Below are 57,671 nucleotides of genomic sequence, written 5' to 3' on the forward strand. Positions count from 1 at the left end.
GGGTGATAGACCACATAGCCTTGGCGCATGAGATTGATCTCGGCGCGCTGCGCTTGTCTGGGCTTGGACTGAACCAGATACCAGCGAGCCGACTCGACGCCTTGCGCCTTGTCCATCAAGCGGCCTCACTCTCACTCAGGGCAACATGCCCGAGATTCCGCGTGTTTCGTCGCTTTCGGTATGACCAACGCAACACCCGCGGCACGATCCGATGCGACGCGAAGTAGAGACAAACGATCAGGAAAAAGGCATAGAAGAGCGTGGCCTCGGGGATGGATCGTGCCGTTGCCGAAACGCCAATCGCGGCCATGAGGACGGCGCCCGAAAGGATGACGCGCAGGGTCTTCTTCGAGCATCCGAAGGCGCGCAAAAGGTCATGGTGCAGATGCCGACGATCTGCCGCGAAAGGGGATCGACCGCGCCGCATGCGTCGCGCCATAACACCGAAGGTATCCAAGAGCGGGATAGCGGTCAGCCAGAGGGCAGCTACCGGCGCGATGGCGGACCCGGGGCCTTGCGTGACCTCGATCATCGTCCAGACCACCAGATATCCCATGAGCATGCTCCCGGCATCGCCCAAGAAAACGCGATGTCTCGTCACTCCGAGGAGCCTCAGGTTATGCACAAGGAACGGCAAGAGTGCGATGCAAATCAAGGCGATCGACAAGCGCGACGTCTCCGCAACCCCGGGCATCGCAAGCACGCCACCCAACGCGATCAACGCGAGCCCGCCGGCGAGCCCGTCCATCCCATCGATCATATTGAAGGCGTTGATCATGCCGACGATCGCGATCATGGTCACCGGAACGGCCATGATGCCGAGCTCGACCGGACCCGTTCCGAAGATGTCGCCGAGCGAGTCGAGTCGAACATCCGCCCCGAAGATGAGCAGAAGCGCACTTGTCGACTGACCGGCAAAACGGATGCCGACGCCGAGGTGAAAGCGATCATCCATCACGCCGACGGCGACCAACACTCCGGCGCCAAGGAGCAGGGAAAGAGCGTGCGAAGACAGCGGAAACCACCACAAGGCGCCCGCCAGGATGCCGCCGTAAATCGCGATCCCCCCGACGACCGGGACCGGTACTGCATGGCGTTTGCGTCTTTGGTCGGGTCGGTCAACCAAACCAATACGATCGGCAAGTGAATGGAGCACGCGCAGAAGAATCCAGACCATGAGCAAGGTCGACAGCAGGGAGACAAGCACCAGCATGATTTCGGTCAGGACTCTTCGAGGACGGATCTACGAGTAGACTAATCGGACGGGCTCCCGCCCTACAGTAAAGAAATGTGAAGCGGCGTGACGTTCTCGCATGACACGATGAACATCGGGCGACGACCTTCGTCAGTCGCGGGATCCGACAACGACCTTCGCGATCGCGGCCCTCAGAGCGCCGTGATCCACGGGTTTGCGCAGCATGAGTGGAGTGTAGGGCAAGGCATCGAGCGAGAAAGCCGACGGGGCTTGGCCCGTCATCAGGATCAACTTCAGATCCGGAAATGCCCGCGACAGCGCGAGGTAAAGGGCGGCGCCGTCGAGAACCGGCATCGCCAGATCCGACAACACCAGGTCGAAATCGGCGTCGCGTCGCAAGAGATCGAGGGCGTCTTGGCCATTCTCGGCAAACGAGACCAGGATGCCGTCCAACATCAGCAATCGCCCGATCGCATCCCTGACACGCGGGTCATCGTCGACGACGAGAACCCGCAGCAGTGGATGGGGCGAATCGTCGTTCGACGATGCAGGGTCATCGCGCTGGGGAGATCCTTGGATCGCGAGCGGCATCAGGAGTCTGAACTCGGTGCCCCGACCGGCCTGCGATGACACGGCCAAACCCGCACCGGAGCGCATGACGAACTCCTGCACCATGAACATGCCCAGCCCATGCCCGCGTTGTTTGGCCTTGGTCGAGAAGAGCGGCTCGAAAAGCCTCTCCAGGACCTCCTCGGCCATTCCGCACCCGGTGTCGACAACCCTGACCTGAACATACTCGCCCGCATCGAGTCGACCGACCGGCAGCGCGACGGAATCGTCCCACGCGACGGTCTGTGCGGCGATCAACAGATCTCCGCCATCGGGCATGGCATCGCGCGCGTTCAGGACGAGGTTCAGCAACGCGGCCTGGAGGAATGCGGAATTACTCATGGCCGCGAGTCCGGGCTCGAGATCCAGACCGATGTTGATCTTGGCCGGGAGCATCTGTGTCACGATGCTCACCAGCTCGCGAATCGTCTTCTCGAGCGGCACGCGCTCGAGCACGATGCCGCCGGCGCGACTGAGCGACAGCATGCCCGAGGTGACGACCTTCGCTTGACCGAGCGCACTCTGGGTCTCTTCGATGACCTGGGCCACCTCCGGATCGCACTGCTCGTCGCTCAGGATGGCCCCGAGATAATAGAGGTTGGCGTCGATCACCCCGAGCAGGTTGTTGAAGTCGTGCGCCACGCCGCTCGCCAGATGACCGATGGTCTCGCGCTCCTTCGCGCTGATGAGCACCGCTTGCAGTTGCTCTTCGTACTGACTTGCAACGATGCGTTGGCCGATCAGTCGAACCAATTCTCGGTCTGGATCCGACAGCTCGCTCAAGTCGGCGCGTCCCCAAAAACTCATCACCAGGGTACTCGTCCGAGCGTTCGGTCCGGTCCACTGCAACGCCATGCGCACGCAGGAGACGTAGCCTGCCTGCCGAGCCCCATCCGGCAGCCGGGATCCGGCCAAGAGATGCGGGACACCGGGCTGCGCCGCGTCCGCATCCGGCGTGACGCAGACATCGGGGACAGACACGAGCTGCGAGACATCGGTGTCCGGATAATATGCGACCGCACGATAGGTCCGGTCCGACCCGATCGCTCCGATGTCGGCGGCATCCAAGCCCAGACCCTCGCATCCCGTCTTCAGGAGGGCACGCAACTCCTCGGTCGGCGTCAATGCCTGGCTGGCCAAATCGACCAGCGATTCCAGGCTCTTGGTGTAGCGCAGCAACGCCGCTTCGAGCTCGCGCTGACGCTCGGTCGCGGCCTGAAACTCGGTGATGTCCTCGACCATCGCGAGCACCACGGGCCGCTCGCTGACTCTGCCGGGCAACAGGGCAACCCGCAGGTCAGCCCAAAGAAACGCACCATCGGCCTTGCGATAGCGTTTGGTCGTTCGATAGAAGTGGCGTTGTCCCGCGATAAGCTCCCGGTACAAGACAAGCTCCGCCGCCAGATCATCCGGACAGGTCAACTCATCGAAGCGCATCCCGATCAGATCCTCCTGCGCATAGCCGAGAAGGTCGCCGAGCATGCGGTTGGCCAACGTCAGTCGCCGGTTGGGACCCGAGATCGCGATCCCGATGGGTGAATTCTCGAAAATCGCGCTGAGACGGGCTTCGCTTTCCGCGAGCTGCTCCTGCGCCCGATAACGCTCGGTGATATCGACATCCGTGCCACGGTATCCGAGCAGCGTGCCGTCATCGGCGAGGACCGGAGTCGCGTTGGTCAGAACCCAGATCATCGAGCCGTCGGGGCGAAGGATGGGATTGACATAGTCGATGAAAGGATCCAACCGCGCGGAGCGCTGCAACCCTTCAGACATCACACGATCGCGCATCGTCTCGGGTGCCAGCTCGAAAAAGTACATGCGGCCGACCAGATCCTCGCTGCGATAGCCCCAGGTGTCCAGGGCCGCAGGACTGACATAGGTGTAAAGACCCTCGGCGTCCACCTCCCAGGTCACGATCCGGCTCTGCACCGCGAGCTGGTCATAGCGCAGGTTGCTGTCGCGCAGCTCCGAGTAAGTCCGGGCACGCTCGAACGCACTCACCAGGATGCTGGCAAAGACCCGCAGGAAGCGAACCTCCGCGTCCGACCAGCCCCGTGGCGCTTGCACCGCATCGAAGCCGACGAAACCGATCAGGCGCTCAGCCTGCAGCAGGGGCACCAGCACGACCGACAGGATCGCTTGGAACTGAAGGATCTCGCGCTCCGTGGCCCAGGCGTCCGGGAGCTCCGCCACACACGGAACCACGACGGCCTGTCCGGACTCCAGAACCTGAATCGAGGCGAAGAAGTGCTCGATCGGAAGCTGCTGCAGATGATCGATCATCGGCTCGATCCCCGGAGCAACCCACTCGTGACTGTTGCTTATGGTGTCGGAAACGAGATCGAATCGAAACACGTAAGCCCGATCGGATCGGGTAAAGACGCCGAGCCGCTCGAGTGTTCGGTTGACCAGCGAATCGAGATTCTCGTCGTAGACCCCGACGAAGGCCGAGGCCAGATCGAGGAGCTCGCGCTCGAGCGTCTCGCGCTCGATCAACTCGAGCTCTGCGCGTTTACGCTCGGTGATGTCCTCATGGGTACCGGTCATGCGCAGCGGCCGACCTTGCGCATCGCGCGCCGAGATGCGGCCCTGACTGTAAACCCAGACCCAATGGCCGTCGCCGTGCAACATCCGTAACTCAACGCGGTAATGTTCGGTCTCGCCGCCGAGATGACGCGCGGTTTCGGCCTCGACTCGCTCGCGATCATCGGGATGACAGAGTGCCCGCCAAATCTCGATCCTGGTCGGCTCCAAATCCTCGAGACGACGGCCGAACATCTCGGCCCAGCGCGGATTGAGCGTCAAGGCATTCGTGACGAGATCCCACTCCCAGGTCCCGACCTGTGTCCCGTCGATGATGTCGGCGAGACGGCGACGCTCCTCCGCCAGCGCCAGCTCGGCGCTCTTACGCTCGGTGATATCTCGGCCGATTCCGACGATCGACTGGATTCGGCCTTCCCCGTCGACAAGAGCGCGATCGAGCCACTGCAACCACCGCCATCCCTTGACCGTTTCGGCGCGTTGATCGACCAGGCAGGTGTACGGCGGGTGGCGGAGTGCATTCATCGCGGCAGTCGTTGCATCACGATCATCCGGATGGACACTCGGCATAAAGTGACGCCCGATCAACCCGGCCTCGTCGCGACCGAAGAGTCTGCAGTAGGATGGACTGACGTACTCGAACCGGCCCACGGCATCCGTGCGGACGACCAGATCCTCGATGTTCTCCACGACTAGACGATACCGCTCTTCCTGAGTCCTCAAGGCATCCTCGACTGCGCGCTGCGCGGTGATATCCAGTGCAGTTCCGGAGATACGCAAGGGTGTTCCGTCGTCGGCGAAATGCGCGCGACCTTCCGCGCGAAGGATCCTGTGCACACCGTCGGCGCCCAGCACCCGATGCTCCACGGCATAAAGACCATCGGGACTGGTCAGGGCCGCCTCCACCGCCGCCCAGACGCGCACGCATTCCTCTTCGGGCACAACCGCATTAAACGCCTCCGCACTCGGCGTCACGGCGCCCGGCGCATAACCGAGCAGTCGAAACGCCTCGTCGGACCATTCGATTCGGCCGCTGCTGTAATCGAGATCCCAACTGCCCAGATGCGCAGTCGCCTGCGCCTCGCGCAACAGGGTTTCGCTGCGGGCCAGACGCTCCATGGCCTGCTTGACCGCCGTGAGGTTCTGTTGGATGCCGACGTAGTGCGTGACCTCGCCGCGCGAATCGACCAACGGGGCAAGATTCAGCGCATTCCAGAACAGCGTTCCATCCTTGCGATAATTGCGAATCGTGACCTGGCAGGGGTTGCCGGCCGCAAGCGCGGCACGGATCGTCGCGCGCTCGCCCTGATCGCGATCGTCGGCCTGAAGGAAACGACAATTCAGACCCAACACCTCATCGGCACGATAGCCGGTCAACGCCTCAAAGCCCTGATTGACGTAGCTGATACGGTAGTCACAGTCCGCGAGGCGTCGCGCGAGGACGATCCCGGTGCCGGCCTGCGACAACGCGCCGAGCAGAACATCATGCCGGCGCCGAGTGCGCAGGGTGTCGAATGCCAGCGCGACGAGGTCCGCGGCCGTCTCGAGGATCTCCGGCACGTCCGCTTCGGGCTCGCGCGAGGGACAAGGTCCGATCGCCAGCACGGCCGCACACCGGCCCTCCCGGGTGATCACGGATGAGCACCACCAGAAGGCCCCGCCCGTGTCGGAGAGGGTGTCGGTCTGCCGCCGAGCCGCCGCATCCCGAACCGACTCCAAGACAAAGAACCGGCCACCGGCGTCCATCCGGTCGGCGCCGGCGCGAACCCGTTCGTTCACGCGGCGCTCCAGGGCCGCTCGCTCGTCGGTATCGAGGTCAAAGCCGGCGAAGTGCACGAGTGATTTGGCCGGGCCTTGCTTGAGCAAGACGCACCGGCATGCCGGGATCATCCCTTCCACCAAGGCACAGAGTCGCTCCGCGGCCGTGCGCTCGTCCTCACCGGGCGCCATCATGCCGGCCAACATCTGCGCCTGCAGATCGCGTACCGAGCGCAGCCGGATCTGGGTATCGCGCTCGCGCTCGATCGTCGCAAAGCTGTCGGTCAGGCCGCGGACCATGACACCGAAGGCATCGGTCAGTGCACGCCCCTCGGCCAAGACGCCGGCAGACGGGATGGTCACGGTCTCGCCGCCGACGATCCGAGCGGGCACGTCGGCGGCGACCTCCATGAGCTGCTTCAACGGACGCACCAGCAACAGGGCCAATCGATCGGCCAGCAGGATCGCGATCCCGGCGATCACGAGCAGGATCGTCAGCAAACGCCGCATCACCTCCTGCAGCTCGTCGATCAGGGCCGCCGCGCTGATCTCGATCGACAGGGCCCCGCCGTACGGCGAATCCGCCAGCGGCAGGATCATGCGATAGCGCGCCTGCCGCCAGAGTGCCATCCGCGAGGGATACCATTGCGCGGGCAGGAGAATCATCAGATCGTCGGCTGCCGTTCGGGCGACGCCGATGTTCGCCGCGGCTGCGTTCTGCCCGAGGTCCTCCGACGGCCCGAGCGGCCGGATCTCAAGCTCGGCATTCTCGGGCAAGGTGTCGCCGAAGAGCCGCGCCATCGCCTGGACATGGGCCAGGATCTCGGCCCGCTCGAGCGGCGTTGGTGTTGCGCGCGTCTCGAGATTGTGGATCGTGAGCACGCCGAATGTCCTGAGACGATCGGCGATATCCTGCTCCAAATGAGCCTTGAGATCGCGATTCTCCAAAGCCACGACGAGGATCGTCGGCAGCAAAAACCCCGAGAGGAAGAGAGTGAACAACACCTGTCGGGCCGAGAGGCTGCCCGGGCGACGTCTCACCGCGGCCACCACCATGACAATCAGACCGGCCAAGGCCGCGTTCAGGATGCCGTTCAGGGACTGTTTGACCGCGACCAACAGGGTTTGATGCCAGACCATCCCCATGGCCGCGCGGTAAAACAACAGAACCAACGGGATGCCGATGAAAGTCCAATAGAGCGCCACGGAGACACCGAGAACAGGCACCTCGCGACCGTGTCGTCGTGCCTGATCCCGATGCCAGCCGACGAAGGCGGCCTCGGCAAGAAAAATCACCAGCGTATAGGGGTGATCCCAAAGGAGGTAGCTGTAGGCGCCCGAGGCGAGCGCGACGACCAATCCGGCACGGGTTCCGAGCCAGACAATGGCCAACAAGACGGCGATGGACCCGAAGATGATCTGCAGGCCGAAGAAGAGCGAGAGGTTGAAATGGTTGCCGGCTACGGCGAGCGCGGCCAACAGAAGCGTCAGTGCGGCGGTGCGGAACCGGCTCACGGCAACATCGCGGCCGGTCCACCGATCAGACGCTCGAGCACGGCCCGAAGCTGATCCGGGGCAATTGGCTTCTGCAGGATCGCATCCGCGCCCAAGACTCGACACATGTCCAGCGCATCGGTGTGGTGTTCGCGCACCGCATCGCCGCTGACCGCGAGGATCCGCGTCGACGGCGCGATCCGGCGCATGCGCTTGATCACCTCGAACCCATCGAGCTCCGGCATATAGATATCGACAATCAGCAAGGCCGGGGCAGCCTCTTCGCAGATCTGCAATGCGCTGCGTGCATCCACGAAGGTCTCGCAGCGGCAACCCCACGCCGTGACGAGGCGTGCGGTGGCATGCAGCATGCGCTGGTCGTCGTCGACGACCATAATGGCGCGCCTGGTCTCGGCCGCGTCGGTGCGCCCGGTCGGCAGGCTCCGCGCCGGCGCCGGCGCCGGTTGGGGATCGGGTTCGGGCTCGGGATCCCGCGTCTGCACCCGGAAGGTGCTCGCCAGACGCTCCGCGGTCATGGGCTTTCCGAACAGGTAGCCTTGCGCGAGATCGGCACCTGCTTGGATCAACAGTCGACGCTGCGCCTCCGTCTCGACTCCCTCGGCAATCACCTGCAACCCCAGGGTCTGGCCGAAGCCGACCATCGCACGCAGCAATCTGAGCCCCTTCGGTGAATCGCACATCTCCGAGACGAACGACAGATCGATCTTCAGCGTGTCGAACGGCAGCTCGGCGAGCGAGCGCATCGAGGAGTAGCCGACGCCGAAATCGTCGATCGCCAGGGACACGCCCATGAGATGGATCTGAGCCGCCACGCTGCGCACGATATCGGGATAGGCACTGGCGGCGCTTTCGGTGATCTCGATCTTGACGCGACAGATGCCCGCGAGCCCGTCGACCAAGCGTCGCACCAGCACCAAGGCCCGCTCCTGCTGCAGGACCAGCGGCGAGAGATTAACCGAGACGAAGCTCAGGTCCGATCCGGCGAGCGTCTCGGTCGACTCGAGCAGACGCTCGACCAGGCTCGCGGTGACCTCGTAGATGAGACCGCTCGACTCGGCGAGCGGAATGAACTCGCCGGCACCGAGGATCTGTCCGGACGGCAGTCTCAGGCGTGCGAGCACCTCGGCACCCTTCAGGCGTCCGTCTGCCGGCGACACGATCGGTTGGAAATAGGGAAAGATTGCGCCGGTACGGATCTGCCATTCCAACTCCCGCCGGGTGAGGACATCCCGGGGTTGCGGCTCTTGGTGAGTACGTCCCGATGGCGCCGTGATGCCCTTTGCAAGGATTGCGGGAAGCTCCTTCACCATTCGAGACTTCGACACGGTCCCGAGGACCTGAACCCCCGTCGAGCGGGCGATGCGTCGCGCGGTATCGAGCAGATCGTCGCCCTGCCCCGAGAGCAGGACAATCGGAATTCGGGGATGAGCCTCGGCCAGCCAGTGGATGACATCGATGCCGTTCTCCTGGCCCAGACCGAGATCGAGAAGGATGAGGTCGGGAAGATCTGTCTCGAGTGCTGCCTTGAAGGAGGAGACCGACACATGAAAATCCGCGGCATGCCCGAAGCGCTTCAGGAAGCGCCCCAGAACCGCCTCGATTCGAGGATCATCGTCCAGACACATCAAACGCATGGCAAGCCTCCCAGCAGCACACGACGCGGAACCCAACTGCAGAATCGATTTCGGGCGATGGCGGAGCCTCCTGGCGGGGCCAATCAACTTCAAGTCAACCTCTCAGCATGCCGAACCGATATCGATCTCTTCAAGTCAATATTTGTAAAGTTGCTCCAGGCTCTTTCGAGCCCTCGAGCGGTGCCTGTCGCTGCAGACCTGCGCGGCTTCCGCTCGGACCATGTGGATCTGGTTGGGACGGCTGCGAGGGTCTCGGAGGCGGTCAATCGCGCTCGAATCTCAGGCGGTAGCCGTAGCCTCGCACCGGCCAGATGACGAGCTCGCGTATACCGCTGTCGCGCAGCTTTCGCCGAATGTTGCCGATGTGGACATCCACGGTGCGGTCTTCCGGGTTCTGCAGCTCGCGGTTCAGCAACTGTGCGCGGCTCACGGCCCGTCCGTACTGACGCATCAAGGTGGCCAGGATGCGGGATTCCGTCTCCGTCAATCGCACGCAGATGCCGCTCGCCGTCTCGCTCAAGGTCATGGCGCTCGGCTCGAGCGTGAGCGTGCCGAGTTGGATCGCGTCGTGAACGCTCGTCCCGAACGCCTGTCGTCTGAGCACGGATCGGATGCGCGCGAGCAGCTCCTCGACCTCGAAGGGCTTGATGATGTAATCGTCGGCACCGGCATTCAAACCCTCGATGCGATCCTGGAGGTCAGCGCGCCCGGTCACGATCATGACGGCCGCGTTCGAGGAGGCGACGAGCTCGCGCACCAGATCCATGCCGTTCTCACCTCCCAGATTGAGGTCCAAGAGCACCAGATCCGCCCCATCGCGACGATAGAGGCGACGCATCTCCGATCCATTGTCCGCGACCGACACCAGGTAACCCGCTCGCGTCAGATGACGCGTCAAAACACCGCCCATGCGCGGGTCGTCTTCAACGACGATAATACTTGCTGGAATGCTTATCTCTCTATCTCTCCTCTAGAGCTTGCGTCCAAAGCGCCCGCGCAGTATTGAGCAAAAGGCGTGCCGGGCGCAATGCCGACGACGATCTCGATCCCATTTCGTCGACCGACGCCGCGCTCGCGCCGTGTGCGCAGCGGCGTTGACGACGCGCATTCAGGCTTCAATTCAGCAGCAAGCAATTCAACGCCATGGCGCACTCACCTGTCATGGCGGTTTTTTGTCAAGCACGCAGGGCATCCGACTCTGCCTCTCGATAAGGAATCGAGTCGCGTTCGAGGCGTTCGCGCAGGGCGTGCATCGCCTCTTCGATCCCGCTGCGTCCGCGAAAGCCCAATCGAATATGGGCATTCTCGCCCATATGGGGCAGGCTGAAGAGCTTGAGATCAGGGAACCGGTCGCCGAGATCGCGCATCACCGGGATCAGGCTGCTTTCCGGGGTTTCGAAAAGTGCGAAGGCCCGCTCCTGCACCGGCTCCGAGACGCCGTAGAACCGCTCCAAGACCCAGTGCGCCATCGGCCAGGCCATCTGCGGAAAACCCGGCAGAAACCAGTGCCCGCGCAGCGAAAAACCGGGGATCCGGTTGATCGGATTCGGAATCAGCTCGCATCCGGCAGGCAGATCCGCCATCAGGATACGGTTGGGATAGGCCTCGGCACCGAACTTCTCCTCAAGCAACGCCTTGGCTTCGGGATGACGCACCAGCTCCAAACCGGCCGCGGTCGCGGCGCATGCGCGGGTGTGATCGTCCGGTGTCGCGCCGATCCCGCCGCAGACGAAGACCGGGTCCGGGCGCCCCATCGAAAAACGCAGATGGGCAACCAGCACCTCGGGATCGTCGGGGAGCAACCAGTGCCAGGCCAACTCATGACCGCGCTCGCCGGTCATACCCTTGAAGGCGCTCAGATGAGCATCGACGCGGGAGCCCTTGAGGATCTCGTCGCCGATGACGATCAGACCGAAGGCTATCGGTGGGCGGAGCGGACGCTTTGTCATACGTGGATGGCCTTTGTATGATCGACTCGTCGAACGATCCTAGCACTTCGCGCCGCCCCCCGGGATAGACGACCTTCAGTCGTCCTCTTCCACCGCCCCGACGGCCGGCAGGGTCGCGCTCAACACGAAGCTCCCGCGAACCGCGCTGAACGCTCTTCGGCTGGTCCTCAAAGCGGCTTCCAGCCGCTTGAAGCGACAAAAAAGGGGCCATCGGCCCCTTTTCGACATACCATGAGACGTGGCGATTACTCGCCCGGCTCGATCGCCTTCATGCTCAAGCGGATGCGGCCTTGCTTGTCGACTTCCAGGACTTTTACACGGACCTGGTCGCCCTCGGAGAGCTTGTCGCTCACGCTCTGGACGCGCTCCTCGCAGATCTGCGAGATATGCACCAGACCGTCGCGTCCCGGCAGGATGGTCACGAAGGCACCGAAATCCATCAGGCGTGCGACACGACCCTCGTAGATCTTCCCCACCTCGACATCGGCCGTGATCAGACGGATCCGGCGCTTGGCCTCCTCGCCGGCGGCCTTCTCGACCGAGAAGATCTTGACCACGCCGTCGTCGTTGATGTCGATGGTCGCGCCGGTCTCTTCCGTGATGGCGCGGATGACGGAGCCACCCTTGCCGATGACATCACGGATCTTCTCGGGATGGATCTTCAGCTCGATGATGCGCGGGGCATGCTCGGACATCTCGGAGCGGTGTGCACCGATGACCTTGTTCATCTCGCCGAGGATATGCAGCCGACCGGCCTTCGCCTGGTCGAGTGCGGTCTTCATGATCTCGGCGGTGATGCCCTCGATCTTGATGTCCATCTGCAGGGCGTTGATGCCCTCGGATGTGCCGGCCACCTTGAAGTCCATGNNTCGCCGAGGTGATCCTCGTCGCCCATGATGTCGGTCAGCACGGCGAAGGCATCGCCTTCCTTGATCAAGCCCATCGCCACACCGGCCACCGGCGCCTTCACCGGCACGCCGGCATCCATCAGCGAAAGGCTGGTGCCGCAGACACTGGCCATGGAACTCGAGCCGTTGGACTCGGTGATCTCGGAGACCACGCGCACCGAATAGGGGAACTCTTCGATACTCGGCATCACGGCGAGCACGCCGCGTTTGGCCAACCGGCCGTGGCCGACCTCGCGGCGCTTCGGTGAGCCCACACGTCCCGTTTCGCCGACGCAGAAGGGCGGGAAGTTGTAGTGGAGCATGAAGTGCTCGCGCCGCTCGCCTTCCAGCGCGTCGATGATCTGCGAATCACGCTCGGTGCCGAGGGTCGTGATGACCAGCGCCTGCGTCTCGCCGCGTGTAAAGAGCGCCGAGCCGTGGGTGCGCGGCAGCACGCCGGTGCGAATCGTGATGGGACGCACAGTCACGTTGTCGCGGCCGTCGATACGTGGATTGCCGGCGATGATCGAGCTGCGCACGGTGGTCTTCTCGAACTTCTCGATCGCACCCATGACCTGCTGCTCGGTCCAGGTCGGTGCGTCGCCGCCGCACAGATCCGCAACGACGGACGCACGCACCGCGTCCAGGGCCGCATAACGGTCCTGCTTCTCCTTGATGCGGTAGGCCTCGGCGATGCGCTCGCCGCAGGCGCTCGCCACGGCATCGGCGAGTGCTTCATCCGCCACGACAGGCGTCCATTGAATCGGGGGCTTGCCCGCTTCGGCGGCCAGCTCGCGGATCGCGGCAATGGCCGGCTTCATCTGCTCGTGACCGAACAGCACGGCGCCGAGCATGATCTCCTCGGAGAGACCGCGCGCCTCGGACTCGACCATCAAGACGGCCTTTTCGGTGCCGGCAACGATCAGATCGAGATCCGAATCCGGACCCACGCCGACCACAGCCGGGTTGAGGATGTACTCGCCGTTCTTGTAGCCGACGCGGACCGCGCCGACCGGTCCGTTGAAGGGGACACCCGAGATCGCCAATGCGGCGGAGACGCCGAGCATCGCAGGAACCTCGGGATTGACTGCAGGGTTCAGCGACTTGACCGTCGCGATCACCTGAATCTCTTGCCTGAAGCCCTTCGCAAACAGCGGGCGAATCGGACGGTCGATCAGACGCGAGGTCAGAATCTCGACCTCGCTCGGACGCCCTTCGCGACGGAAGAAGCCACCGGGGATACGGCCGGCGGCATAGGTCTTCTCTTGATAGTCGACGGTCAAGGGCAGGAAGTCGCGCACCGCGCCGGGGCGCTTGTCGACGACGACCGTGACCAGAACAACCGTATCGTCGACATTGACCAGCACGGCGCCGTCGGCCTGGCGCGCGATCTCGCCGGTCTCGAGCGTCACTGTCTGGTCGCCGAGCTTGAATTGCTTCACGATAGCTTTGGGAATCACAAGTAGATCCTCGGGGTATGTGGTCCGTCGTAGCGCCGGGCCTTGGGCCCCTGCACATGAGGCGCGCCTGCAGGCGCCGTGGTGACAGGGCTGTGCGTCGGTGCCGCCGGCGGCATCCATTCCGCGGGGAGCGGGCGAATCGGGGGCATCCCGACCGCCCGATCGCCGAGTCGGGAGGCGTGTCAGCGGCGCAGGCCGAGACGCGTAATCAGCTCGCGATAGCGGTCGAGATCCTTGCGCTTGAGATAATCGAGCAGCTTACGACGTGAATTGACCATACGCACCAGACCGCGGCGCGAGTGATGATCGTGCTTGTGCTCCTTGAAATGATCGGTGAGCTGCAGGATGCGCGCGGTCAGGAGCGCGACCTGCACCTCCGGAGACCCCGTGTCGGTATCGGCACGACGGTAGTCTTCGACAATCTGTTTTTTCTCGGCTGCGGTCATTGTCATTGGTGGTCTCCCAAGTCAGTGATGGAGAAAAAAGGTCCTGGTCCGTCTCCGATTCGGGAGAGGGATGGGTCGCCCCGACAATGACATCAGGGGATCGGACCGTGGGTTTGAAACGTTTCCTTGGATCCCGCAAAGCGCATTCGCATTGCGGCATTGCGGGTTGCTCGGCGCTCATCGCCGGCGGATCTCAAACGTCTAAATCAGCCTCTTGGGCTGAACCCGCCCGTCGTCGAGGATACTGCCGACACCGACGAAGATCTGCGACGGGTCATAGAGCCGGACCAGTCCATCCGTCGGCGCCTGCGGGATCAAGACCGCTTGGCCTTGCCGCAGATAAAAGGCGGCATCGGCGGAGAGGCGCACCGCCGGCCAGTGACCCAGAGCGCTGTCGAGCGGCAGGAGCAGCGCATCCAGACCGGCCATGTCGTCTTCCCCGGCCATCGCCTCGATCCGGTCCAGGCCGACGAAGGGACCGGCGGTTTCCGTATAAGGCCCCACGGCGGTGCGGCGCAGTCCGCTGACATGGGCGCCGCAGCCCAGCATGCGACCGATATCTTCGGCCAGCGTACGGACATAGGTGCCCTTGGAGCAATGCACGTCCAGCTCGATCTCGGGTAGATCCATCGAGAGCAGATCGAGCGCGAAGATCTGAATCTCGCGCGGCGTGCGCTCGACCTCCAAACCCTGGCGAGCCAGCTTATAGAGGCGTTGCCCTTGGTGCTTTACGGCCGAGTGCATCGGCGGCAGTTGCGAGATGGTGCCGAGAAAACCGAGCAGCACCTCGCGTACGCGCGCCTCGTCGATCCCGACGACCGGCTCGTCGACGATGACCTCGCCCTCGGCATCGGCGGTCGTGGTGGTCACGCCCAGGCGCACGCGCACCCGGTAGCGTTTATCCGCATCCAGCAGATAGGCGGAGAATTTGGTCGCATCGCCGAGACAGCAGGGCAAGAGCCCGGTCGCCAGAGGATCGAGGCTCCCGGTATGACCGGCCTTGGCGGCGCGGTAGAACCGCTTCACGCGTTGCAGGGCGTCGTTCGACGACAGGCCCAGCGGCTTATCCAGCAACAGGATGCCGGTGACATCTCGGCCTGTATTACGACGGCGTCCCATTAACCTGCGGCTCCTGCTCGGCGTCTTGATGCGTGGATGTGTCGGACTGCCCGACCGCTTGCGCGATCAGCGCCGCGAGACGCTCGCCCTTGCCGATCGACTCGTCGAAAACGAAATGCAGCTGCGGGATAGTCCGAAGACGCACGCGTTGGGCGAGACCGTGACGGAGGAATCCGGCGAGCCGCCCGTTGAGCAGACGCGTCTGCTCGGCGGCCTCGTCGTCCGTCGGAAAGCAAGTGAAGAACACCTTGGCGTGCGCCAAGTCACGCGTCACCCGCACCTCGTGGACTGTAATGTTGGCAAGACGCGGATCATTCACCTCGTCGCGCACCAACGTGGAGAGTACACGCTTCAGCTCGGCGCCGATGCGCTCCGTACGGGCGAATTCCTTCATCCGATCAGATCTCGCGGGGCCGTTCGGTCCGCTCGAAGACCTCGATCTGGTCGCCCGGCTGCACGTCGTTGTAGTTCTTCACGCCGATACCGCACTCGATGCCGTTCTTCACCTCGCTCACGTCGTCCTTGAAGCGACGCAGGGATTCGAGCGCGCCTTCGTAGACCACGACGTTGTTGCGCAGCACGCGGATCGGGCTGTTGCGACGGATCACGCCCTCGGTCACCATGCAGCCGGCAACCGCGCCGAACTTCGATGAGCGGAAGACGTCGCGCACCTGAGCCAGGCCGATGATCTCCTCCGTGACGATCGGACTGAGCAGGCCCGAGATGGCCTTCTTCACGTCGTCGATCAGCTCGTAGATGATGCTGTAGTAGCGCAGGTCGAGGCCCTTCTCCTCGATCACACGGCGTGCCGCGGCATCGGCCCGGACATTGAACCCGAGCAGGATGGCGTTGGAGGTGACGGCCAGGTTGGCATCGGATTCAGTGATGCCGCCCACACCGACCGCGACCAGCGCGACCTTGACCTCTTCGTTCCCGAGTTTGAGCAGACTGTCCTTGAGTGCCTCGAGACTGCCCTGCACGTCCGCCTTGATGATGAGATTGACGCTCTTCTGCTCGCCGTCTTTGATCTGCGCGAAGAGCTGATCCAGCGTGACGCCGCGCTGCTCGTCGAAACGGCTCTGACGCGAGCGCGCCGAGCGGAATTCCGCGACCTCGCGTGCCCGGCGCTCGTCGGCGACCGTCATGACGTCGTCGCCGGCATAAGGCGTGCCCGAGAGACCCAGCACCTGCACCGGGATCGACGGCCCGGCCGCCTCGACCGGCGCTCCGGCCTCGTCGAACATGGCGCGAACGCGGCCGTGCTCCCCGCCGCTGACGATGATGTCGCCGCGACGCAGGGTTCCGGATTGAACCAGAACGGTCGCGACCGGACCGCGCCCCTTATCCAGACTGGACTCGACGATGGTCCCGCGTGCAGGCCCGTCGACGGCGGCCTTCAGCTCGAGCACCTCGGACTGCAGCAGGATCCCGTCCAACAGATCATCGATGCCGTCGCCGGTCTTGGCCGAGACCTGCACCATCATGGTGTCGCCGCCCCACTCCTCGGCGACGACCTGGTGCTGCGTGAGCTCCTGCATCACCTTATCCGGATGGGCGTCCGGCTTGTCGATCTTGTTGATCGCAACAATGATCGGGACCCCGGAGGCACGGGCGTGCTGGATGGCCTCGACGGTCTGCGGCATCACGCCGTCGTCGGCCGCCACCACCAGGATGACGATGTCCGTGACCTTGGCCCCGCGGGCACGCATCGCCGAGAAGGCAGCATGGCCCGGGGTATCGAGGAAGGAGACCGTGCCCTTCTCCGTCTCGACGTGATAGGCGCCGATGTGCTGGGTGATCCCGCCCGCTTCGCCGGAGGCGACACGGGTGCGTCGGATATAGTCGAGCAACGAGGTCTTGCCGTGGTCGACATGACCCATGATGGTCACGACCGGCGGACGCGGCAGCATCTCGGCCTGCTCGACCTGCTCCTGGACCTCTTCCATCAACACGCCTTCGGCATCGCGCTCGTCGGCACGGATCGCCGTGTGACCGAGCTCCTCCACGACGATGGTCGCGGTGTCGCGATCGAGCGTCTGGTTGATGGTCACCATCATGCCCTGCTTGAAGAGCTCGCGAATGACCTCCGAGGCCTTCACCGACATGCGACTGGCCAACTCGCCGACCGAGATCACCTCGGGGATCTCGACCTCGCGAACGACGGGCGCGGTCGGCTTTTGGAAGACGTGCTTGTCTTGGAGCTGCGGCTTGAGCGTCTTCTTCTTGCGGCGCAGTCCGCGGCCGGCAGCACCGCCCGCGGAGTCGATTTCTTCGTAATCGGCGCTCGGTGCAACCGCGACCTCGCGGCCACGTGAGCTATCCTTGCGCCCGGCCTTCTTGACCGAACGCTCCTTCTCGGTGGGCTCGGCCGGTTTCTTCAGAGGCGCTTTCTTCGGCTTCGAGGCCTCGGCGCGACGCACGACGGCCGCCGCCACGGGCTCCTCTTCGTCCGCCTCGATCGCACTCTCGATCTCGATGGCAGCACTCGCAGCCGCTCGCGCCTCCGCCTCGGCAGCAAGGCGAGCCGCCTCTTCTGCCGCACGCGCCGCCTCGGCGACACGTCGCTCCTGCTCCTCGATCCGACGCTTCTCGTCCTGCTCGCGCGCTAGGCGCTCCTGATCTTCCTGCTCGGCAAGCCGGCGCGCCTCCTGCTCGGCACGCAACGCCTCGAGCTCGATACGGCGACGCCCTCCGTCATGCGCGGGCGCCGAGGATGCCGGACGCTCACGCTGAGGCCGGGCGCGTTCCACGGCCGGCCTCTGCTGGGCACTGGCTGCCGAGGGCGGCGGAACCGGCTCATCGGCGCGCTTGACGTAGGTCCGTTTGCGCCGAACCTCGACACTCACGGTCTTGGCCCGCGCGGCCGGGGTCGGTCGCGTACTTCCGACATTTCCCCGTGGAGCCGCTGCGGGCTGGCGCAGCTCGCTGACCGACTTGCGCTTGAGCGTAACTTGACCGGGCGTGGTACCGCTGTCGGCCTCGGCCTTACCGTGGCTGCGACGCAGGTAGCCGAGAAGCTGAAGTTTCTCCTGCTCCGTCAAGGTGGTCTCCGCGTTTTCCGCGGTGATGCCTGCCTCGTTCAGCTGTGTCAGGAGACGCTCAACCGGGATGCCGACCGTAGAGGCGAGTTGCTTGACCGTGACTTCACTCATGAACTGACCTTTATTCCTCTATTCCTGCGGGGCGTCCGCAAACCAGGGCTCGCGGGCCTTCATGATCAAGCGGGCCGCACGCTCGCGGTCCATCCCGTCGATATCCAGCAGGTCATCGACCGACTGCTCGGCGAGATCCTCGACTGTGGCCACGCCGCGTTCCGCAAGGGCATAGGCCAACGGCTCGTCCATCCCGTCCATATCCAGCAGATCCTGCGCAGGATCCCGAGCCCCGTCCTCCTCGGTCGCGATCGCACGCGTCAGCAAGACGTCGTTTGCTCGCTCGCGCAGCAGCTCGATCGTATCGTCGTCGAGCTCGTCGATCGCCTGCATCTCGACCAGGGGCACGTAAGCCACCTCGTCGACCGTGCTGAAACCCTCTTCGACCAGGATGGCCGCGAGATTTTCGTCGACCCCGAGCTGATCCATGAAGGTCTGGACCGAACGAATGGCTTCCTGCTCGCCTTTAGCCGCCGCATCCTCTTCGTTCATGACGTTGAGCTCCCAGCCAGTCAACTGACTGGCAAGGCGCACGTTTTGACCGTTGCGTCCGATCGCCTGCGCAAGATTCTCTTCCTTGACGGCGACATCCATGCTGCGCGCTTCTTCGTCGATGACGATCGAGACGACATCGGCCGGGGACATGGCGTTGATGACGTATTGGGCGGGATTATCGTCCCACAGGATGATATCGACACGCTCGCCGTTGAGCTCGTTGGAAACCGCCTGCACGCGCGAGCCGCGCATCCCGACACAGGCGCCGACGGGATCGATGCGTGCATCCATGGTCTTCACGGCGATTTTGGCGCGCGAGCCCGGATCACGTGCAGCGCCGAGAATCCGAATCAGCCCCTCTCCCACCTCCGGCACCTCGAGCTTGAACAGCTCGATCAGCAGCTCCGGGGCGGTACGACTGACGAACAGCTGCGGACCCTTGGGCTCGGAGCGGACATCGTAGAGATAGCCGCGCAGTCGATCGCCGGGGCGCACCGACTCGCGAGGGATCACATGGTCGCGCGGAACAAGCGCCTCGGCGTTGCTGCCGAGATCCACCATGATGGTGCCGCGCTCGGCCTTCTTCACGATGCCGGTCACCAATTGACCTTTACGCTCGCCGAACGCCTCCACGATCTTCGCGCGCTCGGCCTCGCGGACCTTCTGCACGATGACCTGCTTGGCGGTCTGGGCCGCAATCCGACCGAACAGCTCCGAATCGATCTCTTCTTCGATGAAGTCGCCCGGACCGAGCGCGGGCTCGAGAATCTGTGCCGCGGACGCGGTAATTTGGCGCGATGGAGCATCCAGCACGCCCTGTTCGGGATCGGGTACGATCTCCCAGCGCCGGAAGGAGCGATAGTCGCCGGTCTTGCGGTCGATCGCCACGCGCACATCGATCTCCCCGCCGTGTTTCTTGCGGGTGGCCGACGCCAACGCAGCCTCGATGGCCTCGAAGATGACGCCTTCGGGGACGTCCTTCTCGTTCGAGACGGCCTCCACGACCAATAAGATCTCTTTACTCATTCCACCTCATCCGACTCAATAGATCCGGCTCGCAACAGGTCCGGGCCGATGCCATCGACAACCGACGTGCGACTTGACCGAATGCGGCTACGCTGGTCCGTGACTAAGCTCGCTCGGCGACGTCAAAAGACGGGGACGAGGCGGGCAATCTCGATCCGATTCACGGGGATCGCCCAGAGACGACCGTCTGCTTCAAGGCTGACGATGCCGTCTTCGCATCCCCGAAGAACACCTTCCAGACTGCGTCGCCCGTCGAGCTTCTCGCTCAATCGCACCTTGGCGCGCGAGCCTTCGAAACGCCGAAAGTGCTCGGGAAACACCAGCGGCCGATCCAACCCGGGCGACGACACCTCGAGGTCGTAGCGACCCTGGAGCGGGTCCTCGACGTCCAGAACCGCACTCAACTGGTCGCTCACGGCGGCGCAATCGTCGAGTCCGATGCCGCGCTCGTGGTCGATGTAGACCCGCAGCGTGGCGCCGCTCGCGCCGCGCTGAAACAGCTCGACACCGACGAGCTCGTAGCCCAGAGGTTCGACCACCTCGCGGGCCAATAGGTTGAGACGACTGTCCGCAGGCTCCATCGTACGCCCTTCAGAAACAAAAATTGGGCCATCGGCCCAACGACTTAAAGATTCCGCCCCTGCCCGAGACGCCCCCCGGAACGAAACCACCGCCCGGCATCGATCGGCGACCGCGCCGATTCAGATCCCGGCACCGATCCCGGACCCTGGACAACGGACCGCACATGCGAGACACGGGACAGGTGACACCCGGCGGACCGGCTTACGCGGGAGGCCGCCGGCCCGAGGTCCGGCAGCGACGAAAGGCCCGAGATAAAAAAACCCCATCGAAGGGGTTCTTGAGAAACGCCGACCTTCAAGGTACTCGCAGGAGACTTCAACTACGAAGCCCTTGGAGTGTATCCGGTTCAACCTTGATCCGCAAGATCGTTGAGGCGGTCACACGCCACGCAACAGGGTGCCGGTTCGGCTTGTCGTCGGCTCCGGCAGCGCCGACGAGCCGCCCGCCGGTTGCCGAACGCGCCATCTGCGGTGCAGTCTGCGAGCATGCAGGAGCCGGATGACGCACGCACTCCGGCACGGTCGCGCGATACCGACAAGGCTCGGCGTCGGGCGGCGAACGGCCAAGACAGGGCGGCCAAGCAGCGGAATCAGGACAACGAGGATCCGATGACACGCGAATCGATCACAAGCGAGCCCGAGGCGGGCCTTTCCCCGCTCGAGCATGCCAAGGCCCGGACCGGAGCGCTGCTGCGCGAGGCGGAGGCTTGGCTGCGCCTCGCCATGCCTCGGGTCGAGATCCGCTTCGACCTTCGCGGGACCGCGGCAGGGCAGGCGCGGATGCGTGACAGGTCGTTCGCACTCATCCGATACAATGCAGCGCTTTTAGGCCTGCACCCCGAGGTTTTCGTCGCCGAAACCGTGCCGCACGAGGTCGCCCATGTCGTGGCCTTCACCAAGCACGGGGCGTGCATTCGGCCACACGGGGCCGAATGGCAAGCCGTCATGCGTCATTTCGGCGTCGAGCCGTCGCGTTGCCATCGGTACGACGTGTCGAAGTTGCGTACGCGATCCCTGCAGCGATTTCTGTATCGCTGCGGATGCGGTACACACCAGATCAGCAGCATTCGCCACAACCGAATCTGCCGACAAGGAACCGTCTATCTCTGTCGCCGCTGCCGGCAACCCTTGCGCCACGAGACCGAGCCAGGCTATTGAACAACCGCTCGCGCCTGCGTCCTCCAGGGAGCGAATCCGCGCATCCACTCGCATGCGGATGCGACGAACCCGCTCGGCCGGAACTAGCGCTGGTAGGCCGGTGCGCCGTATGCAGGAGCGTAACCCGGACCGTAACCGTAAGCGGGATACCCCATGGGCGCGGCCATCGGACCCGGTACCTGCATCTGCTCCCAGTATGCGCGGGCACGTTGGTCTGCGGCACGCCGCATGTTTTCATACTCGGCCATCATGCGCGCCCGATACTCAGCGGCACTGTCCTGGCGGCGATCGAGCTCGGGAGCACCGGGCGCGGCCATGGTCGGCGCATAGGCACTCTCCATGGGTGCCAGCGGCTGGGGCACCACCGGGACCGGTGCGAAACCCTGCGTGATCGGCGCGGACATGGGCGCGGCGACGTCGGCCGATCCGGATGCCGGCTCGTCCCCCATCAGGGACTCGGCGAAGACGGTTGCCTCGGCATCTTTAATCGGCGGCGAGGCAGTGGTCGCCATGGCGGGGGCAGTCTCTTCGAGCGTGACTTCGGATGCCTGCTCGGAGGTCGGCTCCGGGCTTGTCGGGCGAGCCGCAGCGGTCGCGGGCAAGGGAGCGGAATGACGATTGAATGCGGAGGCTGCCGGACGGTCTTCCGCAACCTGCATGGGCGCGGGCTTGGCGGCGGGTTCCTGCGCGGCGGGGCTTGACTCCACGACGGCCGGCTCGGCAGCGATCGGCTCGGCATTCGCGACCTCGGTCGGTGCCGCCTCGGGGGGGAGGGTTTCGGCTGTTTCGGTCTCGGCCGAGCCGCTCAGGTCCTTGACCTTATCAACGACCTTGTTGAACCCGTCCGCCCCGGCGGCCGTCACATCGGCGATCAGGGTTTCGGCCGATGCCGTAAGCTCCCCGAGCTTGTCGGCCCACTTCTCGAGCCCTTCGGCCTCGACACCGCTCTCGTCGGCCAGCGCAACCTGTGTCGTATCGCCGGTAGTGCCGCGGTCGACCGAGCTCAGATACAAATAACCGAAAGCGATCACGACCGCCCAAAGCGAGAGCTTTGGGATCCAACCAAAACTGGAGCGTTTGGGAGCAGTATCCTCGGTGGCCATTTCGGATTCTCCTGGAAGATGAAGTCGTGGGAAGGGTAGATCATGATATCAGAGTTTCCTGATGTACTTAAGCACCTTGCGCCCCCTTTGCGCATCGGCCCCCTTTGGATGCGCTCCAGCCCGCAGCGACCGGCGCATCAATGCGATGTGGCGACGATCCCGAGCACCGTTCGTACACGCCCGACACACTCGCGCAGATGTGACTCGATCTCGGCCATCGTGATGACGCCCTCGCCTTTTCCCGCCGCCCAATTCACGACGAACGCCAGGCTCGCATAGCAAAGTCCGAGCTCCCGCGCGATCCCGGCCTCGGGCATGCCGGTCATCCCGACCAGATCACAGCCGTCGCGCTCGAGCCGGGCAATCTCGGCGGTCGTTTCGAGCCGCGGGCCCTGGGTCGCGGCATAGACGCCGTCCTCGATCGCCGGATGACCGGATTCGGCGCAGGCGCGGATCAAAACCCGGCGCAGCTCCTCGCAATAGGGCGAGGTCATGTCGACATGATCCAGTCCGCCCTGATCCCCGTCGTAGATGCTGTGCTCGCGTCCGTAGGTGTAATCCACGAGATCGTGCGGAACCGCCAACGCAAGCGGGGCGAAGCGCGCACCGATCCCGCCGACCGCCGCCAGTCCGACGACACGCTCGGCGCCCAGGGCGCGCAGCGCCCACAGATTGGCTCGGTAGTTGATCCGATGAGGTGGCAGCCGATGACCGGCGCCGTGACGCGGAAGGAAGAGGATCTGCGCACCGTCCAGGCGTCCGCTCGCTACCGGCGCCGAGGTCTCGCCGAAGGGGGTTTCGACGCGACGCGATGCCTCGATCTCCAAGGCGGGAAAGTCCGAAAATCCAGATCCACCGATGATGGCGAGAAGACTCATGCGTTGACCACGTCCGGAAGTGACTCGAAAAGGGGCTGTGCAGTCTAGCGGAGGGCAGCGTGTAAGCCAAAAAAAGGCGCCTTGCGGCGCCGGATTCTCGTCGTCGAGCGCTGCGACGATCGACGGTCAGACCGACGGATTGAACGACCTCGCGCCGCGCCTTCCGGGTCGATCGGTAAAGATGCCGATCTCGATCAGCTTCGGAAAGAGGACCTGTTCTTCGCGATCGATGCGCTTGTCGACCATGTCGAAGATCTCCTGCGTTTCGGCAAGAAAATCTTCCGTAAAGTTGAAATCGCAGTTCTTCAGCCAGTGCTTATGATAATCGTCGAAGGTCTTGCGCAAGGGCTTTTCACCGCTGATGAAGCCCCAGGCGATCGACTTGACCTTGGGATCTTCGTGAATCAAGAGGCTCGGGTAGAGACCGCGATCCTCTGCCGCAAGATGGCTGCGAACCTTCGTACCCAGATCGCACAACAGCTCGTAGGCGGTTTTGGCATTGGGACGAATCCGCAGTTGCTCGGGCGTGAGGAGCGACCTGAGATCTTCGATCATCTGACGTAGCTCCGCATGTGTTTTGCGGTAACTTTCTAGTGTCGACATACACCATCCTCCGATCGTTATGGGTCGTGCGGTCGTCGCGTCCCCGCGGTACCGAGGTTACGCGCCCCGCGGGGGACGATACCGCCGCCCCGGGAGGACCGATCACGCTGAAGCAACACTCGGGTGAGGATGTATACCAAAGCTCAAAAGGTGTCAAAAAGCGGGCACTTATATTCCCGTTTCAACAAATACCCATAAAGCTGTCGCGCCTACACGTCTTCATCGGCGACCGCATAGATCCCGGCGGCATTTCTGAAGTAGCCCTTGTAGTCGAGCCCGTAGCCATAGAGATAGCGGTCCTCGACCTGAACGCCGACGACATCGGCCTCGCATGCGTGCTCACGCTCTTTGGACACCAGCACCGCGGTGTGCACGCTCGCCGCCCCGTCTTCAAGACAGGCATCGACGATCCGACGCAGCGTAATGCCCTCGTCGAGGATGTCGTCGAGTACCAAGACATGCTCGCCGCGGATGGCGTCCGACGGACGGTAGCGCCAGACGATCTCACCGCCGCTGGTACGGCCCTGATAGCGACTGGCATGGATGTAGTCGACCCGCAATTGAAACCGCAGTCGCGGAAGCAGAAGACCGGCGACAAAGACCGCTCCCGTCATGACGCAAAGCACCAGCGGATCCTTTCCGGCGAGACGCTCGGTGATCGACGCGGCCATCCGCTCGAGCGCCGCATCGATCTGATCGGGCGTGACCAGTTGTTGCGCGCGTCCCGCGACGGCGTCGTAGTCTTTCGGGTCGAGCTTCATCGGGTTGCCTCCGGGTCGGTCGGATCGAGGAGCTCCAAATCGAGTGTCTCGAGCCCCTCGAGAAGAGTGACGCACTGCACGCCGTGCTGCCACTCGGGCTGCTCGTGCAGACGTGCTCGCTCATGCTGACCGCGGCCGTGCATCCTGAGCAGACGCAGCTCGGCCGCGGGGTCGTGATGATCGACGAACGCCTCGAGAACCGCGAGCGCCGCCGCGCGATTGTTGCAGACCAGCAGCATATCGCAACCCGCGTCCGAGGCAGCGCGTGCACGCTCGACCGGATCACCCTCGGATGCCGCGGCACCCATGTTGAGGTCGTCGCTGAAGATCACCCCCTGAAAACCGAGCCGACCGCGCAGGATCTCGCGCAGCCAGACCGGCGAGAACCCGGCCGGGCGGTCGTCCACCAGAGGATACCGAACGTGGGCCGGCATGATCCCTTCCAGAGCATGCGCAATCAGGCGCTCGAAGGGAATCAGATCCTCCATCAAGAGATCCGTGTAAGGCCTTGGATCAACGGGCAGCTCAAGGTGTGAATCCACGCTCACCCCGCCGTGTCCGGGAAAATGCTTGCCCACGCCCGCCATGCCGGCGCGACGCACCCCGTCGAGCCAGGCGAGCGCCAGATCGCCCACGGCGCGCGCCCGGTTGCCGAAGGCGCGATCCCCGACGACCGGATTGAGCCCGCGGTCCAGATCGAGCACGGGTGCGAAGCTGAAATCCACGCCGACCGAGCGTAGCTCCGCGGCCATGAGCCAGCCCACGGACCCGCAGCTGGCGCGAGCATCTCTGGGATGGCGACTGTAGAGATCGGCGAAGCGTCCCGCGGGCGGCAGTCGCGTGAAACCCTCGCGAAAGCGCTGAACCCGCCCGCCTTCTTGATCGACACCGATCAAAAGATGCGGCTCGCGCAGGGCGTGGATCTCGGCGGTCAGCTCGGCGAGCTGCACGGGAGACTCGAAATTACGTGCGAAGAGGATGACCCCGCCCACGGCGGGATGGCGCAACACCTCGCGATCCTCGGCGTCGAGCGCCGTTGCGGCAACATCGAGCATGACGGGGCCCAAAGACACCGCTTAACCCCCCGCCTTCGGACCGAGCCCGTGCCCCGGCGGGCAACCCTCGGGCCGACACCGCATCCACCGACCCGCTCTTGCTCGCTTCATGGACAGCACCGCTCGCGTCGCTTCCGTCCGCGGCCGAGAATCGCCGCAGCATACCGACCCCAAGGATTGAGGTTTACGGCCGCCGTTGTAACACAGCAACAGCCGCGCTCCTAGGGCCGCCGCGTCTCGACCGCACCGGGGCTGCGCGCGTAGGCCCGAGACCGCTATGATAGGCCCCGCCGGTGGTTCTCCGCACCCGCCGGACGACCTCGCAGCACCCATGCGACTGGCTTCCGGCGTCTCGTCCGACCGCCTCTTACGTCCAACTCAGCAAAGGTCCGTGTCTATGTTGTTCCGCCGTTTCTCGCACCTGCTGCTCGTCGCCGTTGCCGCCTTGGCGATTGCGAGCTGCGGATCCAGTCCGACCTCCGCTCCGGTCCAGACCTCGACCAGGATCGGGACCTCGACGGTGATCGGGACGCCGGCCCCGGCCAGGCCCAAGGCGACGGCCGCCGGAGAGATCTACGATGGCCCCCCGGCCCTCGCGATCGCCCCGGTTGTCGACGGACGCACCTCGCCGACGCCGGAGGTCTCGGCTTGGTGGATCCAAAAAATCATCGCTGAGGACTTGGACCGCAGCGATCTCTTCGCCGGCGTGATTCCGCTCGAGCACGCCTCCGAGGCGCACGAAGGAGGACTGCTCATCCAACCGGCGCTCACGGCATTGACCTGGACCCAACCCAACCAACGCAGCGGGACCATCGCCATGCGGATCCGCGCGAGCGACACCGCAACGGGGCGGGTGCGCCTGGATCGGGTCTACACCGCATCCTGTCGCGACTGCAAGGTGCCGCCGGGGCAACCCGCTGTCGCCGGTCCCTTGGCGGTCTTGATGCAGGACGTCGCGAAGGATCTGCAGTAGCACCTGGCCGCCGAAGGACCAGGCCGGCGCATGCCCGGCGTCGGGGCCGACCGCCCGATGCGCCGGACGCGCATCCTTGGCGCGTAACGATCGCCTTGCCGGACACACCTCGCGAGAGCCTTCAGCGCGCGGGTCCGACCCGCGCCGAATCCAGGGTCACGCCGAGCGGACCGCGCGGGACCCAGGTCTCGATCACGCGGCCGCCGCGGCGGACCTGCACCGCGACCTGCTCGCCGTATTCGCCCTCGGTGGTTTTGCTGCGCAACTCCGAGAAATCGAATAGGCGTTCGTCGGCGTAAGACTCGATCAGATCGCCCGCCTGCAGGCCTGCGATCTCGGCAGCCGATCCCGGGATGACCGAATCGACCTTCACGCGATTGTCTGCGCCGGTCACGTAGAGATAGCGGTCGTAGATGTCGTCGCCGATCTCTTCGCGAAGCGAGCGCTCGTCCGCGTTGATCCGCGAAAGCTCCTCGCGATACTGGGCGGTCCCGACCCAGCCTTCGCGAATGGCCTGATCCCGCAAGGAGAGCCGCTCGAGGGAGCGCTGCGCCTCCTTCAGGACCAAATCCTCGGCCATGCCCGGATCCACGCCCGCGGCCACGAGTGCGCCGCGTCGCTCATCGGCGGTGCGCGGGGCCGGCGGCCGTTCCTCTTCGGCGACGCCGCCGGTCGCTGTCGCGGCGCTCAGGACGCGGCTCATGGCCTGCTCCACGCTCGCCAGCCGAACGCGCAGGTCCGTGACCTGCGACTCCAGATCGCGCAATGCTCGAGGCATGAGCGCATCGCGCGCTGAGGCTCCCGACTCGGCCGGTGGCACCTCCGGGGCAGGATCGACATCCTCGGTCACACTCAGCGCAGTCGGCAGCGGCATCGCCGGGGCCGTCTCGGCAACGTGATCGGCATCGGACGAGGCCGGCAGCTGCGGTTCGGTCATCGCGAGATAGCCGGCGACAGCGGCGGCGCCGATGAGTGAACCGGCCGCAAAGCCGGCCGACAAGAGAGGAACGGCGGGTTGCATCTTAGAGAGCCTCGTTGAACTGGACGTGAGCCTGCGACCGCAATCGATCCGCCGCGTTCCCTGCAGGCCCGCAGCGCCGGTCGACTGCGCGCGGTTGATCGCCGAGCCCCCAAAACTGGTAAGCTCCTTCAACTCATCGACCGCGGCAGCGTTTCCGTTGGTTTTCGGACTCATGCCCCGATGTACCCGCCAATGCCGCGAGGCAGAGCGTCGAGCTCCGGCCGAGCGATGGTCAACGAGGACAGCCTGAGAATGAATGCCAAAAACTTGAATCTGTTGCTGTGGGTCGCCGTCACCATCTGGCTGGTGATGATGTTCAACAGCATGACGACCTCCGACGCGATCGAGTCCCGCAGCTTGAGCTACAGCCAGTTCCTACAAGAGCTCTCGGACGGTTCGATCCGCGAGGTCACCATACAGGATCAGAAGGTCAAGGGGCTGAGGACCGACGGATCCCGTTTCGAGACCTTCGACCCGGGCGATCCCGCGCTGGTCGGCGATCTCCTGGAGAACGGCGTGAGCATTCGCGCCGAGCCGCCCGAGCGCCCGAGCGTGCTGGCTCAGATGCTGATCGCCTGGCTGCCCTTCCTGCTCCTGATCGGCGTCTGGTTCTGGTTCATGCGCCGCAACATGGGCGGGGGCGGTGGTGGCGGCGGGATCTTCAATTTCGGCAAGAGCCGTGCGCGTCAACACGCCGAGGGCGAGGTCAAGGTCACGCTGCGCGATGTCGCGGGTGTGGAAGAGGCGAAGGAAGAGGTCGGCGAGTTGGTGGACTTTCTGCGCAACCCGCAGAAATTTTCGAACCTCGGCGGTCGCATCCCGCGCGGCGTGCTGATGGTCGGTCCTCCAGGCACGGGTAAGACGTTGCTGGCGCGGGCGATCGCCGGCGAGGCCAAGGTGCCCTTCTACAGCATCTCGGGCTCGGACTTCGTGGAGATGTTCGTCGGTGTCGGCGCCTCGCGCGTTCGCGACCTCTTCGAGCAAGCCAAGAAGGCCGCACCCTGCATCATCTTCATCGACGAGATCGACGCCGTCGGTCGCAAGCGCGGCGCAGGGCTGGGCGGCGGTCACGACGAGCGTGAGCAGACCCTGAACCAGCTCCTCGTGGAGATGGACGGCTTCGCGGGCAACGAGGGCATCATCGTGATCGCGGCGACCAACCGGGCCGACGTGCTCGACCCGGCGCTCCTGCGTCCGGGCCGGTTCGACCGCCAGGTGGTCGTCGGTCTGCCGGATCTGGCCGGCCGCGCCGCGATCCTCGAGGTGCACATGCGCAAGGTGCCGATCGCCGAGGACGTCGACGCGCGCACCATCGCCCGCGGGACACCCGGATTCTCGGGTGCCGATCTGGCCAACCTGGTCAACGAGGCCGCCCTCTTCGCGGCCCGTGCCGGGCATACCGAGGTCTCGATGCAGATGTTCGAGCGCGCCAAGGACAAGATCATGATGGGTGCCGAGCGGCGCAGCATCGTGATGTCCGAGTCCGAGCGCAAGCTGACCGCCTATCACGAGGCCGGCCACGCGATTGTCGGGCGCCTGGTGCCCGAGCATGATCCTGTGCACAAGGTCAGCATCATCCCGCGCGGACGTGCCCTCGGCGTGACCCTGTTCCTGCCCGAGCGCGATCGCTACAGCATGAGCAAGCGTCAGTTGGAGAGTCAGCTCTCGACCCTGTTCGGCGGACGTCTGGCCGAGGAGATGATCTTCGGGCCCGAGCACGTGACGACCGGCGCCTCCAACGACATCGAGCGCGCGACCGATATCGCACGCAATATGGTCACGCGCTTTGGCCTATCGGACAACCTGGGCCCGCTGGCCTATGCCGAGGACGAGGGCGAGGTCTTCCTCGGTCGCTCGGTGACGCAGCAGCGTCAGGTCTCGCCCGAGACCGCGCAGGCGATCGACAAGGAGGTGCGCCAGATCATCGACCGCAACTACAGGCGCGCTAAGCAGATGCTCGAGGAGAACATCGAGAAGCTGCACACGATGGCCGAGGCGCTGCTCAAGTTCGAGACGATCGGCAAGGATCAGATCGACGACATCATGTCCGGTCAGCCGATGCGCGAGCCCGAAGACGACGCCGGCGACGCGAAGCCGACATCCGGCAGCAGCAACGGCGACCTCCCCAAAGGAGGCGCGCCGCGCAAAGAGCCGCCCGTCGTCGGAGGTGCCGTCGGCGGGGTCTGACCTTACGCTGCGACAATCCCCGTCCGGCCGTCGGCCGGGCGGATGAATTCAAGCCCTTGCAATCGATTGCGAGGGCTTTTTTGTTTTATACTTCAGCGCGACTGACCGACCGAGCGGCCCGGCCTTGACGGAACGGCCTCGCGGCGTCCTCCGGAAACCCCATCAGGATCCCCGACACAGTGCCTGCGCCCGCGCTCGTCCTTGCATCGACCTCGCCCTACCGGCGCCAACTCCTGGAGCGCTTGGGGCTGCCATTTACGACCGTCGCGCCCGAGGTCGACGAGCGCCCGCGCCCCGGTGAATCGTCTCAGGTGCTGGTCCTGCGCTTGGCGGAGGCCAAGGCCAGGGCGGTTGCGTCCACCCATCCGAACGCGCTCGTCATCGGGTCGGATCAGGTCGCCTGTATCGACGAGGATATCTTGGGAAAGCCCGGAGAGCGCGCCCGCGCCATCGCCCAACTGGAGCGTGCGTCCGGGCGAATCGTCGTCTTTCAGACGGGGTTGTGTCTGCTGAACACCGCGAGCGGGCGCGCCCAAACCCTCGTCGAACCCTTTCGCGTTCATTTCAGACGCCTCGACCGAAAACAGATCGAAGGGTATCTGGATCGCGAGCAACCCTTCGATTGCGCCGGTAGCTTCAAGTCGGAAGGCCTCGGTATCGCATTATTCGAGCGGCTTGAAGGTGACGATCCCAATACCTTGATCGGACTACCTCTCATCCGCTTGGTCTCATTACTCGAATCGGAAGGAATGCATCCGCTTCACGACTGATCGAGCGGTAAATCGGGGCCCAGCTCAATCATCGGGCACGCCGAACGAGATCGCAATACATTGGAATGATCAGTCTCAATAACTTACTGACTTATATGACAATAGACAACGAAAGCTCAGGCCGTTTCAAGAATACGAGTGCTGCGGAGCACATGGAAAAACGAGGCATCTTATCCGCAATCGTACATTGCAAAGACGGCTTTCGTGAGCCAATATCAAACCGTCATCGAACAGATGACGCAGAGCGCGCCTGCCGAGTCGATCATCTCGCTTCGCATTCGCATGGCATCGCCTTGGCCCCGTACAAGCCTGCGCGCTCATTCGGGGTATTCGCCGTCGCAACAGCTGCGACGCGCCCGGCTCACGCTCGAGAGGACACGCGCACCATGCCGACCTATCCGATCAGTATCAGGTATCTATCGCTCCTGCTGTTGTCGATTGCCCTGCTCGGCTTGGCGGGCTGCGGCAGCGACGGCGCTCAACGCAACACCTCGGGGGAAAACTGGACCCAAGGCGAGATGGTCGCCGGCTCGGACACCTTCCCCGTTCCGCCGGAGATCCAGCCCAATGTCGATTTCTGGCGCCATGTCTACGGCATCTGGGGTCGCGGAGAGGTCGCCATCCACGACAACGAGCACATGGACGTCATCTACGAGGTCGTCAAACTGCCCCTGCCCATCAAAGAGGGCTACACGGACCCGCAACGCTCGTTGGTGCGCGACCGTACGGATGCCTACAAGGGCCAGCTGCGCCTTCTGGAAGAGCGCGTGCGAACCGGGCAGAGCCTGAGCAGCAGCGACAAGGCGCTCCTGGCGAGGCTCGAGCGGTCCGGCGGTCGCGCCGCGGTCTACGGGGCTGCCGACCGCGTGCGCAGTCAACGCGGTCTGCGCGAACGCTTCCATCGCGGCGTGGAGATCAGCGGACGGTACGACACGGCCTTTCGCGAGATCATGCGCAGTCACGGTGTCCCGGAGGACCTCGCCTATCTCCCGCACGTGGAATCCTCGTTTCAGACCAATGCCAGATCCGGCGTCGGCGCCGCGGGTGTGTGGCAGTTCATGCCTGCAACCGGTCGGATGTACATGAACGTCAACGACACCATCGACGAACGACTCGATCCCATCATCGCGGCCGACGGTGCCGCTCGTTATCTCTCCCAGGCCCATCGTCGCCTCGGGAGCTGGCCTCTCGCCATCACCTCCTACAACCACGGTCAAGGCGGGATGGCGAATGCCAAGGCCCAGCACGGCAACGACATCGGTGGCATCGTGAAAAACTATCGGGGCCAATACTTCGGCTTCGCGTCACGGAATTTCTACGCCGAGTTCATCGCCGCCCGCGAGGTGACACGCAACGCCGATCGCTATTTCCCGGAGGGCGTCCGTCGCGAGGAGCCATGGCCACACGATCGTCTGGTCCTTCAACACCCCATGCCGGTGCACCACCTCGCCGGACACTACGGCCTGACCCCGAATCGCCTGGCCGACTTGAACATGCATTGGCGCGACCGCGCACGCGACGGTCGGGCCTATCTGCCCCCGGGCAGCACGGTGTGGCTCCCGACCGGGACCAAACAGCGCGTCGCCAGCCATCCGCCACCGGTCTCCAACGTCATGGTTGCCCGCGCCGAGCCCAAGGCATCGCCGGTCGCCCGTCAGGCCATCGCCAAGGTCGAGCGACCGGCCGCCAAGCCGACGCCCAAAGCGCAGGCATCGACGAAGACGACGGCGAAGGTGTCCGCCAAAGAGGTCGCCAAGGCGCCGGCCGCGAAGAAGTCGACCACGGCGGCGCGCTACCATGTCGTGAAGCCGCAGGAGACGCTCTATCGCGTCGCGGTTCAGAACGGCATCACTGTCGCCGAGCTGCGCAAGCTGAACAAGATGCAGCCCGACGACAACAAGATTCGCCCGGGGCAGAAGCTCAAGGTCAGCATTTAAGCCGCGTTCGGCGCGGCCCGATTGGACCGGAGCGGGTCCGGCGTGGCAAGGACCAACCAAGGCCAGCGGGACGCGGTTTAAATGAATATTAAAAACAGAGCAATAACGAGTCATTCTATTGAAGCTTATCGGATCGCGGGCGGTCGAGTTTCCGCTCGCGAACGCGGCGCGTATCGGACGCTCGTGGTGATGCCCGGGCGTCCGTCGCGGTGACACTGTGGGTCGAGACCATCGGTTTTACTGCGGCGGCACTCACCACCATCTCCTTCGTGCCCCAGGTGGTACGCACCTTGCGCACCCGTGACACGCGGGCCATCTCGCTGTGGATGTATGCGCTCTTCAGCGCAGGCGTCGCACTCTGGGGCCTTTACGGTTTGCTGATCGGCTCTTGGCCCGTGATCGCCGCGAACGCGATCACCTTTGTCCTCGCCTCAATCGTGCTCTGGCACAAACTCCGCGAAACACCGGAGAACCCATCCGGGTAGGCTTTGGGCGAACCTTCGCGCGGTGCGCCTCGGCCGAACCTCACACGGCTAAGGCAGGGCCGTGTCCACGACACCGGCCGGTAGGATGGACGAGCGAGAGTGGAGTCCACCGATCGCGCCAAAAACGGCGTTGACGCCGACCGCGCAGACGGACGCCCGACGTCCCGTCCACACGAAACCACGCATACCCTGCCGGACGCGGTTCAAAGCACCTTGCTCACCCATTTGACCGCCATGTCCTGCGGGTCGCTCTCGATGCGGAATCCGAGTGACTTCACCAAGGCGAGCATCCGACTGTTGGCGCTGAGCACCTCGCCATCCATGACACGAAAGCCGCGCGAGCGTGCGTTCTGCATCAGCGAGCGCATCAGTCTTGCGCCGATTCCGAGGTTGCGCCAGGTGTCGGAGACCACGATTGCGAACTCGCAGGCCTCGCCGCCCGGTCGGGCCATATAGCGGGCCACGCCGACCTGGACGTCGGACCCGTCGTGCTCGACCACGCCGATCAGGGCCATCTCGCGGTCGTAGTCGATCTGAGTGAAGCGCACCAGCATCTCGGGCGTCAGCTCCTTGATCGCCTGCATGAACCTGAAATACTTGGTCTGTTCCGAAAGCCCTCGAACGAACTCCTGCTCCATCTGGGCATCCTCCGGACGAATCGGGCGAATCACCAGATCCTTGCCGTCCGGCAGTTGGACGCGCTCGATGAGATGGCTCGGATAGGGGTGGATCGCCATGTGCCCGTAAGTCGTCTGCTGGGGCGGACGATAATCGACCTTGATGCGCGCATCCACGGCAATCACGTCCTTGTCGTTTCCGATCAGCGGGTTGATGTCCATCGAGATGATCTCGGGCAACTCGCAGACCATCTCCGAAACGCGTTGAAGAATCTTTGCCAAGGCCACACGATTCATCGGAGGCATATGCTGAAAGGCGCCCATGAGACGCACGATCCGGGTATGGTCGATCATGGTCTGGATGATGAAGGCGTTGAGCGGCGGCAGACCGAGCGCGCGATCCTCGAGGACCTCGACCTTGGTTCCGCCGGCACCGAAACTGATGACGGGTCCGAAGATCCGATCCCGGGTCACCCCGATCATCAGCTCGCGTGCAGCACGTGTGGAGGCCATATGCTCGACCGTGATGCCCTCCATGCGCGCATCCGGGCGCAGCCGCTTGGCACGCTCGACGATCTCGGTGAAGGTCCGGCGCACCGATTGGGCATCGTCGATGTTCAGACGCACGCCGTCGACATCGGATTTGTGCTCCAGATCCGGCGAGTTGATCTTCATGACTACCGGGAATCCCAGGGCCTGAGCGGCCATCAGGGCCTCGTTCGGCGTGCGGGTCAACACCGCCTGCATCGTCGGGATGCGAAACGCCGAGAGGATCGCCTTCGCTTCGACCGTTCCGAGCGTCTTGCGTCCCTCGGCCATGACGCCCTCGATGATCAGACGTGCGCCCTCCACGTCCGGCGCATCCTCCTGCGAGAGCGGACCCGGCGACTGCATCAGCAGCTTCTGGTTGCGCTGGTGGGTGGCGAGGAACGAGAAGGCGTCGATCGCCACCTCCGGGCTGTCGAAGTGCGGCACGTCGTGCTCGGCCAGGAGCTCCTGGGCCTCGGCGACCCGCTTCCCGCCCATCCAACAGGCGAGCACAGGCTTGCGGCTGTCCTTGGCTGCCGCGATGACCTGCTCGGCCGTGGCGATCGGGTCGCCGAACACCAAGGGCGCCAGGATACAGAGCACGCCGTCGACCTCCGGATCCGCCAGACAGGCGTCCAAGGCGAGCCGATAGCGCTCCGGCGGGGCGTCGCCGATGATGTCGATCGGGTTGCCGTGCGACCAATGGTCAGGCAGCGCCTTCTCCAGCGCCTGGCGTGTCGTATCGCTGATCTGCGCGAGCGAGAGCCCCAGCTCGATGATCCGATCCGCGGCCAGCACGCCCGGCCCGCCGCCGTTGGTGATGACGGCGATGCGGTCGCCCGCCAGACGCCGACGCGTGCCGAAGACCTGGGCGGCCGCGAACAACTGATCGAGGCTGGAGACCTGTACCACGCCCGCGCGCTCGGTGACGGCGCGGAACACGTCCGCCGAGCCCACATAGGCACCGGTGTGCGACTTGACCGCGCGGGTCCCGGCCGGATGCCGCCCCGCCTTCACCACCACCACAGGCTTCAACCGCGCCGCCGCGCGCAGCCCGCTCATGAAATGGCGTGCGTTGCGGATCCCTTCCACGTAGAGCAGGATGCATTGCGTCTGGCTGTCCAGGGCGAGATAGTCGAGCACATCGCCGAAGTCCACATCCGCCGCCGCGCCCAGCGAGACCATCGCCGAGAAACCGATCCGCCTGCGCTCGGACCAATCGATCATCGCCGTGCAGATCGCACCGGATTGCGAGACCAGGGCGACGTTGCCGCGGCGCGGAAGATCCTGTCCGACGCTGGCGTTCAGGCCGTGTTGCGGGCGCATCGCTCCGATGCAGTTGGGTCCGAGGACACGGATACGGTTGCTCCGCGCCGCCTCGACCATCCGCTCATGAAGGTTGACCCCGCGTTCGCCGTACTCGCCGAAGCCGGCTGAATGGACCACCGCCACCTTGACCCCGTAGCCGCCGCACTGATTGAGGATCTCCGGGACCCGATCGGCGGGTGTGGCGATCAGCGCCAGATCGACATGCTTGTCGAGCTGACCCAGGTCGCGGTAGCAGGGCTCGCCGGCCACCTCCTTGTATTTGGGATTGATTGCATAAGCATTGCCTTTGAAGCCGCCGGCGAGCAGATTGCGAAACACCATGCCGCCGATGGACCCCTCGCTGTCGCTGGCCCCGAAGACCGCAACGGCGGTGGGCGTGAAGAGTTGTTCGATATCGGATACGCGCATGGAATCGCCCTCCCGGGCAGTAAAAAGGATTAAGCTAACACGGGTTCGAAACGCGTCGGGCGTGACATGCCCGAGTGCTGTGTCGACTCGACCTCGGAGACACCCACAGGTGTCGGCGTAGGCGCGTTTCGAAGATCAAAAAGCTCGAAAGATACAAAAAATAGATTTCAGGGATTCGCCATGGGCGCGACAACGCGCCGAACGACAACAAGAATTGCCCGGGCACCAACCGTCTCCCGCGTGCGATCAATGCATTGAGGACCTTCGCATGAACCTCGCCTTTATCTCTCATCCGTTGTGTCAGCAGCACAAGATGGGCGCGCACCACCCCGAGTGTCCGGAGCGGCTCTACGCCATCCAGGATCGCATGATCGCCTCGGGCATGGAGATGTTGGTGACCCACTACGACGCACCCGAGGCGAGCGTGGCACAACTGACCCGCGTGCACGATGCGGACTATGTCCAGGGGTTGATCGACGCCGCCCCGGAGGCCGACGACGTCATGGTCTGGGTCGACGGCGACACCGCCATGAACAGCCATACCCTGCCGGCTGCCCTGCGCGCGGCCGGCAGCGCCATCCTCGGGGTCGACCTGGTGATGAGCACAAAACATCACGCCGCTTTTTGTTGCGTGCGCCCGCCCGGCCATCATGCCGGACGGCGCTCGGCCGGGGGCTTTTGTCTCTTCAACAACGTCGCCGTCGGTGCCGCACATGCCATGACCGAGCACGGCATCGAGCGGATTGCCATCATCGATTTCGACGTCCACCACGGCAACGGCACCGAGGAGATCTTCAGCGGCGACGAACGGGTGCTCTTCTGCTCGAGCTTCCAGCACCCCTTCTATCCCGGCTGCGGCGCCGATACCGATGCGCCGAACATCCTCAACTTGCCGCTGCCCAAGCTGACCGACGGGGCCGCCTTTCGGGCCGCTGTCGAGGCCGCCTGGCTGCCCAAGCTCGACGCCTTCGCGCCACAGCTGATCATGATCTCCGCGGGGTTCGACGGCCACGCCGAGGACGACATGGCACATTTCAATCTGCGCGAGGCCGATTACGCCTGGATCACCCGCGAGCTCCATCTGCTGGCGCGCCGACATGCACAAGAGCGCGTCGTGTCCTGTCTGGAAGGCGGCTACAGTCTGTCCGCGCTCGGTCGCAGCGTCAGTGCCCACATCGATGAATTGATCGGGCACGCATGAAGCCCTCGCGGCGCCCCGGATCAGTGTCGAGAGGGGCGTCCCGACAACCTGTTGCATTGCAGCATTAGGATAGAGAGGTCCCGCCCGCGTCGCAATGCCGATCACGCACCCATCACGCGCGAATCATGCTTGCAGTGCCCCGCGCCGGACAGACGGCGCCGGGCTTGTCATCCGGACCCGATGGCCTGACCTTTGCGGAACCGCGTCAGGCGCAGCCTGACGATGCGCCCTGCCGCTTCGCCTGACCTGTCCCGAAGCTCAGTCAACCACCGGATCGGAGAGACTCATGAGAAGACCATCGACCCACTTGGCCGCGTTGCTCCTCTGCGCCCCTCTCGTCGCGGGCGCCGCCATCCAAACCGAGCGCGTTGAATATCGCGACGGCGACACCGTCCTCACGGGCTATCTCAGCTACGACGATGCGATCGAGGGCAAACGCCCCGGAGTGCTCGTCATTCATGAATGGTGGGGCCTGAACGACTACGCGAAGAAACGCGCCGAGATGCTCGCCGAGCTCGGCTATGTCGCCTTCGCCGCCGACATGTACGGCGACAACAAGGTGACCGAACACGCGCCCGATGCCCAGGGCTGGATGCAGCAGATCACCGCCAATCAGTCGGCCTGGCAGCAGCGTGCCATGGCCGGACTCGACACCCTGAAGGCCAGCGACCGCGTCGATACCGAAAAGCTCGCGGCCATCGGCTACTGCTTCGGCGGCGCCACGGTGATGCAGATGGCCTATGCCGGTGCCGATCTCGACGGCGTGGCGAGCTTCCACGGATCCCTGCCCCCGGCCAGCACTCTGGAGCCCGGCACCATCAAGCCCAGCATCCTGATCGCCCACGGCGAGGCCGACAGCTTCGTCCCGCCCGAGCGCATCGCCGCCTTCAAAGAGGGGCTCGACACTGCCGGTGCCGATTGGCAGATGATCGTCTACTCGGGGGCACGCCACGGCTTCACCAACCCGGGTGCCGCTGCCTACGGGATGGACGCACTCGCCTACGACCCCAAGGCCGATGCGCGCTCTTGGGCGCTGATGCAGGGGTTCTTCGACGAGGTCTTCGCGGACTGAACCGCGTCCGGCGGGCGACACTCGGCTGGCGTTTAAGCTAGAGCTTGCGCAGCTCGTCACCGTCGGCGGTGACGCGGTTCAGTAAGACCAGGAACCATTCAATAACCACCGAGTGCGGGTGTAGGTGCGATTTTATTCGCACTTACAGCCCTTCAGCTCCTCCGGACCTCAACATCCGGCAACCGGACCCAAACCGACCCGAGACCGCACCCCTCAATGCCGAGCACCGTTATCCTTTGGTTCCGTCGCGATCTGCGTCTCGACGACAATCCGGCGCTCCAAGCGGCCCTGATCGACTGCGCCAGACTCGTACCCGTCTACATCCATGACCCGGACTCGGAGGTGCCCTGGTCACCCGGTGCAGCGAGTCGGTGGTGGCTGCACGGCAGCCTCTCGAGCCTGGACCAGGCCCTACAGACGTTCGGCAACCGGCTCCTGATCGCACGCGGGGACAGCCTGTCCGAGCTGCGGCGCATCGTCGCGACGACCGGCGCCACCCGGATCCACTGGAATCGCCTTTACGATCCGACCTCGCGCGAGCGCGATGGACGGATCAAGCAAGCCCTGCGGGCCGATGGCCTGCGCGTGGACAGTCACAACGCATCCCTTCTGTTCGAGCCTTGGGGGATCGCCACCGGCAACGGCGAGCCCTACCGGGTCTTCACCGCCTTCTGGCGTCGCTGCGCGGCTCGGCTTTCCGAGGTCACCCCCCTGCCTGCTCCGGCGGCCTTGCCGCCGCCGCCCGAGTCTCTCGACTCGCTGCACCTCGAACGCCTCGGCCTGCTGCCGAGCATCCCCTGGGACGCGGGACTGCGCGAGACCTGGACACCCGGCGAGATCAGCGCGCTGGAGCACGCACGCACCTTCCTGAAGGACCGAATCCAGGGCTACGCGACCGAGCGCGACCTGCCGGCCCACACCGGGACATCCGAGCTGTCGCCGCACCTGCACTTCGGCGAGATCGGTCCGCGTCGGATCCTCGCCATGGTCAAAGAGCGTTGGGGCGATCCGACTGCAGACCCGGTCGAGCCCTTCGTGCGCGAGATCGGCTGGCGCGAGTTTGCATACCATCTGATCTATCACTACCCCCACACCACCGACGAGCCGCTGGATCGACGCTTCGCCGCTCTGCCTTGGCGCGAAGAGGATGCCGATCGGCTGCTCCAGGCCTGGCAACGCGGCGAAACCGGCATCCCGCTGGTCGATGCCGGCATGCGTCAGCTCTGGCACACCGGCTGGATGCACAATCGGGTGCGCATGGTCGTCGCCTCCTTTCTGGCCAAGAACCTGCGCCTGCCCTGGCAGGCCGGCGCACGCTGGTTCTGGGATACCCTGGTCGACGCGGATCTCGCCGCCAACAGCCTCGGCTGGCAGTGGAGCGCCGGCTGCGGCGCGGACGCCGCGCCCTATTTCCGCATCTTCAACCCGGTCCTGCAGGGCGAGCGTTTCGACAAGAGCGGGGCCTATGTTCGACGCTGGTGCCCGGAGCTGGCCCGACTCCCGGACAGATACATCCATCAACCCTGGACCGCGCCGAGCGCGCTGCTCGATCACGCCGGTCTCCGGATCGGGCATGACTACCCGGCCCCGATCGTGGATCTCAAGGCATCGCGCGAAGCGGCGCTGGCAGCCTACGAGGTCGTCAAATCGGCGGGGCGCTGACACGACCCGAACCGGAGCGCTCGATCACGCCGAGGCCAGGCAAGACCGCGCGCGCATTGGCCGTCGTGCGGGCCGCCAAGACATCGGGCGACTCGCCCCTGACCTCGGCCAACGCCTGCAAAACATCCGGTAAATACTCGGGGCTGTTGCGCTCGCCCCGATGCGCGGCGACCGTCATGTCCGGCGCATCCGTCTCGAGCACGATCGCCTCGGCCGGCAGCTCGGTCGCGAGACGGCGCAGACGCGAGGAGCGGGTAAAGGTCAACATCCCTCCGAAGCCGAGTCGGAAGCCCAGATCCAGATACTGCTGCGCCTGCTGGAGGCTCCCGTTGAAGGCATGCGCGATACCGCCCCTCACCCGCGCACGCCGCAGGGTCGTCAACATCTCCTCATGCGCCTTGCGCACATGCAGGAGGACCGGCAGATCCGCGTCCCGAGCGACCGACAACTGCGCTTCGAGCAGGATCTGCTGACCGGCTCGATCCAGCTCGGGCAGAAAATAGTCCAGACCGATCTCGCCGACCGCGAGCGGGCGATGCTCGGCGATCGCGCGCTCCAAGGCGGCAAGATCGGACTTACGGTGCCGGTCGAGATAGACCGGGTGCAGACCCAGCGCCGGATAGAGATCTTCCGCCGATGCACAGAGCGCGAGCAGACCGCCCCAACCCTCCGAATGGATGGCCGGGATCACGATAGCGGCCACACCCGCCGAACGCGCCCGAGCCAACACCGCCGATCGATCGGCATCGAACTCGGCAACATCCAAATGACAGTGTGTGTCGATCATGAGTCGCATCCCGAACGTCATCGCCGTCTCGCGAGGCAAGTGCGCCGCCACCCTGACTGTACGCTAAACAAATTCGCACCGACGGCCCTTTCAGGGCAGCGCAGTCGGGAGGATCATTCACGGAAATCACCTTAAAGCGCGTCCGCTCAAACACCCGCAGATACGCGCAACACAGACCCACCGTCAGCCCGCGCATACCCCACCGGACGCGGTTTAAGCAGCTGACTTCTGATCCCGCACGAACAACGCCTTGTGCGGTCCGCGCCCGACCTGACGCTCCTCGATATCGAAGAGCTGGATCGCCTTGAGCAGTCCGCTGAGCTTGGCATAGCCGTAGTTGCGCGAGTCGAACTCGGGGCTGCGTTTGGCGATCGCCGAGCCGACGGCGCCGAGTCCCGCCCATCCGGTATCGTCCGCAGCACCGTCCAGGGCGGCACGCAGCAGGTTGACCAATTTGGCATCGCGCTGCAGATCCTTGCCGCTCTTGCGCGTCGTCGAATCGCCGGCCGCACCCTCGCGCAGCACCTCGGTGAAGACAAACTTGTCGCAGGCCGCGACGAAGGGCTCCGGTGTCTTCTGCTCGCCGAAGCCGTAGACCGTCATGCCGGACTCGCGCAGACGCGAGGCCAGTCGCGTGAAATCGCTGTCGCTCGAGACGATGCAGAAGCCGTCGAAGTTGCGCGAGTACAGCAGATCCATGGCATCGATCATCATGGCCCCGTCGGTCGCGTTCTTGCCCTTGGTGTAGCGAAACTGCTGCATGGGCTGGATCGAGTGACGCAGTAGGGTGTCCTTCCAGGACCCCAGATTGGGCAGGGTCCAATCACCGTAGATGCGCTTGACGTGGGCCGTGCCGTATTTGGCGACCTCGGCGAGAAGCCCCTCGACGATGCTCGCTTGGGCGTTGTCGGCATCGATGAGCACGGCGAGCTTGAGGTTGGCGTTGTCGGACATCCGTGATCTTCCTGTCAATCGGTCTTTGAATTCAGTGGATTGCGATCACCTCGAATGAGTCTGCATCGCATGCTGCGCCTGATCGCATCATCGGCCGGCACCACCGGCGCCCGTCACCAGATGAGGTCGTCCGGGACCTGATAGTCGGCGTAGGGATCGTCCGCGTCCTTCTCATCGGTAGCCTTGTTGTGGACCAGGACCAGGCTCGCATCGCGCGCCGCCACCCGCACGGCGATCTCCGCGGGCACGACCTCGTAGAAGGCATCCTGTCGGACGACGGCCAGACTTCCCGCGACCAGCTTCGCGTGCTGCTCCTTGTTGACATAGATGCGTTTGAGCGTCGTGCCGTCGGTGAAATTGAACGCCAGATCGCCGCGATCACGCACCACCCGATGGGTATGCACGAGCTGGCGAATCTCGTTCTCGGCGGCACGCAAGGCCGCCTCTTCCTGGCGGCGCAGATTAAGCTCGCGGTCGCGCTCGAGCTTCTCGCGACGGGCACGCTCGGCGGCCAGCCGGGCCTCGTTGTCGAGCGCCTTACTGCGCGGACCGGCGTGCTGCTTGGTCTTCTTGTGCTTGGTGGTCCGTGCCTGCTTGAGCTTCTGCTCGTCGACCAAGCCGGCCTTGAGCAATTGGTCCTGCAACGAGTTGCCCACGGTGTGGATCTCCGAAAAAGATGTCGCCGATCGCCGAGCAGACCCAAGTCCGCAAACCCTCGGCGGATATCCGAATGCCCGAACCAGACGACAGGATCCGACAGGCGCGCCCGCGACGCAAGCAGGGGAGTGGTTTCCACGAGCCGAGAGCGAGGGTTAGAATCGCGCGCGGCGCCGTTCCGCGATCGACCCGGCCGCTGTATGCTCGCGGACCACGTCTGGCCTCACCCCACTCTATCGATCCCCGGAGTCCTGCCCATGTCCCGTTCCGCCCTCCTTGTCGCCCTTGCACTCTTCATCGGCGTGCCGACCCATGCCTTGGCCGCCGACGTGCTGGGCTATGTCGACATGCAAAAGGTCCTCGAGGAAAGCAAGCTGGGCAAGCGTCTTCAAGACCAGTTGCGTGAAGAGTTCGAGCCGCGTGGCCAGGAGATGGCCGCCGAGGAGCAGGAGATCCGCAAGCTCCAGCAGTCGCTCGAGCGCGATGGACCTCTGATGAGCGCCGACCAGGTCAGCAAGCAGGAGGCCGACGTGCAGAAGCGTATCGCGGCATTCCAGGAGAAGGCGAACGGCATCCAGCAGGAGATCATGAAGGTCCAGCAGGCAAAGAGCCGCGAGATTATCGGCCCGGCGCGCGACTCCATCAGCGCCGTCGCCAAGAAGAACAAGATCGGCATGGTCGTCGAGCCCGGGATGTCCGGGGTCCTCTATCTCGACGAAAAGCTTGATCTGACCGCCGAAGTCATCAAACACCTCGACGCGAATACCAAGTAAGGCGACAGTCAAGCAGACCGTCCGGCGTGAACGGGCTATGTCGGACCCATGACGCTGCGGTATCATTTCGGAACATCGAGCCGGGATCGCCGCCGCGCCTACACCCGGCGAGCCGGACCCGCCCCGACCACACACGAGCGCCGGCGCGACCACTGCGCGGGTTATTGCACCTTTTTGAGGAACCGACACAATGCTTGGCGAATCGCACGACCTGCTTCACGAGTTCCCCGATCTCGAAGCGAAGATCTCCGCGCTACGCTCGGACAGCGCCGAGTTCGCGCAAATGATGGACGACTACGACACACTCGACGCCCGGGTACGCGACCTCGAAGAACTGGGGACACCCGTCGCCGACGAGACCATCGAGGAGCTCAAGAAGAAACGCCTGGTTCTGAAGGATAAGCTCTACGCCATTCTGCGTTCCTGAGGGCTGACCGGGTTGCCGACACCGCCCCTTGATCCGGGTTTCTCGTGCGCCGGCAACCCGACCCGAGAGGCCCCTTCGCCGGGACGAGAGAGGTCTCGCGCTTACCCATAGTTCCTGCATGGATCGGCCGACAATCGCGGCCGGGATCCCTTACGAGTGTCTCGATCGGGTCTCTATCGAGTCCTGGACAACCCCGACACCAGATGAAACCATGCGCGGACATCGAGCCCCGACCGCGTGATCCAGACCCCGTGCAATATCGAATCATCCCCGTCACCGCCTTTCAGCAGAACACCACCCTGCTCTGGTGCGAGCGCACCCGAGCCGCCGTCATCGTCGATCCGGGCGGCGAGGCCAATCGCATCCTCGCGCAGGTCGCAGCGCTCGAGCTGAAGCCCGAATACGTTCTGCTCACCCACGGCCACCTCGACCACGTCGGCGCCAGCGCCGAGGTCTCGCGCCGACTCGGCATCCCGATCTGGGGCCCACACCCGGACGACGCCTTCTGGCTCAACGCCTTGGCCGAGCAGTGCGAGATGTTCGGCTTTCCGCCCGTGACCGCCTTCGAGCCCGACCGCTGGCTCCGCGCGGGCGAGCGTATCGCCGTCGGCGAGGAGACCCTCGAGGTTCTGCACTGCCCCGGTCACACGCCGGGCCATCTCGTCTTCTTCGACGCAAACGACAAGCTCGCACAGGTCGGCGACGTCCTCTTCAAGGGCTCGATCGGACGCACTGACTTTCCGCGCGGAAACCATCGCCAGCTCCTCGACTCCATCCGGGAGCGACTCTTTCCGCTCGGAGACGATGTACGCTTCATCCCCGGACACGGCCCCATGTCGACCTTGGGCGAGGAGCGACGCACCAACCCTTTCGTTCGCGAATAAGCGTTCGCCGAGCAACGTCCGCAACCGGGCAACCGCCCGCGGAAGGAACGGCATCATGCGAAAATCAAGCATCCCGACGCCGACACCGGGCCGGAAAAGCAGTCCGCCGCGCAGCCGCTCGCTGCGCAACCCGCAGGCCGAGCCGCCGGATGCGCCGCCGCGAAACGCGCTCAAGCGCACCAAGAAGGCCCATTTTCTCGAACCCTACCGACTCTCCGAGTCCGGGCGCGCCGCACTGCTCGCGTGCCTGACCGAACAGGCCGTCGGCGATCCGGAAAGCCGCGAACTGTTCGCCGCCGCCGTCGAATACGGCATCGCGAGCTGTCGTGCATCCACGAAGGAAACCCGCGCCCCCGCGCAACCAGCGGTCGCATCCGAGCCGCACGCACGCCCGAGCGCGCAGCCGGCTGCAAACCCGGCCGCCGAGCCGACCCCGAATCCAAGCGCCCCGCACTCGATCCTCGCGGAGACGGCGCGTCTGCTCGTCCGGGAGATCGGAGTGCTCGACAACCGATCCCGCGAGGCGATCACCGGCCGGCTGCGCGCCTCCGATCCCTTCGACCGAGTCCATGACCAAGCCTATCTGGACGCGGTCTGTCGCGAGGTCGAGCGCATCGCCGAGGCCGCCTCCGTCCTCCTCGCCGCACCGCCCTTACCGCCGCCCGTTTCCCTGCCTGAATCTCCCGCCGCAGCCACGCCCGCACCGGCGGCCGCACATCCGGACGACCCGATCGGCGAGACCGCGCGTCGCCTCGTTCGGCGCATCGCCGACGCCTACGAGGCATGCTTCGAGACCAAGGCCGAGACCGGCGCCGGAGACCCCTTCATCCCGATCTTGCGGCTCATCGCCGCGGAAGCCGGGATCGCACTGCCTGCGCAGGACGCCCGTCTTCTCGCTGTTCTGCCGCAGCCCTGACGCCTAAACCGCGCCCGGTGCGGTATGCGATGTTTATTGGATGGGATCGGCCCCGGCAGTTTTGACGACCGCTGGGGATGGCGCGGTTTAGTCGCTTCACTCGGTCGTCTCGCCGTTCACAGTCGTCGGGCCGTTCGGCCGCGTTTCTGAGTACAATGGTCGGTCCGTGGGCAACGGTTGGCGAGTATCACATGCTATTCGAGCGCTTTCTCAAGAAAAAACGACAAGATACACACAAGGAGGAAGACCAGGAGGTTCTGGCCGAACGCGCCCGCAATCATGAAGACCCTGCGGTTCGGCGCGAGGCCACCCGCAGACTGGTCGGGCTGTCCCATCTTCGCCTCATCTTCGCCGAAGACACCGACGCCGGCGTGCGCGAGATCGCCGCCGCACGCTATCGGCACCTTCTGTGCGGGACCCAGCCGGCCGAGCTCACACCTGACGGTGTGAGCCTCGATGCGCGGGTCGCGGAGCTGTCGCACGTCGATGACGCGCGCATCCTCGAGCAGGTCGCCATCCAAGGGCTGGCCCACGAGGTGCGTCGCGCCGCGATCGAGCGGCTGCAGTCTCCCGAGGTGCTCGCACTCTGCGCTGTACAGGATCCGCTCGCCGCCAACCGCGGCGCCGCCGTGGAGCGCATCGAGACCAAGGACGCGCTCGAGCAGGTCGTGCGCCAGATCGGCAAGCGCGACAAGAACGTCTACCGCAGCGCACGCGAGAAGCTGCGCCTGATCGCCGAGCGCGAAGAGCGCCCGCTGCGCGTGCGTGCACTCTGCGAAGAGCTCTGCCAGAAGGCCGAGCGTCTCGGTCGGCTCGAGCAATGGAATCAGGATCGCGCCATCCTCGATCTTCTCGATCGCCAATGGGCCGAGATCCGAGACGAGGTCGAGCCGGACGGGCGCACGCGTTACGAAGGCGCACGCGAGCGCTTCATCCAGGCCTACCGCGGTCACGCACGCGAGACCGCCGCCCGAGTCGCCGCCGAAGAGGCCCACGAGTCGCTGCATGCCGAACGCCTCGCCCTCCTCGACACCTTGTCCGAGGCACCGGCGCTGAGCACCGAGCAAGAGATTCGCGCCTTGTGCGAACGGGTCTCGACCGCCTGGGACGCCCTCGACGCCCTCCCGCCGCAGCGCCAGAGACCCCTCGACCAGCGCTATCGCACGCTGATGGACGCGGCCGACGCCGCGCGCACCACCCTGGTCGATCAGCGCAAGCGTCTATCGCAGCTGCACAAGTCGAGCAATCGGGCACAGAAGCTCCTCGACGAGCCCAAGCCGCTCGATCTGCGCGCGACCAAGACCTTCATCGAGCAGGCGCGCGCACTCGCCGCCGAACTCCCCGCGACCGCCGAGACCCAAGCCGTCCTCGCGCTCCTCGAGCGTCTCGAGGTGCGCACCAAGACCCAGCGCAAGAACGCCGAGCACCGTCTGAAGCAGCTTCCCGAAAAACTCGCCGAGCTGAAGAAACACCTCGCCGACGGCGAGCTGAAGAAGGCCGACCCGCTCTTTCAAAGCCTGCGTGCCGGTCTGGATCTGGTCGAGGCCAGCGCCTTGCCCAAGGGCGCCACCGAGGAGATCGCCGCTCGCCTGCATCTGCTCGCGCCGCGCCTGCGCGACCTTCAACACTGGCGTCGCTGGGGTGCCGATCAGCATCGCGACGGCCTCTGCGAGGAGATGGAGCAGCTCATCGAAGCCGACCTGCCCCTGCAAGCCCTGAGCGAGCGACTCCACACCATGCGCCTGGACTGGAAGGGCCTGGAGAAGACCGGGCCGCGCGCCAGCCCCGCCGTCGCCGAGCGTTTCCACAAGGCGTGCGACGCCGTTCAAGAGCGCTGTCGCCCCTACCTCGACGCCCAAGCGGCCGAGCGCGAGGCCAATCGTGCCGCGCGCGAGTCCGTCTGCGACCAGATCGAAGACTTCCTCTCCAAGGTCGACTGGGAGCGCATCGACTGGAAACGCGTCCTGCGCGCCGAGCGCGAGACCCGCCACACCTGGGCCTCCATCGGACCGGTGGACCCGCGCCACTTCAAGGCGCTCGAAGGGCGCTTCCGCCAAGCGCTCAAACAGCTCGATCGCCGCCTGGACGGCGAGCGCAAACGCAATCAGGCGATGAAGCACGCGCTGATCGCCAAGGTCGAAGCCTTGGTCGAGGAGACTGATCTGGACGCCGCCATCGAGCAGACCAAGGCACTCCAACGCGAGTGGCACACCACCGTGCCGGCACGCCACAAGGACGAGAACAAGCTCTGGCAGACCTTCCGCAGCGCGTGCGACGCCATCTTCGAGCGTCGCGCCGCATTGCACCAGGCACACGCCAACGAGATGAAGGAGCATCTCGCCACGCGCGAGAGCATCTGCACCGACGCCCTCGCACTCGCCCGAGCCGAGCACGATCCGAAACGACTGCGCGCCGAGCTGCGCGAGCTCGAGCGGCGCTGGGACGATGCCCAGTCCCTGCCCATCCCGCGTCAAAGCGCCGGCCCGCTCAACGAACGCTGGCGCGAGACCCGCGAGGCGCTCAAGCGGCACATCAGCGACTGCGAGGACCAACAGCGTCGAGACGCATTCGATCTGCTGCAAGGCCAAGCCGCACTGTGCGAGCGCCTCGAGCTCGGACTCCTCGGAGAAACCGACGCCCCGCTCGACCCCGAAGCGGCCGAGCAGGCCTGGGCGGATCTCCCGCAGCAACAAGACGACGAGATCCAGCGGGCCATCGCAGCGCGCTTCGCGTCCGCACTCGCCGCCGCCCGCGACCCCGAGCAGATCGCCGTGCTGCGTCGCCGCTACGACGCCAACGCCGCGCGCCTGAGCCAACTCTGTCTGCAGCTCGAAATCCTCACCGGTGTCGAAACCCCGCCCGAGCTCGCCCAACAGCGCCTGGAGTTCCAAGTCGCACGTCTGACGGAGCGCATGGTCGACGGCGAGGAGGACCCACTGCAAGGCAGCGCAAGACTCCTCAAAGAGTGGTATCTCTGCGGCCCCGCGCCGCGCTCCGCCGGTCTCGACAGCCGCTTCGAGCGCATCCGCCAAGCCCTCGCCCGAGAGCCCGGCGCGGCGACGGCCTGACACGACCGCGCAGCGGCCGAGACGCAGAATCCGCCCGGATGCACTCGATGGATGACTCCGACTCACCACTCTACAAACGCCGGCACCGCACCTGGAACCCGGCGCTCGACCCGCGCAATCCAAGCGAAGACCCCGGAGTGGAGCTGCCCCTGCTCGGCTGCGTCAGCGCCGGAGCGCCGATCGAGTCTCTCGAAGACCCCGAGACCATCGTCGTCCCCACGGACCTGACACGCCCCGGGGCCTACGCCTTGCGCGTGCGCGGCGAATCCATGGTCGAAGACGGCATCCACGACGGCGACATCGTCATCGTCGACCCTCGTCCTACAGCCGAAACCGGGACAACCGTCGTGGCACGCATCGACGGCGAACGCGTCACCCTCAAACGCTTCTATGCCGAAAACGACCGCATCCGCCTCCAGCCCGCCAATCCCGACATGGATCCACTGATTCTGGACGACGGCGACATCGAGATCCTCGGCGTCGTCTCGGGCGTGGTGCTCATGTCGGCTTAAACCGCGTCCAGAGCGACATGCGTAATCTTAAGGTTGTATTCGGCCTTGGGGATTTCACCAACCTCGGTGGAGACGCGGTTTAGGCGATTTCCGGGCATCAGGATCCAGACTGCACAGGTCTGCACCCCCTCTGTCGCGGCGACTCAAGTCGCCCCATCTTGGTCGTTCCCTTCTCGGTCTGGATGCGATCGCGAAGGTCGAGATCGCGTGCCGGTCAGCGCGGCCTGAGTAGGCGCTGCCCCGAGCCATAGTCGGGTGTGTTGGTTCCCGGGATGGCGTTGTAGACCTTTGCGTCACGGATGATCAAGCGGTCGGACGCGCCGTAGTCGGGTGTGCGGGTGCCTTTGAGCGCGGGGTCAACGATGCCGTCGCGCTCGATGAGGAGCGGGCCGCCGTAGTCCGGTGTCCGGGTGCCGGGGATGGGCGTCCAGATCTCGGTGTCGGCGATCGCAAGCGGGGTGAATGCGACGGCGACGATCGGCAGCATCGTTCGCCATGCGGCTTTTGCGGCCTTGTGCATGTGGTCCCTCCAATCCGTATCGGTCTGATCGACCGAAAGGGGCGTGAAAGCCGCCGATGCCGCACGGGGCATCGGCGTGTTCGGATCGACGGCGCGTGCACCGCTCACCGAGCCGGTATCAGCATAAGCCGAAACGCGTGACACCGACCCACCGGCAAGCTTGCGGCGGAACCGCCGCGAGCCGCCGCGCCGGACCTGCCCGATCGACTCAGCCGCCGGCCTCCGGGCGCATGTGCGGGAACAATAAAACATCGCGGATCGAGGGGGAGTCGGTGAAGAGCATGACCAAGCGGTCGATACCGATGCCCTCACCTGCCGTCGGCGGCATGCCGTGCTCCAAGGCGCGAATGTAGTCGGCATCGAAGTACATGGCCTCGAGATCCCCCGCCTCTTTCTCGGCGACCTGCTGGCGGAAGCGATCGGCTTGATCCTCGGCGTCGTTCAACTCCGAGAAGCCGTTGGCGATCTCGCGACCGCCGACGAAGAACTCGAAGCGGTCGGTGACAAAGGGGTTCTCGTCGTTGCGTCGCGCCAGCGGGGAGACCTCGGTCGGGTACTGGGTGATGAAGGTCGGGGCCATGAGACGATGCTCGGCGGTGTGCTCGAACAGCTCGATCTGCAGCTTGCCGAGACCCCAGCCGGGCTTGACCGCAATCCCCAGCCGGGCGGCCACCGCGCGAGCGCGGTCGAGGTCCTCGACATCGTCCGGCTCCAGATCCGGATTGAAGTGCAGGATCGCCTCGCGCACCGTCATGCGCGCGAAGGGCTGTCCGAAGTCGTAGTCCTCGCCCTGGTAGTGGATGAGCGTGCGGCCGAGAACCTGCCCGGCCATCTCGCGGAGCATGCTCTCGGTCAGGTCCATGAGATCGCGATAGTCCGCGTACGCCTCGTAGAACTCGAGCATGGTGAACTCGGGATTGTGACGCGTCGAGAGCCCCTCGTTGCGGAAATTGCGGTTGATCTCGTAGACCTTCTCCAGACCGCCGACCACCAGACGCTTGAGGAACAGCTCGGGCGCAATGCGCAGAAAGAGCTGCATGTCCAAGGCGTTGTGATGCGTGATGAAGGGACGCGCGACCGCACCGCCCGGAATCACCTGCATCATCGGGGTCTCGACCTCCAGATAACCCCGCGCATTCAGATACTCACGAATGAATTGGATGACGCTGGTGCGGATGCGGAAGGTCTCGCGCGTACCGCCGTTCATGATGAGATCGAGATAGCGCTGACGGTAGCGGCTCTCCATGTCGGTCAGTCCATGAAACTTCTCTGGAAGCGGACGCAACGCCTTGGTCAACAGACGAATGCTGTCGCACTTGATCGACAGCTCGCCGGTCTTGGTCTTGAACAGCAGACCCTCGGCGCCGAGGATGTCGCCCAGATCGTAGTCGCGCTTGAAGACGGCGTAGGCGTCCTCGCCGATCAGATCGCGCTGGACGAAGAGCTGGATGCGCCCGGACATGTCCTGCACATGCGCAAAGCTCGCCTTGCCCATGATGCGGCGGCTCATCAGCCGGCCGGCGACCTTCACGCGCAGCCCGAGTGCCTCGATCGCCTCGGGCTCATGCTCGCCGTACTCGGCCAGCAGCTCGCCCGCGACCACATCGCGGCGAAAATCATTCGGAAACGCAGGGCCTTGGGCGCGCAACTGCGAGAGCTTCTCGCGCCGCTGCGCGATCAGCTTGTGCTCCTCGACCACCTCCTCGTTCGACACGGCCGTCGTCGTCTTTTGATCGGCTTGCTCACTCATCGGCCTGCTCCCGTTGATCCGCTTCCGGTTAAACCGCTCTCGGCGCAAGACGCCAATGTCGTCGCATCGTTCAGTGCACCACACGCCAACGTGTGTCGCCGCAGAAGCGGTCTAGGAATTTAAGTGTTGTTTTAGGTGGTTTCCGCAAATGCAAGGACCGGCGATGGGGCGAATTCATTCGCCCCTACAGGCCCTGCAGACACGCGCAGTCCTGATGTTTATTCACGGAAATCGCCGAAGTTCTTGATATCTTGAACCGCGTCAACTCAGAGCCCTCCGAAGGCTGCGACGCCGCTGTCGCCACCAAGGCGTCGGAACGCATTCGGACGCGGTTCAATCCTAGAGGCCGCTCTTCAGACTGGCCTCGATAAAAGGATCCAGATTGCCGTCCAGCACCGACTGGGTGTTGGCGATCTCCAGGTTGGTGCGCAAATCCTTGATGCGTGACTGATCAAGCACGTAGGAGCGAATCTGACTGCCCCATCCGATATCGGACTTGGTGTCTTCGATCGCCTGCTGACTGGCACGCCGATTCTGCATCTCGAGCTCGTAGAGCTTGGCCTTGAGCTGCTTCATCGCGTGGTCTTTGTTCTTGTGCTGAGAGCGATCGGTCTGGCATTGGACCACGATCCCGGTCGGGTTATGGGTGATGCGCACGGCTGACTCGGTCCGGTTGACGTGCTGACCACCGGCGCCGCTCGCGCGATAGACGTCGATGCGCAGATCCGCCGGGTTGATCTCGATGTTGACGGTGTCGTCGACCTCGGGCGAGACGAAGACGGCGGCAAAAGAGGTGTGGCGCCGGTTGCCCGAGTCGAACGGCGACTTGCGCACCAGGCGATGAACGCCGGTCTCGGTGCGCAGCCAGCCGAAGGCGTAGTCGCCGGTGAACTGGATGGTCGCCGACTTGATGCCCGCAACCTCGCCGGGCGAGACCTCGAGCAGCTCGGTCTTGAAGCCGCGGCGCTCGCCCCAGCGCAGATACATGCGCAACAGCATCTCGGCCCAGTCCTGTGCCTCGGTCCCGCCCGATCCGGCCTGGACGTCGACATAGGCGTTCTTCGCGTCCATCTCCCCGGCAAACATACGGCGGAACTCAAGCTCGGCGACCTTCGACTCTTGCTGAACCAGGTCCTTCGCGAGTGCGGCGAGCGTCTCCTCGTCCTGCTCCTCGGCGGCCATCCCCAGCAGATCATCGGCATCGACGAGGCCGGTGGTGAGCTCGTCGATCGTGAGCACGATGGCCTCGAGCATCGCACGCTCGCGCCCGAGCGCCTGGGCCCGCTCCGGATCGTTCCAGATCTTGGGGTCTTCCAGCTCGCGTAGGACTTCCGTCAAACGCTCTTTGCGTTCCGGGTAGTCAAAGATACCCCCTAAGGGACTCGACACGTCCCTTGAGGTCACTGATTCGGTAAGCGATCGGGTTGATGTCGAGCATCTTCGACTCCGTGGGGAAAAATCCGCAAGTATACGCCGGCGCCGACACGAGCGTGCCGCCATGTTCCGCCCGGTCTGCGCATGACCATCGATCGGTGGAGGCACGCGGACCCGCAGCAATTCCAAAACGGTTCTATACTCAGAACCAGGTCAACCAACCGGCTCCGACCCTAACCATGGCACGCTTGCCCAGATTCGTCCTCCCCGGCTATCCACAGCATGTCGTCCAGCGCGGCAACAACCACGAGCGCATCCTGTACGAGGAAGAAGACTATTGGTTCATCTGGGAAAAGATCGGGGCTGCCGCCGAGAAATTCGGATGCGAGCTGCATGCCTACGTGCTGATGCCGAACCACTTCCACCTCTTGCTCACGCCGCACCTGGACAATGGCGTCGGCAAATTGATGCAATATGTAGGGCGTTACTACGTCCAGCACTTCAACGCCCGTTACCGGCGCACCGGCACCCTCTGGGAAGGACGCTACCGCGCAACACTGCTTGATCCCAAACACTTTCTGCTGCCGGTCAGCCACTACGTGGAGGCCAACCCGGTGCGTGCCGGGCTGGTGGCGAGCGTCGGCGACTACGGCTGGTCGAGCTACGGGGCCAACGCGCGGGGCGACGACGACCCATTGGTCACGGCACACGCGGAATACGCTCGCCTCGGACGCAGCGCGAAGGCACGCCGTGCCGCCTATGCGGCGCAGGCCGAGCAGCCTCTGAACGAGGCCCTTCTCACCCGGATTCGGGATGCCACCAACAAGGCATGGGTACTGGGCGATCAAACCTTCTGCGAGTCGATCGAGACGGCGCTGAACCGGCGCGCCCTGCCGCGTCAACGCGGCGGCGACCGACGCTCCGCGGCCTATCGACGGGCGACGGGGCGCCTATGACTGCGACGCTCGGGCTGATCCACTCGCCCCGCGAGGTGGACGAATTCTTCACGGACGAAGGCTGCTACATCCTCGAGACCTGGAATCGCGCGGACGACCCGTCAGTGTCCGTCGCCCGCGCGAGGGTCGCGCCCGGCGTCACGACACGCCTGCATCGTCTCGCCGGAATCGCGGAGCGCTATCTCATCCTCGCCGGTTCAGGGCGCGTCGAGGTGGAGGGGATCGCGCCGCGGGTCGTCGGACCGGGCGACCTCGTCTACATCCCCGCCGATCAGGGCCAACGCATCGCCAACACCGGCGAAGCCGACCTCGTCTTCCTGGCCATTTGTACGCCTCGCTTCGTGCCCGAAGCCTATCTGGACATCGAGACCGACCCTCCGACCTGACCCGACCTTGACCGGCTCTCGGCGCGGACCAACAATAGCGGCATGGCCGACATCTTCATTGAACGCACGCACACACTGGGCCTCGATCAGGCGCTCGACCAGGTCGAGGCCCTCGCCTATTTACTCGTCGACGAGCTCGATGCCCGGTGCGCGTGGGATGGCAATCGGCTCGATTTCACGCGGCCGGGTGCGAGTGGTTGTGTCGAGGTGACCGAGACTCTGCTGATCCTCGAGGTCTCGCTCGGATTCCTGCTCAGGCCCTTCAAAGACCGGATCGAGCAGAGCATTACCGAGAAGCTCGACAGCCTGGTGCCGTGCCACCCTTCCGCCTGACATCGAGTCTGCTTGGGCCGAGTCGTGCTGGGTGGAGCCGGGATTGAAGCCATGAGCCCCGAGATCCACGCCGAGATCAACGCAGTCTTTCATCTCTACGACCCGCCCCTCTGGCTTGTCACGGCGCGACACGGGACGCGCAGAGGCGGCTTCATCGCCACCGCCGCAACGCGCGCATCCATCGTCCACGAGATCCCGCGCATGCTCGTTGCGGTCGCCAAGCACCACCACACTTGGGGCCTGATCGAGGCAAGCGGCGTCTTCGCGCTGCATCTGCTCGCGGCGGACGACATCACGAGCGTTCGCCGCTTCGGACTCGCCTCGGGACACCGGGTCGACAAGTTCGCCGATCTGCCGCCGCGTCGGACACCCGCGGGCGCGCCCTTGATCGAGGGAGCCATATCCTGGATGGACTGTCGGGTCGAAGCGCGCATGGACATCGGCGACCGCACCACCTACCTGGCCGAGGTCACCGCAGGTGAGGTGTTGCGGCGCGGCCCACTGCTGACGGTCGCCGGTCTCTTGCGGGATGCACCCGAGGCCGATCGGGCCGAGCTCAAACGCCTCTATGCGCAGGATCAAGAGACCGACCGAGCGGCGATCCTCGCCTGGCGTCGGTCTTGTGAAGACGCCTAAGGCGGCGTCGTTCGGACACACAAACATCACAGTGCGTCGGTATAACGACTGCCGCCGCGGGCAATCGCGTGCCCGACCATCGGTGTCGCGTCGAGCCTGCCTGACCCCATGAACAGCCCGCGCGCGAGTAGGCATTCCCGCCGGATCGCGATCTGACATCTGGCGCAGATTATGCTTAGATGACGACCAACCGGCGATGCTCGGCTCGGACCCGCTCGAAGCCTCGACCGAATCATCCGAGCACCAAACCCTCCAGCAGTACGAGACCCAGACATGCACCTGCCCAACCACAAGACCAAGATCGTCGCGACGATCGGCCCGGCGTCGGATTCACCCGAGATGCTCCGCGCCTTGATCGAGGCCGGTATGAACGTGGCCCGATTGAACTTCTCCCACGGCGACCCGCACTATCACGGGGCGCTGATCGGGCGGATCCGCGAAGCCGCGGAAGCCACCGGGCGGCGCGTGGCCATCATGGGCGACCTGCCCGGCCCGAAGATGCGCATCGGCGATCTCGGCGAGGAGCCGGTCGAGCTGTTGCGCGACGATATCCTCACCCTGACGACCGAGGACATCATCGGCGACAAGTCGCGGGTCTCGATGAGCTTTCTCGACCTCCCGGCGGCCGTGCAGCCGGGCGACAGACTCTTTCTCAACGACGGCTTCATCCTGCTGAAGGTCCTCGAGGTCGAGGGCTCCGAGATCCGCTGCAGCGTGCGTGTCGGCGGTGAGCTGCGCTCGCGCAAGGGGCTGAACTTTCCGGGTATCAATCTCGGCATCAGCGCCTTCACCGCCGACGATCACGGATGGCTTCACTTCGCCGCCGAGCACGGTCTGGATGCCGTCAGTCAATCCTTCGTGGCCACCGACGAGGATGTCCTTGCCGTGCGCCGCGCGGCGGATGCCATCGGCTATGCGCCCTTCATCATCGCCAAGATCGAGCGTGCCGACGCGCTCGACAACCTCGAAGCCATTCTGCGTGCCGCCGACGGCATCATGGTTGCGCGCGGGGATCTCGGCGTGGAGATCCCGATCGAGCGGATCGCCGTGGTGCAGAAGCAGATCACGGAGCTCGCCAATCGCTTCGGCAAGCCCGTGATCACGGCGACCCAGATGCTCGAATCCATGGTGACCTTCCGCCGTCCGACCCGTGCGGAGGCCACCGATGTCGCCAACGCCATCCTGGGCGGAACCGACTGCGTCATGCTCTCCGCCGAATCGGCGATGGGGCGCTACCCGGTCGAGTCGGTCGCCATGCTGGCGAGTATCGCCACTCATGTGGAGCCCGAGCGCAGCAAACAACCCTTCGTGCGCACCATGGATGGGTTCCACGGCTCCGGGCGGATGCGCGCCGTCGACCTGATCGCCGCGAGCGTCTACCACACCATCAAGGACAGCGCCCCGCAAGCGGTCGTCGTCCCCACCCAAACGGGCAGCACGGCCCGCAATGTCGCGCGCTTTCGCCTGCCGGTCTGGATCATCGCCTTCAGCCCGAACCAAGCCACCTGTCAGGCCCTGCAGTTCTCCTACGGCATCCATCCGATCCAGGTCGAGGCCGACCGCTCAGACTGGTCGAGCTTCGTGCGCCATTGGCTTGACGAGCGCGGGATCCGCGAGGGGTTGGTCTTGCTGACCCAGGGTCCGACCATCGAAAATCCGTGCGGAAACTATCGCATGGAGATCCTGGCACTGGAGGCACCGTCCGGACAGCGCTGTGATTGAGCGCGGCGGCGAAAGGACGGCAATCAGATCGACGGGCCAAGGCGATTTCCGGGAAAGAATCCCCCGACATGTCGGGACTTGCAGCGACCTGTCGGACGGCTTCAGTCGCCCTGACATGTTGGTCGTTGCGTCTCCGGAATACAGCTAAACCGCGTCCAGAGCGACATGCGTAGTTTTCATTGTGCGTTTGGCTTCGGAGACATCCTCGACCCCGGTGAGACGCGGTTTAGAATTTGATATTTTTTAATACTTTAAACCGCGCCAACTCCAACAGTCGTCAGCGCTGGCACGGCCAAACCAGTCCAACAAATTACACCTACCGCACCGGGCGCGGTTTAAGGCGGACCCTCGGCCCACATCGGATGATGCCAGTCGAAATAGGCCCCGAAGAGTCGATTCTCCTCGCGGCGCTCGTAGGGTTTTAGATCCTTCGAATAGAGCACCTTCATGCGCGTGCGCAGAGGCGGCAGACCCAGCGCCGTCGCTCCGCGCGACTGCGCCTCGCGGATCAGGGCGTAGCGGGCGAGCTTCTCGGCATGAAAGGTCTGCAGGCGCGGAATATCACGCGCGATTTTCGGCACATTGGAGAGCGCGAGCAGTGCGATCAGACCGACCGCAGAGACCCAGCGGCGCACGGAGGCGCGGCTCGGGAACAGACGTTCGCCGAATGCGTCTTGCAGCGCCGCCATCGTCGGAATCAGGACCAATGTGCCGAGCAGCACGCTGACGCTTTGTACCCGCCCGGGCGCCTCTGCCCCTTTCGCCCAGGCCGCCGGGAAGAAGAGCAGGACGAGCAGCCCGATGAATGCCAGCGGGAGCAGGATTCGCTCCGCCGTGGACAGACGCCCGATGATGGCATGAAAGCGCGCGAGCCCCTCCGTAAGGAGCGTACGAACGAACC

The 57,671-nt window shown here is 64.7% G+C and carries 45 protein-coding genes and 1 pseudogene (1 of these 46 running past the window's edge); 20 read left to right on the forward strand and 26 right to left on the reverse strand.

Features of this window, described 5'->3' with window-relative positions; all coding sequences use genetic code 11:
• Positions 1-115 precede the first annotated feature (115 nt).
• The 12 genes and pseudogenes from B4N44_RS08640 to rimP form a co-directional block, all read right to left on the reverse strand.
• Complete coding sequence (locus B4N44_RS08640; protein WP_296699419.1) at positions 116-1,213, reverse strand: undecaprenyl-phosphate alpha-N-acetylglucosaminyl 1-phosphate transferase; 1,098 nt, start codon at positions 1,211-1,213, stop codon at positions 116-118.
• Positions 1,214-1,345: 132 nt separating this feature from the next.
• Positions 1,346-7,618: a PAS domain S-box protein gene (locus B4N44_RS08645; protein ID WP_296699424.1), complete on the reverse strand. Its 6,273-nt coding sequence runs from the start codon at positions 7,616-7,618 to the stop codon at positions 1,346-1,348.
• Positions 7,615-9,252, reverse strand: coding sequence for an EAL domain-containing protein (locus B4N44_RS08650; RefSeq protein WP_296699427.1), 1,638 nt, complete (start codon positions 9,250-9,252; stop codon positions 7,615-7,617). The genes B4N44_RS08645 and B4N44_RS08650 overlap by 4 nt, the downstream gene beginning before the upstream one ends.
• A 262-nt stretch (positions 9,253-9,514) precedes the next feature.
• A complete protein-coding gene (locus tag B4N44_RS08655) occupies positions 9,515-10,207 on the reverse strand; it encodes a response regulator transcription factor (RefSeq protein ID WP_296699561.1) in 693 nt (230 codons plus the stop codon).
• Between the two features lie 220 nt (positions 10,208-10,427).
• The gene (locus tag B4N44_RS08660) at positions 10,428-11,201 is read right to left on the reverse strand and encodes a competence/damage-inducible protein A (RefSeq protein ID WP_296699430.1); all 774 of its coding nucleotides are present in this window, start codon (positions 11,199-11,201) and stop codon (positions 10,428-10,430) included.
• 245 nt (positions 11,202-11,446) lie between these two features.
• Positions 11,447-13,548 (reverse strand): annotated as a pseudogene (gene pnp, locus B4N44_RS08665) (polyribonucleotide nucleotidyltransferase).
• Between the two features lie 182 nt (positions 13,549-13,730).
• A complete protein-coding gene (gene rpsO, locus B4N44_RS08670) occupies positions 13,731-14,000 on the reverse strand; it encodes a 30S ribosomal protein S15 (protein ID WP_296699432.1) in 270 nt (89 codons plus the stop codon).
• A gap of 195 nt (positions 14,001-14,195) precedes the next feature.
• On the reverse strand, positions 14,196-15,113 hold the full coding sequence (truB, locus tag B4N44_RS08675) for a tRNA pseudouridine(55) synthase TruB (protein WP_296699435.1): 918 nt from the start codon (positions 15,111-15,113) through the stop codon (positions 14,196-14,198).
• Complete coding sequence (gene rbfA / locus B4N44_RS08680) at positions 15,097-15,507, reverse strand: 30S ribosome-binding factor RbfA (RefSeq protein WP_296699438.1); 411 nt, start codon at positions 15,505-15,507, stop codon at positions 15,097-15,099. Before rbfA ends, truB begins: the two co-directional genes overlap by 17 nt.
• Positions 15,508-15,511: 4 nt before the next feature.
• Complete coding sequence (gene infB / locus B4N44_RS08685; protein WP_296699441.1) at positions 15,512-18,265, reverse strand: translation initiation factor IF-2; 2,754 nt, start codon at positions 18,263-18,265, stop codon at positions 15,512-15,514.
• Positions 18,266-18,283: 18 nt separating this feature from the next.
• The gene (gene nusA, locus B4N44_RS08690; protein WP_296699445.1) at positions 18,284-19,786 is read right to left on the reverse strand and encodes a transcription termination factor NusA; all 1,503 of its coding nucleotides are present in this window, start codon (positions 19,784-19,786) and stop codon (positions 18,284-18,286) included.
• Between the two features lie 122 nt (positions 19,787-19,908).
• Positions 19,909-20,367 (reverse strand): ribosome maturation factor RimP, encoded by a 459-nt coding sequence (gene rimP, locus B4N44_RS08695; RefSeq protein WP_296699447.1) that lies wholly within the window; start codon positions 20,365-20,367, stop codon positions 19,909-19,911.
• Positions 20,368-20,976: 609 nt separating this feature from the next.
• Between rimP and B4N44_RS08700 the strand changes: the two genes are divergently transcribed.
• Entirely contained in the window at positions 20,977-21,525 is a 549-nt protein-coding gene (locus B4N44_RS08700; protein ID WP_296699448.1) for a SprT-like domain-containing protein, read from the forward strand.
• A gap of 83 nt (positions 21,526-21,608) precedes the next feature.
• Here B4N44_RS08700 and B4N44_RS08705 read toward each other — a convergent pair whose 3' ends face one another.
• From B4N44_RS08705 to nagZ, 5 genes are all read right to left on the reverse strand, one after another.
• Positions 21,609-22,628 carry a hypothetical protein gene (locus B4N44_RS08705; RefSeq protein ID WP_296699453.1) on the reverse strand — a complete coding sequence of 340 codons (1,020 nt, stop codon included), beginning with the start codon at positions 22,626-22,628 and terminating at the stop codon, positions 21,609-21,611.
• A 137-nt stretch (positions 22,629-22,765) separates the two neighbouring features.
• Positions 22,766-23,506 carry an S-methyl-5'-thioinosine phosphorylase gene (locus tag B4N44_RS08710; protein WP_296699456.1) on the reverse strand — a complete coding sequence of 247 codons (741 nt, stop codon included), beginning with the start codon at positions 23,504-23,506 and terminating at the stop codon, positions 22,766-22,768.
• A gap of 126 nt (positions 23,507-23,632) precedes the next feature.
• On the reverse strand, positions 23,633-24,109 hold the full coding sequence (locus tag B4N44_RS08715) for a hemerythrin domain-containing protein (RefSeq protein WP_296699459.1): 477 nt from the start codon (positions 24,107-24,109) through the stop codon (positions 23,633-23,635).
• A 209-nt stretch (positions 24,110-24,318) separates the two neighbouring features.
• The gene (locus B4N44_RS08720) at positions 24,319-24,870 is read right to left on the reverse strand and encodes a hypoxanthine-guanine phosphoribosyltransferase (RefSeq protein WP_296699461.1); all 552 of its coding nucleotides are present in this window, start codon (positions 24,868-24,870) and stop codon (positions 24,319-24,321) included.
• A complete protein-coding gene (nagZ, locus tag B4N44_RS08725; protein WP_296699464.1) occupies positions 24,867-25,943 on the reverse strand; it encodes a beta-N-acetylhexosaminidase in 1,077 nt (358 codons plus the stop codon). The genes B4N44_RS08720 and nagZ overlap by 4 nt, the downstream gene beginning before the upstream one ends.
• Positions 25,944-26,322: 379 nt before the next feature.
• Here nagZ and B4N44_RS08730 point away from each other — a divergent pair, with 379 nt between their 5' ends.
• Positions 26,323-26,898, forward strand: coding sequence for a hypothetical protein (locus tag B4N44_RS08730; protein WP_296699467.1), 576 nt, complete (start codon positions 26,323-26,325; stop codon positions 26,896-26,898).
• A 121-nt stretch (positions 26,899-27,019) separates the two neighbouring features.
• Here the strand turns inward: B4N44_RS08730 and B4N44_RS08735 are convergent, their stop codons facing one another.
• Positions 27,020-27,919 carry a PDZ domain-containing protein gene (locus B4N44_RS08735; protein ID WP_296699470.1) on the reverse strand — a complete coding sequence of 300 codons (900 nt, stop codon included), beginning with the start codon at positions 27,917-27,919 and terminating at the stop codon, positions 27,020-27,022.
• Between the two features lie 252 nt (positions 27,920-28,171).
• Here B4N44_RS08735 and ftsH point away from each other — a divergent pair, with 252 nt between their 5' ends.
• From ftsH to B4N44_RS08755, 4 genes are all read left to right on the forward strand, one after another.
• Positions 28,172-30,106, forward strand: a complete 1,935-nt coding sequence (gene ftsH / locus B4N44_RS08740; RefSeq protein ID WP_296699473.1) for an ATP-dependent zinc metalloprotease FtsH — start codon at positions 28,172-28,174, stop codon at positions 30,104-30,106.
• 179 nt (positions 30,107-30,285) lie between these two features.
• On the forward strand, positions 30,286-30,876 hold the full coding sequence (locus B4N44_RS08745; RefSeq protein ID WP_296699476.1) for a Maf family protein: 591 nt from the start codon (positions 30,286-30,288) through the stop codon (positions 30,874-30,876).
• A gap of 386 nt (positions 30,877-31,262) precedes the next feature.
• Positions 31,263-32,813, forward strand: coding sequence for a lytic transglycosylase domain-containing protein (locus tag B4N44_RS08750; protein ID WP_296699479.1), 1,551 nt, complete (start codon positions 31,263-31,265; stop codon positions 32,811-32,813).
• Between the two features lie 209 nt (positions 32,814-33,022).
• Positions 33,023-33,298, forward strand: coding sequence for a SemiSWEET family sugar transporter (locus tag B4N44_RS08755; protein ID WP_296699482.1), 276 nt, complete (start codon positions 33,023-33,025; stop codon positions 33,296-33,298).
• Positions 33,299-33,501: 203 nt separating this feature from the next.
• Here B4N44_RS08755 and B4N44_RS08760 read toward each other — a convergent pair whose 3' ends face one another.
• Positions 33,502-36,180, reverse strand: a complete 2,679-nt coding sequence (locus B4N44_RS08760) for a bifunctional acetate--CoA ligase family protein/GNAT family N-acetyltransferase (RefSeq protein ID WP_296699489.1) — start codon at positions 36,178-36,180, stop codon at positions 33,502-33,504.
• 268 nt (positions 36,181-36,448) lie between these two features.
• On the opposite strand from B4N44_RS08760, the gene B4N44_RS08765 reads away from it, so the two are divergent.
• The 3 genes from B4N44_RS08765 (at position 36,449) to B4N44_RS08775 (ending at position 40,115) form a co-directional block, all read left to right on the forward strand.
• Positions 36,449-37,381 carry a histone deacetylase family protein gene (locus B4N44_RS08765; RefSeq protein WP_296699492.1) on the forward strand — a complete coding sequence of 311 codons (933 nt, stop codon included), beginning with the start codon at positions 36,449-36,451 and terminating at the stop codon, positions 37,379-37,381.
• 286 nt (positions 37,382-37,667) lie between these two features.
• Entirely contained in the window at positions 37,668-38,453 is a 786-nt protein-coding gene (locus tag B4N44_RS08770) for a dienelactone hydrolase family protein (protein WP_296699495.1), read from the forward strand.
• Positions 38,454-38,669: 216 nt separating this feature from the next.
• Positions 38,670-40,115 (forward strand): cryptochrome/photolyase family protein, encoded by a 1,446-nt coding sequence (locus tag B4N44_RS08775; protein WP_296699498.1) that lies wholly within the window; start codon positions 38,670-38,672, stop codon positions 40,113-40,115.
• Here the strand turns inward: B4N44_RS08775 and B4N44_RS08780 are convergent.
• The 3 genes from B4N44_RS08780 to B4N44_RS08790 form a co-directional block, all read right to left on the reverse strand.
• Positions 40,096-40,902, reverse strand: coding sequence for a TatD family hydrolase (locus B4N44_RS08780; protein WP_296699503.1), 807 nt, complete (start codon positions 40,900-40,902; stop codon positions 40,096-40,098). The genes B4N44_RS08775 and B4N44_RS08780 overlap by 20 nt on opposite strands.
• 213 nt (positions 40,903-41,115) lie before the next feature.
• Positions 41,116-41,856: an NYN domain-containing protein gene (locus tag B4N44_RS08785; protein ID WP_296699506.1), complete on the reverse strand. Its 741-nt coding sequence runs from the start codon at positions 41,854-41,856 to the stop codon at positions 41,116-41,118.
• Between the two features lie 113 nt (positions 41,857-41,969).
• Complete coding sequence (locus B4N44_RS08790) at positions 41,970-42,512, reverse strand: DUF2058 domain-containing protein (RefSeq protein ID WP_296699509.1); 543 nt, start codon at positions 42,510-42,512, stop codon at positions 41,970-41,972.
• Positions 42,513-42,770: 258 nt separating this feature from the next.
• Between B4N44_RS08790 and B4N44_RS08795 the strand changes: the two genes are divergently transcribed.
• The 6 genes from B4N44_RS08795 (at position 42,771) to B4N44_RS08820 (ending at position 49,093) form a co-directional block, all read left to right on the forward strand.
• A complete protein-coding gene (locus B4N44_RS08795) occupies positions 42,771-43,286 on the forward strand; it encodes an OmpH family outer membrane protein (protein WP_296699511.1) in 516 nt (171 codons plus the stop codon).
• 190 nt (positions 43,287-43,476) lie between these two features.
• Positions 43,477-43,713 (forward strand): YdcH family protein, encoded by a 237-nt coding sequence (locus B4N44_RS08800; protein WP_296699514.1) that lies wholly within the window; start codon positions 43,477-43,479, stop codon positions 43,711-43,713.
• Positions 43,714-43,964: 251 nt separating this feature from the next.
• Positions 43,965-44,597 carry an MBL fold metallo-hydrolase gene (locus tag B4N44_RS08805; RefSeq protein WP_349681078.1) on the forward strand — a complete coding sequence of 211 codons (633 nt, stop codon included), beginning with the start codon at positions 43,965-43,967 and terminating at the stop codon, positions 44,595-44,597.
• A 55-nt stretch (positions 44,598-44,652) separates the two neighbouring features.
• Positions 44,653-45,513, forward strand: coding sequence for a hypothetical protein (locus B4N44_RS08810; RefSeq protein ID WP_296699521.1), 861 nt, complete (start codon positions 44,653-44,655; stop codon positions 45,511-45,513).
• 191 nt (positions 45,514-45,704) lie between these two features.
• Positions 45,705-48,581 (forward strand): DUF349 domain-containing protein, encoded by a 2,877-nt coding sequence (locus tag B4N44_RS08815; protein ID WP_296699524.1) that lies wholly within the window; start codon positions 45,705-45,707, stop codon positions 48,579-48,581.
• A 47-nt stretch (positions 48,582-48,628) separates the two neighbouring features.
• Positions 48,629-49,093 (forward strand): LexA family protein, encoded by a 465-nt coding sequence (locus tag B4N44_RS08820; protein ID WP_296699527.1) that lies wholly within the window; start codon positions 48,629-48,631, stop codon positions 49,091-49,093.
• 214 nt (positions 49,094-49,307) lie between these two features.
• Here B4N44_RS08820 and B4N44_RS08825 read toward each other — a convergent pair whose 3' ends face one another.
• From B4N44_RS08825 to prfB, 3 genes are all read right to left on the reverse strand, one after another.
• The gene (locus tag B4N44_RS08825) at positions 49,308-49,613 is read right to left on the reverse strand and encodes a hypothetical protein (RefSeq protein ID WP_296699531.1); all 306 of its coding nucleotides are present in this window, start codon (positions 49,611-49,613) and stop codon (positions 49,308-49,310) included.
• A 208-nt stretch (positions 49,614-49,821) separates the two neighbouring features.
• Positions 49,822-51,363, reverse strand: a complete 1,542-nt coding sequence (gene lysS, locus B4N44_RS08830) for a lysine--tRNA ligase (protein ID WP_296699534.1) — start codon at positions 51,361-51,363, stop codon at positions 49,822-49,824.
• 339 nt (positions 51,364-51,702) lie between these two features.
• Positions 51,703-52,801 (reverse strand): peptide chain release factor 2 gene (prfB, locus tag B4N44_RS08835; protein ID WP_296699538.1). Its coding sequence is split into 2 segments (ribosomal slippage): positions 51,703-52,725 and positions 52,727-52,801, totalling 1,098 coding nucleotides; the frame shifts between segments, so codons are not numbered across the junction.
• A 175-nt stretch (positions 52,802-52,976) separates the two neighbouring features.
• On the opposite strand from prfB, the gene B4N44_RS08840 reads away from it, so the two are divergent.
• The 5 genes from B4N44_RS08840 to pyk all read left to right on the forward strand — a co-directional run bounded on the left by B4N44_RS08840 (position 52,977) and on the right by pyk (position 56,770).
• Complete coding sequence (locus B4N44_RS08840; protein ID WP_296699542.1) at positions 52,977-53,693, forward strand: transposase; 717 nt, start codon at positions 52,977-52,979, stop codon at positions 53,691-53,693.
• Positions 53,690-54,079 carry a cupin domain-containing protein gene (locus B4N44_RS08845; RefSeq protein ID WP_296699544.1) on the forward strand — a complete coding sequence of 130 codons (390 nt, stop codon included), beginning with the start codon at positions 53,690-53,692 and terminating at the stop codon, positions 54,077-54,079. Before B4N44_RS08840 ends, B4N44_RS08845 begins: the two co-directional genes overlap by 4 nt.
• 42 nt (positions 54,080-54,121) lie before the next feature.
• Positions 54,122-54,412, forward strand: coding sequence for a polyhydroxyalkanoic acid system family protein (locus B4N44_RS08850; protein ID WP_296699547.1), 291 nt, complete (start codon positions 54,122-54,124; stop codon positions 54,410-54,412).
• A gap of 51 nt (positions 54,413-54,463) precedes the next feature.
• A complete protein-coding gene (locus B4N44_RS08855; RefSeq protein ID WP_296699549.1) occupies positions 54,464-55,048 on the forward strand; it encodes a flavin reductase family protein in 585 nt (194 codons plus the stop codon).
• 273 nt (positions 55,049-55,321) lie between these two features.
• The gene (pyk, locus tag B4N44_RS08860; RefSeq protein ID WP_296699551.1) at positions 55,322-56,770 is read left to right on the forward strand and encodes a pyruvate kinase; all 1,449 of its coding nucleotides are present in this window, start codon (positions 55,322-55,324) and stop codon (positions 56,768-56,770) included.
• A 335-nt stretch (positions 56,771-57,105) separates the two neighbouring features.
• On the opposite strand, the gene B4N44_RS08865 is transcribed toward pyk, so the two are convergent.
• Positions 57,106-57,671 carry the end of a DUF6056 family protein gene (locus tag B4N44_RS08865; protein ID WP_296699553.1) on the reverse strand. The gene runs 811 nt beyond the window's last position, so 566 of the gene's 1,377 nt are visible here — the last part of the coding sequence; its start codon lies off the right edge, out of view; its stop codon occupies positions 57,106-57,108.

This window comes from Thiocapsa sp. UBA6158 (assembly GCF_002423035.1).
GTDB lineage: Bacteria > Pseudomonadota > Gammaproteobacteria > Chromatiales > Chromatiaceae > Thiocapsa.

What these genes read in the sequence shown, in the direction of transcription:
- rbfA (WP_296699438.1), bottom strand. Translation starts at nt 15,507, where the DNA reads ATGAAGGAATTCGCCCGTACGGAGCGCATCGGCGCCGAGCTGAAGCGT.
- B4N44_RS08810 (WP_296699521.1), top strand. Translation starts at nt 44,653, where the DNA reads ATGCGAAAATCAAGCATCCCGACGCCGACACCGGGCCGGAAAAGCAGT.
- B4N44_RS08710 (WP_296699456.1), bottom strand. Translation starts at nt 23,506, where the DNA reads ATGAGTCTTCTCGCCATCATCGGTGGATCTGGATTTTCGGACTTTCCC.
- B4N44_RS08780 (WP_296699503.1), bottom strand. Translation starts at nt 40,902, where the DNA reads ATGATCGACACACACTGTCATTTGGATGTTGCCGAGTTCGATGCCGAT.
- B4N44_RS08800 (WP_296699514.1), top strand. Translation starts at nt 43,477, where the DNA reads ATGCTTGGCGAATCGCACGACCTGCTTCACGAGTTCCCCGATCTCGAA.
- B4N44_RS08850 (WP_296699547.1), top strand. Translation starts at nt 54,122, where the DNA reads ATGGCCGACATCTTCATTGAACGCACGCACACACTGGGCCTCGATCAG.
- B4N44_RS08785 (WP_296699506.1), bottom strand. Translation starts at nt 41,856, where the DNA reads ATGTCCGACAACGCCAACCTCAAGCTCGCCGTGCTCATCGATGCCGAC.
- B4N44_RS08820 (WP_296699527.1), top strand. Translation starts at nt 48,629, where the DNA reads ATGGATGACTCCGACTCACCACTCTACAAACGCCGGCACCGCACCTGG.
- pyk (WP_296699551.1), top strand. Translation starts at nt 55,322, where the DNA reads ATGCACCTGCCCAACCACAAGACCAAGATCGTCGCGACGATCGGCCCG.
- B4N44_RS08735 (WP_296699470.1), bottom strand. Translation starts at nt 27,919, where the DNA reads ATGCAACCCGCCGTTCCTCTCTTGTCGGCCGGCTTTGCGGCCGGTTCA.
- B4N44_RS08840 (WP_296699542.1), top strand. Translation starts at nt 52,977, where the DNA reads ATGGCACGCTTGCCCAGATTCGTCCTCCCCGGCTATCCACAGCATGTC.
- B4N44_RS08730 (WP_296699467.1), top strand. Translation starts at nt 26,323, where the DNA reads ATGTTGTTCCGCCGTTTCTCGCACCTGCTGCTCGTCGCCGTTGCCGCC.
- B4N44_RS08700 (WP_296699448.1), top strand. Translation starts at nt 20,977, where the DNA reads ATGACACGCGAATCGATCACAAGCGAGCCCGAGGCGGGCCTTTCCCCG.
- B4N44_RS08845 (WP_296699544.1), top strand. Translation starts at nt 53,690, where the DNA reads ATGACTGCGACGCTCGGGCTGATCCACTCGCCCCGCGAGGTGGACGAA.
- B4N44_RS08825 (WP_296699531.1), bottom strand. Translation starts at nt 49,613, where the DNA reads ATGCACAAGGCCGCAAAAGCCGCATGGCGAACGATGCTGCCGATCGTC.
- B4N44_RS08720 (WP_296699461.1), bottom strand. Translation starts at nt 24,870, where the DNA reads ATGAAGCTCGACCCGAAAGACTACGACGCCGTCGCGGGACGCGCGCAA.
- B4N44_RS08760 (WP_296699489.1), bottom strand. Translation starts at nt 36,180, where the DNA reads ATGCGCGTATCCGATATCGAACAACTCTTCACGCCCACCGCCGTTGCG.
- B4N44_RS08750 (WP_296699479.1), top strand. Translation starts at nt 31,263, where the DNA reads ATGCCGACCTATCCGATCAGTATCAGGTATCTATCGCTCCTGCTGTTG.
- B4N44_RS08765 (WP_296699492.1), top strand. Translation starts at nt 36,449, where the DNA reads ATGAACCTCGCCTTTATCTCTCATCCGTTGTGTCAGCAGCACAAGATG.
- B4N44_RS08770 (WP_296699495.1), top strand. Translation starts at nt 37,668, where the DNA reads ATGAGAAGACCATCGACCCACTTGGCCGCGTTGCTCCTCTGCGCCCCT.
- rpsO (WP_296699432.1), bottom strand. Translation starts at nt 14,000, where the DNA reads ATGACAATGACCGCAGCCGAGAAAAAACAGATTGTCGAAGACTACCGT.
- ftsH (WP_296699473.1), top strand. Translation starts at nt 28,172, where the DNA reads ATGAATGCCAAAAACTTGAATCTGTTGCTGTGGGTCGCCGTCACCATC.
- truB (WP_296699435.1), bottom strand. Translation starts at nt 15,113, where the DNA reads ATGGGACGCCGTCGTAATACAGGCCGAGATGTCACCGGCATCCTGTTG.
- B4N44_RS08640 (WP_296699419.1), bottom strand. Translation starts at nt 1,213, where the DNA reads ATGCTGGTGCTTGTCTCCCTGCTGTCGACCTTGCTCATGGTCTGGATT.
- B4N44_RS08660 (WP_296699430.1), bottom strand. Translation starts at nt 11,201, where the DNA reads ATGACAAAGCGTCCGCTCCGCCCACCGATAGCCTTCGGTCTGATCGTC.
- B4N44_RS08815 (WP_296699524.1), top strand. Translation starts at nt 45,705, where the DNA reads ATGCTATTCGAGCGCTTTCTCAAGAAAAAACGACAAGATACACACAAG.
- B4N44_RS08795 (WP_296699511.1), top strand. Translation starts at nt 42,771, where the DNA reads ATGTCCCGTTCCGCCCTCCTTGTCGCCCTTGCACTCTTCATCGGCGTG.
- lysS (WP_296699534.1), bottom strand. Translation starts at nt 51,363, where the DNA reads ATGAGTGAGCAAGCCGATCAAAAGACGACGACGGCCGTGTCGAACGAG.
- infB (WP_296699441.1), bottom strand. Translation starts at nt 18,265, where the DNA reads ATGAGTGAAGTCACGGTCAAGCAACTCGCCTCTACGGTCGGCATCCCG.
- rimP (WP_296699447.1), bottom strand. Translation starts at nt 20,367, where the DNA reads ATGGAGCCTGCGGACAGTCGTCTCAACCTATTGGCCCGCGAGGTGGTC.
- nusA (WP_296699445.1), bottom strand. Translation starts at nt 19,786, where the DNA reads ATGAGTAAAGAGATCTTATTGGTCGTGGAGGCCGTCTCGAACGAGAAG.
- B4N44_RS08650 (WP_296699427.1), bottom strand. Translation starts at nt 9,252, where the DNA reads ATGCGTTTGATGTGTCTGGACGATGATCCTCGAATCGAGGCGGTTCTG.
- B4N44_RS08775 (WP_296699498.1), top strand. Translation starts at nt 38,670, where the DNA reads ATGCCGAGCACCGTTATCCTTTGGTTCCGTCGCGATCTGCGTCTCGAC.
- B4N44_RS08705 (WP_296699453.1), bottom strand. Translation starts at nt 22,628, where the DNA reads ATGGCCACCGAGGATACTGCTCCCAAACGCTCCAGTTTTGGTTGGATC.
- B4N44_RS08715 (WP_296699459.1), bottom strand. Translation starts at nt 24,109, where the DNA reads ATGTCGACACTAGAAAGTTACCGCAAAACACATGCGGAGCTACGTCAG.
- B4N44_RS08855 (WP_296699549.1), top strand. Translation starts at nt 54,464, where the DNA reads ATGAGCCCCGAGATCCACGCCGAGATCAACGCAGTCTTTCATCTCTAC.